Consider the following 55,503-nt stretch of genomic DNA (forward strand, 5'->3'; position numbering starts at 1 on the left):
TGGTGGTGGGGGGGGGGGTCAACCACCCCGGCGGCGGGGTCGGGGTCCGGGGGTCTTATCCGGCCGGGGGGGGGGGTTCCCCCCATTTTTGGCCCCCCCCCCCCGCCCCTGGTGGCGCTACAGCTCAGGTGCGTTGTTTGCGTTTGCCTAGAGTCGCCTGGTATAGCAGGTCGCCCACCAGGACGATGACGACCGCGGCGACGAGCTGGAAGGCGTGGCGGCTCCAGTCGAGGCGGGAGGTCGAGTCGACGCCCGCCCAGCGCGCGATCGCGTTGCCGACAATGGCGCCCAGCATGCCGAAGATCGTCGTCAGCCAGAGAGGGCTGTGCCGCTTGCCCGGGATGATCACCTTCGCGATCAGGCCCAGCACGAATCCCGCGATGAACGGCCGGATGATCGACCTCCCCGGGTCTCGATTCGTACCCCTCGAAATATGCCTTCGTCAACGATTAATCGGGCAGTCCCGCGTTCAGCTCGCAGGTTCTCACTGACTGAGAAAGCAGCCACCGGTGCGCTTGATTCGACCTTGTGAGTACCGGCAGAGTGGATCAACGCTCTGACCAGCGAAGACGGGATGCGGCGGAGGCGTCAGTCTTTACTGGCGGTAGGCGGTCAACTGCTTGTCGAACGACTTCAGATAGCAGCCCTGGCGTGCCAGCTGTGCGCTGACCGTCTTCATCGCCTCGACCGCACTTTGCACCTCATCCCCGAGGGCAGCGGTGACGGCGCCCTCCTCGCGGGCCACCGTTTCCCACCGGCGGATCAGAGTCGACTTGCCCACGCCGGCAAGACCGTGGACATGGAAGAGGAACTGATAGGCGTCGCTTTCCGGAGTACGGCTGAGGTTCTCCCGGAACACCGCCAGCTCACGCCGCCGCCCGACGAACCCTTCGCTGCGCCGACGACGGATAACCTCTTGCCGCGACACTGGCCCCTGAGCCATGCAGCCTCCCCCGAACCCGACCTCCAGAGTGTCGCAACGCAGCAAGCTCCGCGGGAGAAGCCAGCAACTGGCCCCGACAGGCAGCAGACACCCGCACAGATGGATACGAAAGTCACCGACGGGCGGGCACCGGCATCCTGCTCACCCGGCCAGGCACTCTCCGGCCGACCGCTACGCTGACCCCGCTGTCTCTGGGGGGGAACGCCGTGCCCGCATACGCATACGTCTGCAAGGTCTGCGGTGACGACGTCTGGGCCGAGACGGGCCACGAGATCCGGACATCGATCCAGCACAGCAAGGACGCCGGGCACACGGCAGGCGGCTTGTGCGTCCCCGACAGTGCGCACGCCCGCCAGCTCCGAGCACACCACCCCGTATCAGGCTTCACGGCCCGCCAGGCGGCCCCTTCACCACGAGCGCGCCGCTGGTGGGACGCACTACCGCTGCAACTGCGGGCCCTTGCCTTCCTGATCACGGTCGGCCTCGCAATCGTCGCCAGCTCCGCACTTTCCGACGCCCTCGACGACACCCCGAGCTTCATCAACTGCCACGAAAGGATCGCCTGCTGAACCGGCCAGCGCCAGCCTGTTCGAGACGGGCAAGGGGGCCCATGTGGGTCGCACTGTAATGAACGAAGACGTCGACGGGCGGATGGCCGTCGACAGAGATGAACCCGTATCCCGCCGTGGCCAGGCTGCGGGAACCTGTGACCTTCCGTCCCGATGATCTGCGTGGTCACACGCTCATGCCGTAGCCAAGCTCCTCAGCCCCGACGTGCCAGAAGGAGTTCTCGTCGGCAACGGCCTCGGCGTCAAGCAACCCGAATCGTTCCAGCAACGCTTCAGTGAGCGCGTCGGCGGCCTCCTCGGCCAGGTCCACGGTTTCGTCCTCGCTCAGACCGTCACCGGGTCCCTCGTATGCAGCGGCCTCAGCAGCGGCTTCCTCATAAGCGCGGTTGAAGCCAACGAACGCCTCAACGCTGGAGTTCACCAGTTGAGGAGGACCGCCCTCAGGCAGACACCACAGGGAGCCGTCTTCACGCCGTAGGGCGAGCCCGCTCAGCCCTGGGTCGACCGCGACCAGGGCATACCGCGCACCGTCGACCGTGCGTTCCACAAAAGGGGAGTCCTGCCACACCCCGGGGTACGGGCAGCGAGCACATCCGGACAAGAGCGAGGCGACTTCAGCGTCGTTCATGCCGAGAACATAGCCCGCCCCGCCGACACTTCACCAAACCGGTGAACCTAATCCGTAGTCAGGCGTCACCATGAAGCGCAAGCTTCTGGGGATGTTCGAGTGGAGGACTGGGACACCTCCGGCGAAACCGGGCCGGCAGAGACCTCCGCATAGAGCGGTGGGCGGTCCTCCGGTTGATGGTGGTGACCGCTGCATGGGCGCCAGGAGTATGCCCTTTAGACGTCATTTCACTTGGCCAGTCTGCGGTGACATATGAGGGTTGCGGCGATGGCAGTGAAGGCCAGGAAGTGTTCGTCCAACCACACCATCCGCCTGGATCGGATACGCGCCCACTGGGGGCGACATGCTCCGCGTGGCAGGCTCCCTGCCCCTGGGCGAGGTCCGCGGCCACGACCTGATCCGCATGCTCTCCCGGGACGGGAAGCCGACCGGACTCGGCGACGCATTCGCCCACTACGGGCGACTCTTCAAGACCCTGCACCTGCTCCAGTTCGTTTCCGACGAGGGGTACCGGCGGATGATCGGCGCCCAGCGCAACGTCACCGAGGCCCGTCACCGCCTCGCCCGGAAGATCTCTCCCGTCTCTCCCCGCTCCAGTACGACCACATCAACCTCCTCGGCCAATACGCCTTTACCCGACCTGCTGCGCCGGGCTGCGACAATTACGCGACCCACACACGGACAAAGACGATGACGACTGCGGGCAGGCCTGAGCATCAAGAGCCAGCAGGGCGCTGATCACTCTGCGGGCCAGCGCCTTCCTTCTTAGACGCCATTTCACTTGGCCAGTCCGCGGTGACATAGGAGAGTTGCGGCGATGGCAGTGAAGGCGAGGAAGTGTTCCGGCTTACGCTCGTAGCGGCGGTGCAGGCGTCGGCAGCTGGACAGCCAGGACAGCCAGGACACGGTCCGCTCCACGACCCAGCGGGGTCGTCCCAGGTGCTGGGACGACTCGATGCCCTTGCGGGCGAGGCGGTGCCGGATGCCGCGGGATGCCAGCCATCGCCGCAGGTGGCGGTAGTCGTAGCCCTTGTCTCCGTGCAGTTTCCCAGGCCGTCGACGTCGCTGGCCGCGACGGGAGCGGATGGGCGGGATGCCTCGGACCAGTGGGATGAGGGCCTGGCTGTCGTGAAGGTTGGCGGCGGAGATACCGATCGACAGGGGCAGGCCCTGTCGATCGACGATGAGGTGGATTTTCGATCCTTTCTTGCCGCGGTCGGTCGGATTCGGTCCCGTCAGCTGCCCCCTTTGAGGGCCCGGACGCTGACGGAGTCGATCGCACACCGCGTCCAGTCCAGCCCACCCTGGGCACCGAGTTCGTCCAGGACCAGGCGGTGGAGTTTGGCCCATACCCGGGCTTCGGTCCACTCGGTGAACCGGCGGAAGGCGGTCACCCCCGACAGCCCGAAGCCGGGCGGCAGTTGGTTCCATGTGCAGCCTGAGGTGGCCCCGAAGATGATCGCGGCGAACACCTCGCGGTCCCCGCGCCGGCGATGGCCTCCACCCTGCGGGCGAACCGGTGCCGGCGGCACCACTCGCTGGAACAACTCCCACAGGTCTTCCGGCGCCATCCGCTCGACAAGCGCAGCAGTCATCACCCCAGACTGCCGCAAGATCACGCCAACTGAAATGGCGTCTTAGTGTGCTACTGGCAACGGCTGTCGGCCCCCGATGCCCGGCCGCTCTCAGACGGCGCTGATCGGCGCCGGACTCCCGAGGAGCCGCCAGCTGCCGCCGCGGTGCTCCTTCGAGATCGGGAACATGCAGGAAGGAGGCCAGTGCGGTGGCGGCCTGGAAGGCATCGATCGCACGCTGGGCCATCGGCATGCCCAGGCGCAGAAGACGCGGATCCACTTCGCCCAGGATCTCGTCGACGAAGGGCCGCAGCACGCTGTCGTAGCCCGCCAGTGCGGCCGGCACGTCGCCCGGGTGCCATTTGATCTCGCCGGCCAGGACGTAAGCGCCCACCAGGCCGCCGGAGATGCCCACGCCGCTGTAAGGGGAAGCACAGTGGGCCGCGTCGCCGACAAGGACCACGCGGCCCTTGGACCAGGCGTCGGCTCGGACCTGGACGACCTCCTGGGAGTAGAAGAAAGGACTCATCTGCATGCCTTCGATGAAGCGCGCGGCCCGCCAGCCCGCGTCGCGGAACCTGCTCACCCAGAACTCCCGCTGGCGCTCGACGGATTCCCGGTGGATCGCCGAGGCCTCCTCGGACTCCTCCCGCATGACGAAGTACACCTGAGTCTCGGTCGAGTTGCGGCTGCGGCTGCGGCTGCGGCTGCGGCTGCGGCTGCGGCTGCGGCTGCGGCTGCGGCTGCGGCTGCGGCGCATGATCTGACGGCCGCCCGGGACCATGCAGGTGTCCCGGACATTGGTGTCGGACGCGATGCGCGGAATGAACCAGTAGGCCATGTGGATGCCGACCCGCCAATACGGATCGAAGCCCTCCGGGAGGATCGCCTGCCGGATGCGCGATCCCTGCCCGTCCGCGCCGACCAGGAGGTCGAACTCCCCGGAGGACCCGTCGGAGAAGTGCGCGACGACCTTCTGATCGTCCTGCTCGAAGCCGTCCATGCTCACGCCGAAGAGGTACTCGGTGTCGTCCTTCGACGCGTCGTGCAGGATGCGTACCAGGTCACCACGCATGATCTCGTACTCGGACGTGAGGGTCTGCCGGCCCTGGCCGGAGGTGTTGGCCATGATCGTCACCCTGGCCCTGCCGCGCGCGTCGACGAAGGCGACTCCCGCTTCGTCCACCAGCTTGCCGCGCACGGCGTCAAGAAGCCCCATCCGCTGGACGGCCTCGATGCCCTGCCCCCGGAGGTCGACCTGCGCCCCGGTGGCCCGCAGCGCCGGAAAGCGTTCGACGACCGTCACCCTGTGTCCGCCGCGCGTGAGCCAGAAAGCCAGCGCCTGGCCTGCTATCCCGCCACTGGCAACAAGGACCCGCAGGGGGCGCGCTCCCGATCCGTTGACCATGCCCCCCCACTCCAAAAACCTATCAGTGAATGATTTTTCTCCAGAGTCATCTATCGGTGATAGATTTGTCAACGTGACCAAGGTGAACCGCGAGATCGTCGTCTCTGAAGCGCTCGACCTGCTCGACGACGTCGGGCTGGACATGGTCAGTACGCGGCGGCTGGCGAGGCAGCTGGGTGTCGAACAGCCCTCGCTCTACTGGTACTTCCGCACCAAGAAGGACCTCCTCGCCGCCATGGCGGCGGCAGCCATGGCACCGCATGCGGCCACCCCGCTGCCGACGCCGGACGACGACTGGCGCGACTGGTTCCTGGACAACACGCGAAGCTTCCGGCGCACCCTGCTGATGCGCCGGGACGGCGCACGCCTCCACGCAGGCAGCACCCCCGCCAGCGACCTCGACCGGATCCGTCACAAGATGGATTTCCTGCTCGCCTCCGGAGTTCCTGAGCGCGATGCACAGATGGCGATGCTGGCTGCCAGCCGTTTCACGGTGGGCAGCGTCCTGGAAGAACAGGCGGACGCCGGCCCCGGCGACGGCTCGGATCCACCGGCGGACATGCCTGCGATCGACCACGAGTCGGCATTCGAGGCCGGCCTGACCCTCATCCTGGACGGCCTGGTGCACCGCACCGCGGCCCGGACCGCCTCCCTGTCGGCAGACGATCGAATGACGACAGGGCGGCGGCGCGTCCAATGAACCCGTGCAATCCGGGGGTTCGCGGCGGCCGGAATCCAATCGGATCCGATGGTGATTGCCGACAGGGGTTTGACGACAGATAGGGTCCGATCCTTCGTACGGGAGGGGCCCACAGTGGCGAACCTGGTCCACAAGCGGGTCTCGACCGACCAGCAGTCCATCGCCCGGCAGAACCTCGTCCTCGACGAGGCCAGGATCGAGGACCCGGTCGACTTCGAGGAGGATCCCGGGACCTCCAGCCGCCTCCACCCGCTCCAGCGACCGACGTTCCACGTGCCCCTCGACTACGCGCGCGGCCGAGCATCAGCGCCCACGCCGTCAGTGCCCCCAGAAGGTCACCACGCAAGGCGCGTGTGGTAGTGCCCCAGCCAGCCGGCCAGCCGCCCGTTGCGGTGTTCCCGTCCGGTCCTCACGGGGACGGTTTCGGAGAGTACGTCGCGATCCCCACGGCCGGCTCCTTCGCTGCGTCCGGTTCAGTGCCCGAGGGGCAGAGCTGCGGATGCGACCCAAGAAGTGGCGTGGCATTTTGAGATGATATGTGTGACCTGCGCGAGGAGGCCGGTGTGTCGGAGCTGACGGTCGAGGAGGCGCGGAGGACTGCGGCCGAGGGGTGGATCTGGGGGTTCGCGATCCTGGACAACTACCGGACGATGTACCCGCAGGCGGTCGACGCCGATGACCGCCGGTACGTGGGGGGCTTCGGGTCCTTCCGGCACTACTCGGAGCCGTTCACCCCGGCCAACACCGACGTGGTGACACCGAACAACGACACCCCCTACTCGTGGGCCTGGCTGGACCTGCGCGCCCAGCCCTACGTGATCTCGGTGCCGGCCGTGGACCGGTACTACGTCCTGCCGCTGCACGACCTCGACACCTCCTACATCGGCTACATCGGCTCCCGGACGACCGGCTCGCAGGCGGGTGACTACCTGGTCACCGGGCCTGACTGGGACGACGTCGTTCCCGCGGGGATCACGGGCGTGCTGCGGGCCGAGACCTTCCTGGTCGGCATCCTGGGCCGCACCTCTCTGGCCGGCCCCGACGACGTACCGGCCCTGCGGGCGATCCAGGAGCAGTACGTGCTGCGCCCGCTGTCGGAGTACACCGACACCACCGCGCCCCACCCAGTTGACGAACCGGTGTGGCCGGTCTGGCGGGAGGAGGATCTCGCAACCGTCGAGTTCTTCACCCTTCTCGACTTCCTGCTCCAGTTCTTTCCCGTCCTCGGCAGCGAGCGGGAACTGCGGGACCGGCTCGCCGCGCTCGGTGTCACCGGCGGCGGCGAGTTCGAGCCCGGCGCCCTGACGCCCGAGATCCGCGCTGCGGTCGAGCAGGGCATTGCGGACGCCCGCACACTCCTGGAGGAGGCGAAGCAGGACGCCGCCGACTCCACTCACTGGTTCGGCACCCGCGCCGAGCACGGCGACGACTACCTGACCCGCGCGGTCGGCGTCGCCAAGGGCCTCTACGGCCTGCCCGCGGCGGAGGCGTGGTACGCGGGGTGGGCCCAGGACGACCAGCGCAACCGGCCGCCGAACGCCTCCACGCACGACCACGTCATCCGCTTCGCCCCCGGCGCGCTGCCGCCGGCCCGCTACTTCTGGTCGGCCACGATCTACCGGCTACCCGAACGGCTTCTGGTCGCCAACGAGATCGACCGCTACTCGATCGGTGACCGCACCCCCGGACTGGTCCACGACGACGACGGCGGCCTCACCCTCTACGTACGCAGACACCGCCCGTCCGATCCGAAACAGGAGGCGAACTGGCTGCCCGCGCCCGATGGGCCCTTCACCGTCGCCATCCGCGTGTACGGCCCCGAGACCTCGGTCCTCGACGGCTCCTGGACCCTGCCCGCCCTGAGCGTCGACGTCTGACAGGAGCCAGCCATGACCAGCAAGGCCAGTCCGAGCAGTGCGAGCGGCGCCGGCACCCTCGCCGACCTGGCCGCCGACGCGTACGTCTACGGCTACCCCCTCGTCTTCGACGTCTCGATGATCTCCGCGTTCATGCACAAGGGCTTCGGCTCGCTGCCGCCCACTCCCTTCAACCAGTTCGGGCACGCCGCCAAACTGGCCACCCCCGACGCCCACTTCGTGTCCGTGAACAACGACACCGTCTACTCCATCGCCCAGGTCGACCTCTCCGCCGACCCTGTCCTGCTCCATGTCCCGGACACCGCCGGCGCGTACTACGTCCTGCAGTTCGTGGATGTGTGGAGCAACAACTTCGCCTATCTGGGCAAACGCGCCACCGGCACAGAAGAGGGTGACTGGCTCATCGTCCCGCCCGGCTGGTCCGGCACCGCTCCGGACACGGTGCGCGGGCTGATCGAGGCTCCGACCGCGGTCATCTCCGTCGTGGGCCGCAACGCCTGCGACGGCCCCGAAGACATGCCCCGTGTCCGCGCCCTGCAGCAGCGGCTCACACTCACCCCGCTCGACGCGGCCACCCACCGCGCGGGCCTGCCCGCGCCGAATCCCTCCGTGCCCGAGGAACTGCGCTTCTACGAACGGCTGCGTGTCTGGATGGCGGACTTCCCGCCCTCCGGCCCCGACCAGGACCGTCAGGAGCGTTTCCAGCCCCTGGGGCTGCTCGAAGAGGGCCCCTCGCCGTACGTGAAAGCCGACGCCGTGCTCGTCGAGGCCCTCACCGAGGGGCTGGCGGCCGGCAAGGCACGGGTCGAAGCCGCATCGAATCCCCCTGACGACAACGGACGTCCGCCGGGCGCCTGGGTGGCCAACCCGCACCTGTTCGACTACAACCTCGACCACCTCGGCATCGGGACGATCGACGCGCCGCAGTGGAAGATCGCCGACCGGGAGGAGTCCTACCTCGTACGGGCCGCGGCGGCACGGGCCGCGCTGTGGGGCAACCACGGTTACGAGGCGGTGTACGCGCATACCTTCACCGACTCCGACGGCGAACAGCTGAACGGATCCCGGTCCTACACCCTGCGCTTCGAGCAGCCGCCGCCCGTCGCATCGTTCTGGTCGGTGACCATGTACGACACCCCCGACTACTACCTCGTCGCCAACCCCGCCGACCGCTACTCACTCGGCGACCGCACTCCCGGACTGGTGTATGACGAGGACGGCTCGCTGACCGTCGTCATCCAACGCGAACGGCCGGACAACCCGGCCGAGGCGGCGAACTGGCTGCCCGCCCCGGAAGGTGACTTCCGGCCCATGATCCGCCTCTATACGCCCATGCAGTCCGTCCTCGACGGCACCTACCAGCTGCCGCCCATCGTGGCGAGGGGCTGAGGCCACCGTGGAGACGCCGTCGGGCAGATGCTCGCCTCCGCGATTGGCATCGCCATCAGCCCCCGCCGCTGATCGCCGTGATCCTCATGCTGGCCACCCCCAAGGGCCGGGGCAACGGCCCCGCCTTCACGTCGGGCTGGCTGGTCTCGCTCGCCGTGCTCGTCACGGTCATCGTCCTCGCCGACTCGGGAGGCGACGCATCCGGCAGCGCAGCGGGTGAGGTAGCCGTAGATGCGGTAGGCCTCCAACGGGTATTCGATCCCCTGCTCCTGGAGGTCGGCACCGAGCACGGCCAGGAAGGAGTCCGCGCCCGGCCCTTGGACATGAACGCCCCGACACCCTCGCGGCGTAAGGTCGGGCCACCATGACCGACTGCGACACCTACGGCACCAGCGCACACACCGCGAGCGAACTGGTCCGCCTCGGCAGCGCGGACGAGCTGCGGCAGGACGGGGACCAGGGTGCGGGTGCGCTGCTGCCATCCGTGTCTGCCGGTGCCGGGTCTCCTTGATGTAGCCGCGGATGTCGGCCTCGCTGATCGGACAGGATGCCCAGCGGGCAGGGTCCTCCATCGAGATCATGGGGTGGTGGCGTTGCAGGTCGCCCCAGAACAGGTCGGCCAGCATCTGGGCGTGGTTGACCAGGGAGCGGTAGTCCAGGACGGCGGATCGCTCGGCAAGGTAGTGCACGAGCACGTCGCGGATCGCGCGGTTGGCAATCGGATGGCGGTCGATCAGCTCGGCGGGCGTGAGATGGCCGCGGGCCTGGGCCTCACGCAGGGTCGGTGGCGAGTCCTTCAGACCGCCGACGGCATGAAGGATGTCGTGGGCGACGGGCAGGGCCGTCACTGTGCGGCCGTTGTCCCGACGGGCCCGGGCGTAGTCGGTGAAGTCCTCCAAATTAAAAGCCAGCAGGTCCTTGCCGGTGACGATGCTCATGCGGGTGAGCACGTTCAGGGCTTCGGTCGCGTGCTCGTCGCAGCGCTGTCCGCCTCCTCCCTGGTCCCGGGGTAGGCCGCCTCGTCGTCTTCGGCGATCTCAACGACGATCTCGATCGCCGCATCCACGCCCGCGCGCAGATCTGCCCACCGCCCTGCCTTTTCCTTCCGCTCGTCAAAGGAGCCGCGCGCGGGCGGGCGGGCAGGAAATCGGCATGCCGGTACCGACAGCGCTGCACGCAGCCGGCCAAAGGCCAGCACCGTGCCGTTCGGCACGTCGTCGAGAAGCTCGGTCCATACCCCACGTCCTCCCCCAAGTCCGTCAAGGGGTGCTGACCTTTCGGCCCGCAGTGAACGAAGCCGCAGGACCTGTTGCAGCCCTGGGCGAGGGTCCGGACCGAGGCTCCCTTGTCGTGCGCCTTCTTCAGATCGGCGCCGATCTTCTGGCGGGCCGGTCCTTTGACGTGGACGTGGATTCCCAGCATGACGGCTCCCTTCAGGCTCGTACTCGTGAACGGCAGCGCCGACGCCGCGGGGGGCGAGGCGCCGGACGGCTCACCGGCGGGCTGCGGCGCCGGCCTCGCCTGCGTTGACCAATGCTGTTCTCAGCTCCTGCACCCCACGGGGGCGTTCGCCGGGGAGCAGGGCGATTGCGGCGTCCAGCAGGGCGCGGACGTGACGTCGTACGGCCGTCTCCCGCCATGTCCCGGGCGCCTGGGCGGCCAGCAACGCGGCCAGGAGCAGGGCGTCGGTGCAAGTCGGGGTGGGCGGCGGCGCGTTCGACGACGAGATCGGCGTCGGTCAGAGCCGGGGAGTGCCCGGCGCTCGCCCGCCTCAGCTCCAGCCACACCGTCTCCTGAACGGCCGCGTCCGCGAAAGCGCTCGCGCCGGCGAACGCTCCTAGCGGCAGGACGGCCGCGAGCGCGGCCCCATAGGCCCTCAGACACCCCCACTCGTGCCTGTTCGGTCGGCGATAGCGGGCCATCGCCGGTGTGCGGCTGCGGGCGGCGATCGCCTTCAGCAGGCGGGAGACCGCGGCCACCCCGTCGCCAGGGCCGACCGCCAACTCGGCCCGCCAGGCAGCGGGTTCCCCCAGAAGGCGGGGTCGGCCAGGAGGGCGTGCGCGAGGTGCTCGGCGGCGCCGAGCACGGCGAGGAGCTCGGCGCGGTCCAGGCTCGAACGACATGTGAGAGAGGCGGCATCGTGCCGTCCCCCTCTCACACTCTCGTGCCCCGCCAGGAACGAGGTGAGGCGGTCGAGGCACGCGGGACGAGGGACGGTGTCGCCACCGGCTGGGAGGCGACCTGGTTGCCGGCGAGGACTTCGAACAGCACGCGAGCGACCTGGGCTCCGAAGCCGTGCACGTCGTGGCTCATCGCGGACAGCGTCGGATGGGTCAGCCGGCACAGCTGGGAGTCGTCCCAGGCCAGCAGCGACAGGTCGTCCGGCACCGAAATACCCATCTCGCCGGCCACGCCCAGTCCGGCCACCGCCATGATGTCGTTGTCGTAGACGATCGCCGTGGGCCGTTCCGGGGACAGCAGCAGAGAGCGCGTGGCACGTGCTCCCTCCTCGCCCGAGAAGCTCGTCTCCGCGTGCGGGCCGCTCTCCAGGCCGAGTTCCCTCATGGTCTGCTCGAAGGCGATCGTTCTGATGGCGCTGTGTCCCAGGCCCCGGGGGCCGCCCACGTGCGCGATACGCCGGTGTCCCAACGCCGCCAGGTAACGCACCGCCTCGGCTACGGCGGCGGCGTCGTCGGTCCAGACGGAAGGGAATCCCCCGGTCAGGGACGGGTGGCCGACCGCCACGGCCGGCAGCCCCAGCTCCCGCAACGGTTCGACACGCGGGTCCTCCTGATGGAAGTCGACCAGAATCGAGCCGCCGATCTGCCGCTCCCGCCACCAGCGCTCCTGCAGATGGATCTCCTCGTCGAGCGAAGCGACCAGCCGCAGCAGCAACGAGCAGTCCCGCTCGGCCAGTACGCTCTCGATTCCGGAGACGAACTCCATGTAGAACGGCTCCAGGCCCAGCAGCCGGGCCGGCCGGCAGATCGCCAGCCCGACGGTGTCAACCGACTGGCGCGACAGGCTGCGAGCCGAGGAGTTCGGCGCCCAGCCCAGTTGTCGCGCCACCGCGAAGATCCGCTCCCGGGTGGTGTCGGAGACGCCCGGTTTGTGGTTGAACGCCAGAGACACGGCACCCTTGGACACGCCTGCGGCGGACGCCACGTCCCTGATGGTGACGCGTTCGACGGGTGCGCTCACGCCGGTTCCACGCAATACAGCGCGGCACGCACGGCGTTGACCTCGACCCCGGCCGCTCCCGTGACCCGGAGGCGGGCCCGTTCACCGGGGAGGAGAGTGCGAAGCCCGCTGTCGCAGACCGCATCCGGGCCGAGCCGGTCGGCCTGCAGGAGAAGGTCGCGTACAAGAGTGCGTGCTGTCACCACGACATCGACACTACCCGCATCACCACTGACCGAGTACTCCACGGCCACCTCATAGTGGGGTACCGGATACGCGAAGTCCTTGTCCGGTACGGGAACGCGCAACGCGCGCAGATCGTCACAGTCAGCGACGAGGAACTCCTTGCCCGACTGCTCGTCTGGTACCAGTTCCTCCGGCACACTCTGCCGGTGCACCGACCGGGCGGTGACGGCCGCGTTGAGCACCAGCCTCGCCACCTCGGTGCCGTCCGCCCGCATCCGCCGCAGCTTGACCGGGGCCTGCCACGGCTCCGCGGCCTGGTTGACGACGGCGAGCACCAGGCCGTCGGTGCCGGGCTGCAGGACGAGGAGGCGATCCGCGTAGACGCGGCGCAGCTCGTGGTAGACGGGCTTGAGCCTTCCGTCGCCGTCGATGGCGGCCCAGGAACTGACCGGCCAGCAGTCGTTGATCTGCCAGACGACGGTGCCGGCGCAGACCGGCCAGTGCGAGCGCCAGTGTTCGATGCCGGTGGCGATCGCGCGGGCCTGCACGACCTGGGTGAGGTAGTGCCAGCGGTCGAAGTCGTCCTCGGGCAGGACGAAGTGGCGTTCCACGCCGCGGTTCAGCTTGCCGTTGCCGTCCTCGGCCTTCTGGTGGTGCAGCATGCCGGACGAGTCGGGGGCGAGCCGTTCTCCGGGCAGCGCCCGCCGCAGGGTCGCCATCGCGGGCGGTGCCTGCCAGCCGAACTCCGAGACGAAGCGGGGCACCGAGTCGCGGTATTCGGCGTAATCCCGCCGGTTCCAGACCTCCCACGAGTGATAGGTGCCGTGGGCGGGGTCGTTGGGGTGGTGATCCCAGGAGCCGGACCAGGGACTGCCCGCCGTGTAGGGGCGGGTCGGGTCGAGTTCGGCGACGACGCGCGGAAGCAGGTCCAGGTAGTAGCCACCGCCCCACGAGTCGCCGGCGAGCCCGGACTCCCAGTCCCAGTCGCGGAAGCCCCACAGGTTCTCGTTGTTGCCGTTCCACAGGACGAGGCTCGGGTGCGGCATGAGCCGGACAACGTTGTCGCGCGCCTCGGCCTCGACCTCGCCACGCAACGGCTGCTCCTCGGGATAGGCGGCGCAGGCGAAGAGGAAGTCCTGCCAGACCATGAGACCCAGTTCGTCGCACACGTCGTAGAAGGCGTCGTCCTCGTAGATCCCTCCGCCCCAGATCCGCACGAGGTCCACTCCCGCCTCGGCCGTCTGACGCAGCCGCGTGCGGTACCGCTCGGGTGTGACCCGGGAGGGGAAGACGTCGTCGGGGATCCAGTTCACCCCGCGGACGAAGACGCGCGCGCCGTTGACGATCAGGGTGAACCCGGTTCCGTGCTCGTCCTCGGAGCGGTCCAGCACCACGTCCCGGAATCCGATCCGCCGCCGCCAGGAGTCCAGTGGCCTCGCCTCGGGCCCGTCCTCGGCCAGCGCGACGTCCAGGTCGTAGAGCGGTTGTGCGCCGTAGCCGCGTGGCCACCACAGGGATATGTCGGGTACGTCGAGTGTCAGCACGGCCCGCGTGCCGTCGACGACCGCGTGTGCTTCGACGCCGGCGACGGTGGCCCTGACGGCGAGAGAACGGCCGGTCCCCTGTTCCGTACGCTCGATGTCGACCCGGACCTCGACCCGGCCGGTGAAGTCGTCGACCGTCACCAGGGGACGCACGCCGGCCAGCCTCGCCGTCGACCAGCGCTCCAGCCGCACCGGACGCCAGATTCCGGCGGTCACCAAGGTCGGGCCCCAGTCCCAGCCGAAGCTGCACGCCATCTTGCGGATGTACTGGAACGGCTCCGGGTAGACGTTGGGCCGCTCGCCGGTCAATGCCCGCACCGCCGCGGCCTCTTCGTAGGCGGAGGCGAAGTCCACCTTCAGCAGCCCGTGGTGACCGGTGACGTCGAAGCGGTGGTGGCGGTGCATGTTGCGAGTGCGCCCCAGCTCCCGCCCGTCCAGGGTGACGGTCGCCGCTGTGTCCAGTCCGTCGAAGACCAGGTCGGTCCGCTCATGGACTTCTTCGGTGGTGTCGGTGGCCGCCACGTCCCGGACATAGGTCCAGGCACGCCGCCCGACCCACGCCACCTCCGGCTCGTTGACACCGAGGAAGGGATCAGGGATCAGACCGGCCGCGAGCAGATCGGTGTGAACACAGCCGGGGACCTGGGCGGACAGCAGCCTCTCGCCGTGCCGCAGACCCCAGTCCTCGGTGAGCTGGACAACTTCCTTCATGTGCGGCTCCTTAGGCGGGACGGGCCTGATTCATGTGCGACGCGGCCCAACTTAACCTCACATGACTAAACCGGTCTATCCCTCATTTCACAGAAGGAGATCCCGTTGCGTAGCAGGTAACGCCAGGGATGTGTCCGGTGCAGCTGTCCATTCTGGGTAACGATTAAGTCTCGCGGTGAGACAGATAGCTTTACCGGTCAACCTGCGCCTGCCATAGTCGCGACCAGCACGGAGCCCGAGCCGTAACCCTTGGAAGGAGTTGGGCACATGGGGAAGAAGACGCTGGGTGCCGCTCTGCTGACCGCCGCGATGCTGACCGTCGCGGGGTGCAGCGGGGGCGGGAGCCCGAACACGGATGAGACCGCCGCCGCACCGGTGAAGCCGGACGACGCCTCGGGGGACATCACCGTCCTCACCAATCGCACCGACCTGATCCAGGACGGGACGATGAAAAAGTACGCGGCTGAGTTCAACAGGACCTACCCCGAGGTGAAGGTCAAGTTCGAGGGCCTCACCGACTACGAGGGCGAGGTGAAGATCCGGATGAACACGAAGGACTACGGCGACGTCCTGCTCATCCCCTCGGTGATCGCCCAGGGCGATTACCCCAAGTTCTTCGCACCCCTCGGCGACACCTCGTCGATGAAGGACACCTACCGCTTCACCGACAAAACCGACGTCGACGGCAAGACCTACGGAATCGCCACCTTCGGCACCGCCAACGGCTTCGTCTACAACAAGGCGCTGTGGAAGAAGGCCGGCATCACGCAATGGCCGACGACCACGCGGCAGTTCCTTGACGACCTGAAGGCTGTCAAGGAGAAGACGGGCTCCACTCCGTACTACACCAACTTCAAGGACGGCTGGCCGCTCAGCACGCCCTGGACCAACAGCGCCGGTTCCGTCAGCTGCGACAGCCAGGCCTGGAACCAGCTGGCTGAGACGGACAAGCCATGGGCCAAGGGCTCGGACCTGAACACGCTCGACACCCTGCTCTACGACATCGTCCACGAGAAGCTGTCGGAGAAGGACCCGGCCACCACCAACTGGGAGAGTTCCAAGACACTCCTGGCCAAGGGCAAGGTGGGCAGCATGATGCTCGGCTCCTGGGCGATCACCCAGATGCAGGACGCGGCCGAGAAGGCCGGCGAGAACCCCGACGACATCGGGTTCATGCCCACCCCCGCCCAAAAAAGCGGCACGTTCTGCTCCACCCTGGCCTCCGACTACCAGCAGGCCGTCAACATCCACTCCGACCACAAGAGCGCGGCTCGGGCCTGGATCGACTGGTTCACCGAGAGGTCGGGCTACGCGGCGAAGGAGGGGGCCGTCTCCGTCCTGAAGGCCGAGGGGATGCCGGACACGCTCAAAGATTACATTGACAACGATGTCAAGCTGGTGGAGCGCTCCGCGTCCAAGACCGCCGAGGTCAACGACATCGACAACGCGGCCGAAATCGGCCTGGAGAAGCCGGACTACCGGCAGAAGCTCGTCGACATCGCCCGCGGGTCCGTCGACGGGTCACTCGACGACTACTTCGACGATCTGAACAAGCGCTGGTCCGAGGCCAAGCAGACGGTCGGCTCCTGAGCCGGTACCCAGCCGGGCCCCTCCCACGGAGGACGGGAGGGGTTCCGCCCCAGGCCCTCAGCGGACGACGAAAGGCTCCGGCTCGCAATGACGCGCACCGCTTCCACCGCATCCCTGCCCGCCCCGCCCGCCGAGCCGGCCCGGTCCGGCAAACAGCGCTCCCGGCACCGCGGACCGGGCGCCGTCCCATGGCATGACCGGCCGCTGCGCCGTATCACCCCCTGGCTGTTCCTCCTCGCCCCTCTCGCCCTGCTGGTCACGTTCACCTACGTGCCCGTGGGCAACATGCTCTACTACAGCTTCACCGACTGGGACGGCGTCAGCCCCGACCGGAATTTCATCGGCGGCGACAACTACACCGAGTTGTTCACCCGACCGGAACTCTTCCGGGTGTTCGCGGTGAGTCTCTATTACCTGGCGGCGTCCGTCGTGCAGATCGTCATAGCCCTGTACTTCGCCACCGTCCTCAGCTTCGACCTGCGCTTCAGCAACCTGTTCAAGGGCATCCTGTTCTTCCCCTATCTGATCAACGGGGTCGCGATCGGCTTCGTCTTCCTGTACTTCTTCCAGGACGGCGGCACCCTAGACTCGATCCTTTCCTGGTTCGGCGCGGACACCGGCCACGCATGGCTGGGCAGCCCGGAGTCCGCCAACACCTCGCTCGCGGGTGTGTCCGTGTGGCGTTTCACCGGCCTGAACTTCGTGCTCTTCCTCGGGGCGATCCAATCGATCCCCGGCGAGCTCTACGAGGCCGCCCAACTCGACGGCGCGACCCGGTGGCAGCAGTTCCGGCACATCATCGCGCCGAGCATCCGCCCGGTCCTGAGCCTCAGCGTCGTCCTGGCGATCTCCGGCTCGCTGTCCGTCTTCGAGATCCCGTACATCATGACCGGCGGCGCGACCGAGACCTCGACCTTCGTCATCCAGACGGTGAAGTTCGCCTTCCAGTTCAACAAGACCGGCCTGGCTTCCGCCTGCGCCGTGGTGCTGCTGGCCATCATCCTGCTGATCACCTGGATCCAGCGCCGCATCGTGCCCGACGAGAAGGTGGACCTGGTATGACCATCACCGCCCCCGCCCGGGACCGGTCTCGCCGAGGCCCCCGCATCGCCACGGCTCTCACCTACCTGTCGCTGATCGTCGCCTCCCTCGTGGTCCTGGTCCCCCTCCTCGTGGTGTTCCTGACCTCGCTGAAGTCCTACCGCGAGATCTCCGAGGGACAGGGCGCCCTGTCCCTGCCGGACGACTGGCTCAACTTCTCCAACTACGCCACGGCGTTCACCGACGGCCACCTGCTGACGGCCTTCGGCAACACTGCCTTCATCCTGCTGTTCTCCGTCACCGGCACCGTGATCATCGGCTCCATGACGGCCTACGCCATCGACCGCTTCGACTTCCGCTTCAAGCGTCTCGTCATGGCACTGTTCCTGATCGCCACCCTGGTGCCCGGTGTGACCACCCAGGTCGCCACCTTCCAAGTGGTCAACAGCTTCGGCCTGTTCGACACCCGCTGGGCCCCGATCCTGCTCTACATGGGCACCGACATCGTGTCCATCTACATCTTCCTGCAGTTCATCCGCGGGATCCCCAAGTCCCTCGACGAAGCCGCGCGGCTCGACGGCGCCAACTCCTTCACCATCTACCGGAAGATCATCTTCCCGCTGCTGAAGCCGGCGATCGCCACCGTGATCATCATCAAGGGCATCACCACGTACAACGACTTCTACATCCCGTTCCTGTACATGCCCTCCGAGGAACTCGGGACCATGTCGACGGCCCTGTTCCGCTTCAAGGGGCCGTTCGGGGCGCACTGGGAGAACATCTCCGCCGGGGCCGTCCTCGTGATCGTGCCCACGCTGGTGATGTTCCTCTTCCTCCAGCGCTACATCTACAACGGGTTCTCACAGGGCGCCACGAAGTAACGAGGTCCGAGCGTGTCCGGTCACCGCTGTGAAGACCTCGCGGGACGCCGGGCCCCCTCGTCCGTTCTTCCCGTCAGCCGATGGCCGAGGGGTGGCGGGTGAGGGGGTTCACGATGATGTCCATGTAGGGAACAGCGGCAGGCTCCACAGAATGTCGTTGAGCCGGCCGGTGTCGGTGACGTCGAAGACGCTGAGGTTGGCGTCCTGGCCTACCACCGCCACAGATGGAGCCACTCCCCGGTGCGCTGGAGCCGCTGTGCACTAGTCCTTCTCGGCGGCCAGGCGAGGCGCTCGTCGGCGCAATCGCCGGTTCCCTGACCGCTTTCCGCACGCTGCTGCTGCTGCTCGGCAGGTACGACGACCAAGGACGCTGTCAGTACCTCGGCCGCACCACCCTCGAACGCAGCCGTGGACTGCTTTTTCGCCTATATCGAGGACCGCGCAATGGTGCCGCTTCTCGCTCCGCGCCCCGGACCGAGGGAGGCCAGCCCATCAGCCGCAGCAGTCACAGCCGGGACGGCAGCCGCAGGCGTCGGTGTCGGGGCTCGGGGCCGTCGCTGCGCTGGGAGCCGGTGCCGCGCAGCAGCCCTTGCCCTGCCATGCGTCGCAGCCTTCCTTGACCACGATGGCGGCGATGACCAGAGCGGCGATCAGGTCGGCCCAGGACCAGCCGAGCGTGGCGTTGAGGACCAGCCCGGCCAGGAGCACGACGGACAGATAGGTGCACAGCAGGGTTTGCCTGGAGTCGGCGACCGCGCTGACAGATTCGAGTTCACGGTCGGCCCTTCGCTGGGCAGCCGACAGGAACGGCATCACGGCGAGCGAGAGCGCGGCTACAACGCTACCCCTGCCGCGGCACCCGGTCGGCGACGACAGGACAGTGACCAGCGTGGACATCGAGTCCGCCGTCCTGGACCGGGCGCCCCCTGCGGATGGCATTCTTGGGCGTGTGCGGTCCACCGCATCGCCTGCGGCGTCGTGTCCTGGTTCCAGGGCTCGGCGTACGACGCAGGAGCTCGAGGAATCCACATCATGCGCTTTCGACTGCTGGGACCGCTCGAAGTCGAGGGCCCTGACGGCACACCGCTCGTGCCGACCGGCGCGATACCCCGGGCCATTGTGGGGCGCCTCGTCCTCGCGGGTGGACGGCCGGTGTCCCGGGACGCGCTGGTCGACGAGGTGTGGGACGACCGGGAGGTGAAGAACCCGGTCAAAGGGCTCCAGGTGCAAGTGGCGAGGTTGCGGTCCTCCTCGCCAGCCATGGCGAGGAGGACCGCATCCTCACTTTCGGCAACAGCTACCGGCTCCGTCACGGACGAGGACCGGATAGACATCGCCTCCTTCGAACTCGATGTCAGGGACGGCAGGGAGAGCCTCCGGGCAGGCGACTTCGCACGGGCGGAGAGCACGCTGCGGCAAGGGCTCGCACTCTGGCGGGGCCGCGCGCTGGAGGATCTCCCGGGGCATTCCTTCGAGGACGAACGAGCCCGGTTGACCGAGTTGCCGCATCACCGCAGGTCAGAGCGGCTCGGTAGACAACTTCAGCGAGCGGTACGTGGACGGGTGCCTCGCTTCTGCCGTCGAGGTCGGGTGCCCACGAGGTACGTACCCGCTAGACGCGGGGACGGTGCGGGTCGCGGTACAGGACGCGCAAACTGATCTTTTCAGGCAGCCCTGGCGGTGCCGCAGGAGCGACCATGCTCGCAAGGTCTATCGGAGCGATTGCGGCAAGGCTGCCGGGCAGCAAGGAAAGGGCGTCGCCACGCATCCACATCGCCCGGCGGTGGTTGTTGACGGCGCAGGTGAGAGCGGTGACGGCCTCCAGGCAGTCGCGGCGGATCGGCTCGCCGTGGCTGACGCGTACCGACCGTTCGGCGGCGGGCTCCTGGAACCAGCCGCTGACGATCGAGCTGCGGACATCACTCGGGACGACAGGGCGAAACGGACACGCCCGCGGCCCTCAGCTCGCTGTCGCGTACACGATGAGGTTGTCGACAGGGTGCCCCTGCGCGTCGAAGTCGCCGTCGCACGTGATGAGCCGTAGAGCACGTTCCTGGGTCGGCCCGTAGACCTTCTCCGTCGGGAAGGCGTTCTTGGCGACGCTCTCCGTGGCCGTGACGGTGAAGTGGAGGGATTTTCCCGTCCTGTCGGTGACGGTGATGTCCGCACCCTCCTTGATCTTCTTCAGGTCGTGGAAGACGGCCTCGCCGAAGCGGGTGTCGTTGTGGCCGATGATGACGGCCGCGCCGATTTCACCGGGCACCGCACCGCCCGTGTACCAGCCCGCGGTCATGCCCTCAGCGGCCGGCGGGACCTGGACCGTCCGGTCCGTGTTGAGGCCCAACTCCATCAGGGAACTGGTGATCCCCACGGAGGGAACGGCTATCTCGGAAGGGGCCGCTGGAGCGTCGGCCGCAGGCGGCTCGGACTTCGGAGCGCCCGACGCGGCGGCGGGGGCGGTTGGGGCGACCCGGACCGTCGGGTCGGGGCCGGACGAACAGCCGGTGAGAAGGGCGACGAGGGTCAATAGGGTGAGGGTCGCGAGGCGGGCCCGGGACAGGGCCGGACGGTGTGCAGGGGGCAACTCGGGCTCCAGAACAGGGTGCGAGGGTTCGCCGGAACGCACAGGGCGCCGCCTGGTGAAGGGCGGCGCCACCGTTTCGTACGAGAGGTCGTGCTGCCGGGTCAGCCTTCGCGGCGGGCGGTGGTGCGGCGGCGCAGTACGTAGGTGCCGGCGCCCGCGAGCAGCAGCGCACCGGTGGCCGAACCGATGAGCGTGCCGGTGTTGTCGTCCTGGGCGGGGGCCTCGCCTGCGGCGACACCGCCACGCGGGTAGTCCTTGCCTCCGGCCTTCTGGGCTTCGGCGGCCTTCCGGGCCTCGGCCTCCTTGAGCGTCCTGGCGTCCTCGGCCTTCTTCTTCGCCAGGGCCTCCTTGTCGGCCGAGGTCGAGTCGGTCGCGCCCGGCGTCGGAGTCGGATCGGTGGCGAAGGCCGAGGTGGCCGGGACGAGCAGCGCGCCGGCCGCGACGCCGGTCAGGACAGCGATACGCAGCGGGCGCAGGGTGAGACGGCGGGACATGTGAAGGCTCCAGTTCCAGCCCGGCTTGGTCGTTCCTGGTTGCCGATGCGCACCAGGTTCCGGGCATGGCTTCACCCTGACGGCCACTTGTGAGGAAACTGTCAGAGCGCTGTCGTCATCCCATCAGGGTCGACCGGGGCCCTCCGGCTTCCGTGCCTCGACCGTCGGCAGCCGCAGGGTGAAGGTGGTCCCCTCCCCCTCCGTACTCGCCACGTCCACCGTGCCGCCGTGGGCCTCGGCGAGCTTGAGGACGATCGCCAGCCCGAGGCCGCTGCCGCCGGTGCTGCGATTGCGGGACTTCTCCGCCCGCCAGAAACGGTCGAACACGTACGGGAGGTCGCCCGCCGGAATGCCACTGCCGGTGTCGGACACCTCCACGGCGAGCTCGTCCCCCGGGTCGGTGACGTACCGGCGCAGGGTCACCGTGCCGCCGGCCGGGGTGTGGCGCACCGCGTTGGAGAGCAGGTTGCTGACGGTCTGCCGCAGCCGTACGGGGTCGGCGTCGAGGAGCGGTGGGTGAGGGGTGCCCGGCGGCGGTGTCAGGACCGTGAGGGTGACGCCCGCCGTCTCGGCCAACCCCTGGTGCGCGGCGGCGACCTGGCCGAGCAGCTCGTCGATCCGTACCGGCTTCCGGTGCAGCCGCAGGGCGCCCGCGTCGGCCGCGCCCAGGTCCTGGAGGTCGTTGATGAGGTGCTGGAGCTGCACCGCCTCCTCCAGGAGCGAGGAGACGAACGCGGGGTCCGGCACAGCCAGTCCGTCGTGGGCTGCCTCCAGCCAGCCCCGGATGTTGCTCAGCGGCGTTCGCAGCTCATGGGCCACATCGCTGACCATCACCTTGCGCTGCTCCTCCAGGCGGGCCCGGTGCGCGGCCATGTCGTTGAAGGCCGCCGTCAGCCGTCCGATCTCACTGTCGGAGAGGACGGGCACGGGCACCGGCGTCGCGTCCAGGCCCTCCCGCATGCGCTGGGCGGCGCCGGTGAGCGCGTGCAACGGGCGTACGAGCCTGGCTCCGGCGAGCACCGAGGCGCCGACGGTGAGGGCGAGGACCAGAGCGGTGACACCGGCGATGCGTGCGGTGTTGGCGCGGGAGAGGTCGAAACCAGGCACGCCGGCGGCACCTGGGCCGTCGATGAACAGGAGTGCGGGCTCGGCGACATAGCCCGTGAGCTGTTCCCGGCGGGCGCTTTCGACACAGCTGGCCACGGCCCGGTCGTACGCGCTGTCGCGGATCTCGGCGGGGGCGTAGTCGAGTGCGCCGCCGGAAGCCGCTTTGCGTTCGGCCATCGCGGCGTCCTGCGCCTTCTTGGCGGCCAGGGACTTCGCCTCGCGAGCGCTGAGGCCGTCCTTGGCGCCGGAGACCGCGTCGTCCCGCCCGTATGCGTAACTCCGGTCCCAGGACAGGTCCAGATTCAGTTTCACGGCGGTGCGACCCTGTCGTTTCAGACAGGCGTCAGCCAGTTGGTTGAGGGCGCTCAGTGCCTTCCGCTCGGTCGCGGTGGGACCGACCGGGTAGGACGCGAAGCACTTGGCCTCCATGTCACGGTCGGTGAGGCTGTCGGTCTCCTCCTCGGTCTCGTCGCTCACGAACTGGACGCGGGGCCGTCCGCCCGGGCTCTCGACGACGTCGGCGGCGATACCCATCTGGCTGAGGCACTCCACCCTCCCGGCGGCGGCCTTCCGCAGTGCGTCGTGTTCCTTCGCGGGCAGCCGGAAGGGCCCCACGGCCCGTGGATCGACGCGGTCGGCGCCGGCCCTGGCCGCGTCGGGCACCAGCACGGTGTCGACGGAGCGTGGATCCACGACCGCCGAGGCCTGCTGAGCGAGCAGATCGTCGGACGAACCGCCGCCCGCTGAGCGTGAGTCGGCCGAGTCCACGAACGGGCGTCGGCCCGCCGTGGTGAGCACGATCCGGCGCCCGGACTCCTGGGCCAGATCTCGCACGGTGGTGTCGACGCCGTCCCAGCCGGGGTGGGTGGCCGCGTAGCCGAGGAGGGTGTTGTAGATCTTCGCGTCGGACTTGAGGCTCTGCCCCTGCTCCTGGCGGATCGCGACGGAGGTCGTCTGCACGGCCAGCCAGGCCGTCGCGGCGACCGAGCACGAGGCCACCAGCGCCGTCACGGTCAACAGCCGCCCCGCCAGGCTCTTGCGCAGCGGCAGCCGGGCGGCCCCCGCCGCACCTTTCCTGTCAGGACGACGCATGGCGCACGTTCTTCGCGGGGTCCGTGAGTTTGTAGCCGACGCCGAAGACGGTGATGAGGCGAGCCGGCCGTCGTGGGGCGCGCTCGATCTTCTTGCGCAGGTTCATGACGTGCACGTCGACGGTCCGGGCGCTGATGTACTTGTCGAAGCCGTGCAGCTCGTCCAGGAGCCGTGCCCTGGTGAAGACCCGGCCCGGTTCGGCCGCCATCGCCGCGAGGAGACGGAACTCACCGGGCGTGCACTCGACGGGCGTCCCGGCGACCGACACCTCGTGCCGCGAGGGATCGACCCTGAGCACGCCGACCGTCAACACCTCGTCGTCCGGGGCCGCTTCGGGCTCCGAGGCGGGTACGGTCGCCGAAGCCGGGTCGGGGCCGCGCCGGTTGCGGCGAAGCAAAGTCCTTACCCGGGCGGTGAGTTCACGCGGACTGAACGGCTTGGTCATGTAGTCGTCGGCGCCGAGGTCGAGGCCGAGCAGCAGATCGTCCTCGGTGCTGCGGGCCGTCAGCATCAGCACCGGCACCTCCCGGCGTTCGGCGCGCAGGATCCGTACGACGTCGAGACCGTCGGCCCCGGGCATCATCACGTCGAGGACGACCAGGTCGGGTTCCTGGTGCCGGACCGTCTCGAGAGCCGTCCGGCCGTCCTGGACGACCGTCACGGCGTGACCCTCGTGCTCCAGGTAGCGGCGCACCAGTTCGGCCTGCTTCGCGTCGTCTTCGGCGACCACAATATTTGCGCACACGCCGCAGATCGTAGCGACCGCCGGCGCCGGGAGGTCGGAAGTGTCCTTACCGTGACGGCGGTTCGGTGGTGGACAGGCGGGGGTGCAGGGCTGCCGTCGAGCGTCCCATGAGGTCGAGGAGCAGCTCGGCGAAGAGGGCGTCGCCCACCCGAACCAGGGACGGGTGAAGGTCGCGGGGTCGGCCAGGGACAAACTCGCGGCAAGGGCGTTGACCAGCGCACCATTCACGCATTGCACGCCTCCATCACCCAGGCGGCTGCGCAGAGGGTCCCGGATGACATCGTGCAGGCGGTTGCGCCCGCCACAGGCCGAGTCCGGGTCCAGAAGGGACAGACCTCACAGCGCGGAACATAGGCGTCTGGACTGCTCGGGGCGCAGCGACGCAGGCTGTTTCGTTCGGATCATCTGATCGTTGGTCCGGGTGTGCCGTTGACTGACGCGCAGTGGGCGCGGATCGAGCCGTTGCTGCCGGACCGGACGCCTCGGCGGGGTGGTCGGTGGAGGGATCACCGCGAGGTGATCGACTCGATCGCCTTCAAGTCCCAGACCGGATCGCAGTGGGTGCACCTGCCGGCGAAGTACGGGAACTGGCGCGGGGTGTACAACCGGCTGCGGATGTGGGCCGTGGATGGCGCCTGGGAACGGGTCTTCACCGCGCTGACGGCCCCGGCCGACGCGGACGAGGACCTGACCTGGGCGGTCTCGGTGGATTCCACGCTCGTGCGCGCGCATCAGCACGCGGCCGGGGCCCCAGAAAGGGGCCCCGGCCGGTGAGCCGCACGATCATGCCATCGGCCGGCCCTGCGGCGGACTGACCACCAAGGTCCACCTCTCCGCCGACGACCGGTGCCGGCCCCTGGTCTTCGTCCTGACCTCTGGGCAGGCCGGCGACGCACCCGCCTTCACGGACGTCATGGCCCGCCTGCGCTTCCCCCGCTCGCGGGGGGGCGGCCCCGCACCCGGCCCGATGTGGTCCTGGCCGACAAGGCGTACTCCCCCAGCGCCATCCGCGACCACCTGCGCAGACGCGGCATCCGGGCTGTCATCCCCGTCCCAGCCGATGTCGCGAGCGTGCCGCGCGAAGCCTGGTGTGCCGTACGCCGTTGGTCGCCTGGTAGCGGGCTTTCGTGCTCGTCGCTATGTGCCGCGGAGCATCTCTGCGAGTCGCGACAGCGTGCCCTCGTTGCGTTTGTAGTGGACCCACTTGCCGACCCGAGTGGCCTGTACCAGACCTGCCCGCTCGAGGGTTGCCATGTACGAGGAGACTGTCGATTGCGCCAGCCCCGACTTGGCTTGCAGATGGCTGACGCAGACCCCGACCTCGTCCCGGTCGGCTATCGGCTCCCACTGAGCGAACTCGGCGTGAGGGTCCCGCAGCCAGTCCATGATTTGCAGCCGTGCAGGGTTCGCCAGCGCCTTCAGTGCCTCGACCGCAGCCAAAGAGGGCTCGTCCTCCGCGTCGCCCCCTGGGTTCGTCGCCTGTGCCGTCGCCACGGTCGCCTCCTCGCCTCTCACGCACCACCGTATCTCGATGTGACGAACTGAGCTCACTCCCAGCCAACATATTTACAAATCGCGATGTGTCGATACGATGGAGTGCGTTTACGCCCCCTCCGGTGTCCGCCACCCAACTGCCGACGGCCGCGAACGCCGGTCATAGACAAGAGGAAGACACGATGTCTGAGACCAGCAAGCCTTTGATCGTCGTCACGGGTGCCACCAGCAAGCAGGGAAGGAGCGTCGTCATCTCCTTGCTGGAGAGCGGCAGGTTCCGGGTGCGAGCCCTGACCCGGGACGCCGGCTCTGCTCAGGCCCGGAGCCTGGCGGGGCTGGGAGCGGAGATCGCCGAGGTTCCCCTCGCCCTGGGCCACCAGCGTGAGTTCGTCGACGCGTTCGGATCGGCCGAGGGGGCCTTCCTGATGACCCCGCCCATCGCGCCTCCCTCCACCGACGAGTTCCCGCTCGGGCGCCAACTTGCCGATGCGGCGGTCGAGGCCGGAGTGAGCCACGTCGTCTTCAGCGCGCTCGAGAACGTCAACGAGCGGTCCTCGGGCGCCAAGTACGCCCCGCACTTCACAGACAAGGCGCTCATCGCGGAGCACATTCGGACTCTGCCGATCGCGCACACCTTCATCATGCTCTCGTTCTTCTACACCAACGCACTGGAGTACTACACCCCGCGCATCGACGGTGACACAGTGCTCATGCCTTTCTACCTCCCCGAAGACTTCCGTGCCCCCTTCGTGGACCCACTCACCGCGACCGGGCCGGCCGTCCTCGAGGTGTTCTCCGACCCCGACACCTACCGCGGCGCCTGCCTGCCGGTCGTGGGGGACGTCATCTCCCCAGCCGAGATGGTCGAGGCGTTCTCCCGTGTCACCGGACTCAAAGCCGAGTACCGCAACGCCTACTCTCGCGAAGGCCTTCTGACCTGCTTCCCCGCGTTGGGGGAGAACCCTCTGCTGGTCGATGAAATCCTCGGCATGGCCCAGTACGCAGTAGACCTCGGATACTTCCGAGACGACCGCGACACGACGTGGAGCCGGCGCATCGATCCCAACGCGCTGAGCTGGGAACAGTTCCTCCGCAAGACCGACTGGCATGGTCAGTCGGTCACCTACGGCCGCTAGGTGTATTGATCACGAGCGTTGTTGACGCGTGCCGGTGCTTGATCATGGCGAAGACCTCCGATGCAGTGGAGCTGTCTGGGACTGCACCGCACGGAGGTCTTCGTGTCCCGCCGTAATGCCTGGCTGACCGTTCACGGCAGACGGATCCTCATCGAGCGTGTCCGAGCCGGCCGTCCGGTCGCCCACGTGGCCGCCGAGACGGGCGTCGGCTTCGACTACATCCACTCCGCTGTCGACGACCCCACCCGCCTGGCCTACAGCAAAGTCCACCCCGACGAGAAAGCCGCCACCTGCGCCGCGTTTCTGCGCGCAGCCGCAGCCCACTTCGCCGCCCTGGGGATCACCCGGATCGAACGCGTCCTGACCGACAACGCATGGTCCTACCGCAAAAGCACCCCGTGGAAGCAGGCCCTGGCCGACCTCGGCGCAACCGGCAAACTGACCCGCGCCTACCGCCCTCAGACCAACGGGAAGGTCGAACGCTTCAACCGCACCCTGTTCGACGAATAGGCCTACCAACGGCCGTACACCACCAACGAGCAGCGGACCATGGCCCTGGCAGACTTCCTCCACAGCGACAACCACCACCGCGGCCACACCGCACTCGCAGGCCAACCCCCCAATCACCCGCGTCAACAACTCTGCGGGTCAATACACCTAGTCGCTTGCCACAGCGCGATGACGAGGCTCATGGGGATGTACTCGTCCTCGGCGAAGACGCCCAGTTCGGTGAACCTCTCGAATCCGTGGGGCAGCAGCAGCGCCGCACCTGCCTCGACCGTCGCGGGCACCGCGGTCTGCCGGGCATGCGGATCGTTCAGGTCGACGAAGACCGCGGGAGCCAACCTGGCTGGCCCGTCGCGGCGCAACTGCCGGAGGGATCTCGGCTGCTGCGTCAGAGGCTGTCATGCCGGTGTGGCACGCTCGGTCTCGGCCTGAACGTAGGCGGCCGCGTTCGTAGCGAGCTCGTGCAGGCCGCGGGTGTCGTACGGGCCGAAGTCGAAGCCGGTCCGCTTGGCGAGATCGGCGATGCTGAAAGCGTGGGTGCAGGTGAGGCGTCCGTGGACCTGGGTGTCGACGATGACGAAGAGCGGGGCGAGGTAGTGAGACGGGTCGCCGTTCGAGGCGAGTGCCATGGTCTTGCCGGCTTCCTGCTCGTGCCGGCCGAGCCGGTTGGTGAACGCTTCGTACGTCGCGCCGATCCCGCCCGCGCGGGGCCTCGTCGGCGGGTTGCCGCCGAGCCGCTCGATGCCGTCGGGGGTGGCGGTGTAGTAGGTCTCGGTGTCGTTGTTGTTGCCGCCGCCGTCGACGACCAGCACGGTCGCCTCCTTATGCGGGCTGAGGCAGTAGGTGGTGTAGGCGTGGCTGAGGTGGTGGTGAGTCAGCTTCGACGCGGAAGGTTCAGCTGTAGGGCTGGCTTGCCCGGCGTGGTGTCGCCGTGGCCCTGGCGGCACAGGAGTGGCCGGCGCCCTTCGTCGCGTTCGATCTGCTGCGGCTGTCCGGGACGGACACGACCGGGTGGCCGTACCGGCGGCGCAGGGCCGCACTGGAGGCCGTGTTCGGCGCCCGCCGTCTGTCGGCGCCGTGGACGCTGTGCCTCCCATCGACCACCGAGTCCGCCGTCGTCCGCGAGTGGCTGACGTGGGAGTCGGTCGGCATCGAGGGCGTGGTCTTCAAAAGGCTCGACGACTCCTCCCGCCCGTCGGCGAGGGGCTGGCAGAAATACAGGGTCCGCGAGACGAGCGAGGCGATCGTCCGCGCGTCAACGGCTCGCTGACCGCTCCCGCACGCTGCCGCTCGGCAGGTGCGACGACCAAGGCCGCTTTCAGTACGTCGGCCGCACCACCCTCGCCCAGGCGACAGGAGCGGCGGTTGCCGGCCGGCTCGCTGCGGGGCAGCGCGGTCATCCGTGACCAGGCTGGTCGTTGGTCAGCGGCTTCGCTTGACCTGTTGCGCTCAGCCGCTCCGGGGCGGACGATCCGCCGGTTGCGAGCCGCTGTGTGATCCGGTCGAACAGGTCCGTCAGTGGCGCACCGACGTCCTGGCCGAACTCAGTGAGCCCATAGGTGACTTGGGGTGGCGTCGTCGGCTCGACCTTCCGCCAGACCAGGTCGTCCTGGACCAGTGCGCGCAGTGTCTGAGCGAGCATCTTCTCGCTGATGCCCTGGATGCTGTCGCGCAGCTCGTAAAACCGAAGGTCGCTGCTCCGCAAGGAGATCAGCACCCAGATGCCCCACCTGCTGGTCACGTGGTCGACCATGTCGCGCGCAGGGCAGTCGGTGTGAAACACCTCATACCGAGTGCCCGCCTCGACCTGCTTCAGCTGCGCGCCTTCCCTCATGTCTGGAGCTTACCTCTGGGTATGTTCTTACGAAAAGTAAGCCTGCCTCCTAGCGTCAATTACCGCACTGCACACCGGACTAGGAGCTGAACATGATCGTGGTGACCGGAGCTACCGGAAATGTGGGTCGGCCATTGACGCAGGCCCTGGCCAACGCGGGCGAGCAGGTGACGGCGGTGTCACGGCACGCGGCGGCAATGCCGGACGGGGTCCGGCACGTGCGGGCTGACCTGGCCGAGCCGCAGAGCCTCACCGCTGCTTTGGACGGGGCGAAGGCGCTGTTCCTCCTGCTGTCCGGCGACCTGCACGCCCCCGACGCCCGGCCGACCGACATCATCGACCTGGCCGCTGCCAGCGGGGTCCGCCGAGTCGTCCTGCTGTCTTCTCAGGGCGTGGCGACCAGGCCGCTCGGCCCGTCGCGGATCGCGATGCGCGCGCTGGAGGACGCGTTGAAAGAGTCCGGCCTGGACTGGGCCATCCTGCGACCGGGCGGCTTCGCCTCCAACGCCCTGGCGTGGGCGGAGTCCGTCCGCACACGAGGGACGGTCGCCGCACCCTTCGGCGATGTCGGAGTTCCGGTCGTCGACCCGGCGGACATCGCCGAGGTCGCGGCGGCCTGCCTGCTGGACGACCGGCACAACGGCGGATTCTTCGAGCTGACCGGGCCCGAGGTGATCACGCCCCGTCAGCAGGCGGGGGCCATCGCCGCCGCGCTCGGCTCGCCGGTGCGGTTCCACGAACTCACCCGTGAGGAGGCCAAAGCCGCGATGACCCGGTTCGTGCCGCCGGCGCTCGCCGACGACACCCTGGACATCATCTCCGCCCCGAGCCCCGCCGAACTGCGGATCAGCTCGGACGTGGAGGGAGTCCTCGGTCGCGCTCCGCGCCGTTTCAACGACTGGGTCGCCCGTAACATCGCCGCTTTTCGCTGAGGCACAACTCGGCTGAAGTACCCGGGCAGCCCCGTGCGACTGCGGCCGCACGGGGCTGCCCATGGCGTCACCGCCCACCACCGTCCAAGACTCAGGAGCCGGAGCGATCTGACAGGGTCCGTCTCCTGCGCCGAAGAGCCGTTTGCAGGAGCGCGCGAGGGAGTCGAGGATCTCATCGGCTGTTTCGCTGGCTTTGCCCAGGTGCGGACGTCAGATTCCAGGAGAGGGACGATCCCCTGTGGAGAGCCTCGGACGCTGTGCTCCCGGGATTCGGTTTCGGGCGCTCTGGGCCCACGCGCCTGATCTCTTGCGTCAGGTCGGACAGCACCCGCTGCCGCCGTGCTGTCCCGCGGGCCCCGCCCGCGGGACAGCACGCCAGGGCGCTGTTGCGGCCACCGGCCAACGCGGTGGCTGTGCCGGTCTGTCTGCGCCTTCCCCTACCTGTGCGGTTCAGGGAGGACGGCCGCGGACAACGCGTCCTTGGACGACGGTTCAGAGTGTCGTGGCGTCCGGTGCGGGAAGCGTGTCGCTCGGGACCTGGGTCAGGGCCGACGCTCCTCCGTCCACCACGTGGACGCCCCCGGTCATCCATGACGAGGCGTCGGAGGCCAGTAGCAGGGCGAGCCCCGCCAGGTCGTCCGGCCGGCCCCAGCGGCGCATCGGGACGGAGTTCTCCCACGCGGCCACGGCAGCCGCGGGCCGCGGGCCCGTACCGCCGATGTTGGTGACCACCGGCCCCGGTGCCAGGGCGTTCACCCGGACTCCGAAGCGCGCGAGCTCCAGTGCGGCCTGGCGGACCAGGCCGACCACGGCCGACTTCGAGGCGACGTAGGGATAGCTGACGCGGGGCTCCGCGCGCAGGCCCGCCGTGGAGGCGGTGACGACGATGCTGCCGGACCGCTGCTCCTTCATGACACGGGCGCAGTGCTGGAGGCAGTGGAAGAGGCCGTCCAGGTTCACGTCCATGATCCGTCGCCACTCGGCGAACGAAAGCTCGTCGATCGCACCGCCTGGCTGGAGGAGGGAGGGCGCGCCGTTGACTCCCGCGTTCAGGAACGCGATGTCGAGACGGCCGGAGGCCGCGACGATCCCGTCCACGAGGGCGCGGACGGCGTCCGGCTCCCGCACGTCGCACACATGCGGGACCACCGTCCCGGTCGCGGTCCCTGTCCCGGATCCGTTCCCGGTCAGTGTCCCGGCCGCCTCGTGGACCGTGTCCGACACGTCCGCGAGGTGCACCGTGGCTCCCTCGGCGGCGCAGGCCCGGGCGACGGCGAGGCCGATGCCGCTTCCCGCGCCGGTCACGAGCACCACCTGCCCGTCGATGCGGAGAGTGTCCATCCGATCAGTCTTCCTTTCGAATCAGCACGGTTCCGGCCGTCCCGTCGACGTCCGCCACGACTCCGGTGCGCAGTGACCCGGTCGTCTCCAGACCGGTCACCGCCGGAACGTCCAGGACGACGAGACCGAGTGCGAGTTTGCTGTTCATCCGCGTGAACACGATGGCGCAGGGCGCGGTCCCCTGCAGCTTGGCGAGGTGGAACTGGCCCGACCAGCCGGACGACCCCTTGGCGCCCGGCAGCACCAGCACCGTGCCGGCGACGCTCTGCCCGTGCTGGGGGTGCCGGCTCTCCACGATGGTGCCGGTCCTGGGGTCGATGCCGCCCCAGCCCGACACCGGAGCGGTGCACAGCAGTACGGGTCCGCTCGCTTGTCCGGCGACGACACCACGGCCCCGGAGCAGCTCAGGCATCGGGCCACCGGCCTTCCAGCGCCGCCGTGACACAGGTCCGTACGCTGCCGAACCAGCCCTGCACGCCCGTGATCGCGGGCAGGTAGTGCGCCTGCTTCGCCGAGTCCGTGGCGAACACTCTCGTGCCGGGAGGCAGGAACTGCCCGATCGCCGGGCAGGTGTCGGACAGCACGCGCCCGCCGGCCTTCTCGATGGTCTCGACGTAACCGCTGCGTTCGGCAACCGTGCGCAGTGCCCTGGGGGTGAACACCCACAGGGCCGTGGAGTCCGCGATCCGCCGGCCGTCCAGCAGCCGGGCCACCTCACGGACCTGTTCCAGCGAGGCGTGCGGGCAGCCGATCATCACGAAGTCCACGTCGTGGTCGGCGGCGGTCCGGCACAGCGACGCCAGGGTCCCGGCGCGCGCGGCGGCGTCGAAGACAGAGACCGCGGCGGGTTCCCGGCCGCTCAGTGCCTCCCCCACCGTCCGGGCTTCCGGGGTGACGCCGGGCAGGTGGTACATCTCGACGTCGCCGGAGGAGGCGGCTGCCGCGCCGAACTGCTTGAGCTGTACGGGCGTCGGCGTACTCCCGAGGAGTCCGGGGCCGGTGAGGGCCGGCACGGCGTCCTGTACCTGTTCCCCCACCCAGTAGCCGAGGATGTTCCAGTCCTCGGTGGTCACGACCGGGTGTCGTACGTCGATCAGGTGCGTGGCCCGGCGGTGTCCGTCCAGGTGGTAGCCGCAGTACGGGGTGCGGCCGGTCAGCATGGACGCTGCCGAGGACTCCCGGCCCTCGGTGTTGGTGCGGGCGCCGAGCACGGAGTTGATGTACACGACCGCGGAGGACTCCATCCATGCGCAGTGCTCGCCGAACCGGGGCACATTGCCCACCTGGTAGGGCGTGCAGGTCGAGAGCAGATCGACGCCCTTCTCGGCGAGGTAGCGCTCGCTGTCGTCCATCGCCGCCGCGTCGCTGGGCGCGATGCCCTGCAGCTCCCACTGGTCACGGTCGCGGGGTCCGATGAGCTGGCAGCTGTGCGCGCGGAACGGCGGCACGTCGACCGTCTCGTCGAGGTCGAGTGAGAAACGGGAGAACAGTGCGGCCGGGTCGGTGGTGCCGAGGACGCGGGCATGCCGTGGCCCGAAGAGGTTGGCACCGCACACGTTGTCGGTGTCGATGAGGCGCTCGGCTCCCATCAGGTCGCCGTAGCGCACCAGGAGTTCGAGCGCGGCCGCGACCGCCGGGCCGTGTTCACCGGCCAGCATGCGTTCGTCGGCGGGACTCAGCATCATGAGGGCCTCACAGCGTCAGACATGCGCCCTCCCCTTCGAGTTCGGCGCGCAGCTGCACGGTGTCGACCTCGTCGACCGTGCCCCGGGACTTGAGCGCGAGGTGGGCGGCCGTACCGGCGGCCTGCCCCATGGCGAAGCACGGGCCGGCGACGCGGGCTGCGGACTGGCCCCCGTGGGTCATCGACGCGCAGCGTCCGGCGACGAGCAGGTTTCCGGGTCCTTCGGCGGGGACGAGCATGCGGTACGGCAGCTGGTTGTAGCCCACCGGGTCGTCGCCGTAGGGCCAGCGGATGTCGAGGTCACCGTCGACGTGGGCCTCGACCGGCCAGCCGTTGAGGCCGATGGAGTCGTCGAAGCGGACGCAGGAGCGGACGTCGTCCTCGGTGAGCACGTACCGGCCGAGCAGTCGGCGGGTCTCGCGGATGCCGATCTCGGGACCGATGTCGACGATGTAGGACCGCTCGAAACCCGGCAGGTTCTCACGGATGAAGCCGAACACCTCCTGGGACTGCGCACGGCCCTGCACCTCGCCGTGCGTGAGCTGCCAGACGTCGGTGCCGTCGACCGCGCTGCCGTCCGGATTGCGCAGTTGGGTCGCGTTGGCCCGCCACTCGATGGCGTCGCGCTGGGGACGCACGATGGCGCCGCGGCGGGGGAACCGGGGCCGGCCCGCGGCGACCGCCTCGTCCATCAGCCGGGGCAGCGTCTTCCACGCGGGCCCGGCCCGCTCGTCGTCCACCGCGTTGATACGGAACATGGTCGACGGGTACAGCATGTCGCCGTACGGGTCGGCCTTCTCGTGGCTCGTACCCGACCAGGCGATGAGGTCGCCGTCCCCGGAGCAGTCGACGAAGACCTGGCCTCGCAGGATGCCGCGGCCCGACTTGGACTCCACGACGACCGCTTCGATGCCGGACGGGCCGGTGAGCACGCCCACCGCGAAGGCGTGGTAGAGGAGTTGGGCTCCGGCGGACAGGACGTGGTCGTCGGCGGCGCTGCGGTAGGCCGGGATGTCGTAGGCCTGTGCCTGGATGCGGTCCGCGAACGACAGGTGCGGGGCGCGCAGTCCGCCCAGGCGGTCGATGCGCTCCAGCAGTTCGGTGGCATGCCCGCGGACGGTCAGGACGTGCTCGCCGTGGACGTTGGAGTACATGCCGCAGAAGGTGGACAGCCCGCCGCCTGTGCCGGCGCCGCCGAGGTATCCGCTCTTCTCCACCAGCAGGGTGCTGCGTCCGGCCCTGGCGGCGGCGGTCGCCGCGGCCAGTCCGGAGGGGCCGCCGCCGAGGACGACCACTTCCCACTCGCCGAGCACCGGTGTCTCACGGGTGGGTTCGGTGACGTAGCTGTTCACGGGGTGGCCTTCCTGTCGGCGCCTGCGGTGGTGGTCCAGTGCTCGGTCAGCAGTGCGTGGAACCGGTCGGGAATCTCCTGGGTCAGCAGGTGTCCGGCACCGGGCAGGGCGACGTGCCGGGCGTCGGGCACGGTGTCGGCGATGGTCCGGGCGTGGTGGGCGGGGACGACGGCGTCGGCGAGCCCGTTCACGGCGAGGACGGGGCACCGGATGCCGGCCAGCCGGTCGCGCAGGTCGATGCCGGCGACGGCTTCGCAGCAGGCCGCGTACCCCTCGGGGGCGAGCCGCCCGACGCCATCGACGGTGTCCTTCATCAGGGCCGTCGGCTCCTGGGCGGCGGCGGGGGCGTACCAGCGGCCGAGCAGGCCCGAGGTGGCCGCCGTCATGCCCTGTTCGCGGACCGCCGCGGCGCGCCGCCGCCAGAACTCCGGGTCGTCCGCGAAGGCCGGCGCGTTGACGGTGACGAGGCTGCGTACCCGCTCGGGGTGGTCGGCCGCGAGGGCGAGCCCGACGGTGCCGCCGAGGCTCACTCCCACCACGTCCGCGGACTCGATCCGCAGCGTGTCGAGCAGGGTGACGGCGTCGCGGACCAGGCCGGTGAGATCGTACGGTCCCGGGGGCACCGGTGATTCGCCGTGTCCGCGGTGGTCGTAGGCGATCACTCGGCGCCCGGCGCGCAGGCGCGTGCGCTGCGGTGCCCACATCGCGCCGGTGGTGCCGAGAGAGGCGGAGAGCAGGACCGGTTCGCCGGTTCCCTCGTCGGTGAAGGCGGTCACGCGGCGGCCGCCGCTCGGCGGCCGGCCTTGGCCTCCTGGATTCCGCGGTGCACACGGGTGCGCAGTTCGGCGAACTCCGCCGTCGAACGGCTGGTGACCTGGTCGCGCTCGGCCGGCAGCCCGATGGGGACGTCGTCGAGGATGTGTGTCGGCGACGCGGACAGGACCAGGACGCGCTCGCCCAGGTAGACGGCCTCGTCGATGTCGTGCGTGACGAACAGGGTGGTGATGCCGAGGGTCCGCCACAGGGACCGGACGAGATCCTCCAGGTCGGCGCGGGTCTGCGCGTCGACGGCGGCGAAGGGTTCGTCCATGAGCAGCACCTGCGGTTCGTACGCGACGGCCCGGGCGATGGCGACCCGCTGCTGCATACCGCCGGAGAGCTGCCAGGGGTACGCGTCACCGGAGTCGGCGAGGCCCACGGCGGCCAGGGCGTCGGCGACCAGCCGGTCGCGTTCGTCGCGGGGCAGGCCCTTCTGGCGCAGGGGGAGGTCGATGTTCTGCCGCACCGTCTTCCAGGGGAACAGGCTGCGGCCGTACTCCTGGAAGACCACGGCCATCCCGGGCGGCGGCCCGGTCACGGGGGCGCCGTCGAGCAGCACCTGGCCCGCCGTGGGGGTGAGAAGACCTGCCAGGCACTTCAGGAGTGTCGTCTTTCCCGCGCCGGAGGGGCCGACGATGCAGGCGAACTCGCCCCGGGCGACGGAGAAGGTGATGTCGCCGATCGCCTCGACCCGGCGGCCGGAGGACTCGTACACCTTGTTCAGGCCCTTGACGTTGACCATGTCTGTCATCAGCCGTTCCTCTTCTGTGACTCGCGCAGGCCCAGGTACCAGCCCAGGGCCCGCTTCTCGACGACGGTGAACAGCGCGGACAGTGCGAACCCGATGAGGCCGAGCAGGATGATGCCGCTCCACATCTGGGGGATCGCGAAGGTGCGCTGGAACTGCACGATGCTGAAGCCCAGGCCGTTGGTGGCCGCGAACATCTCGCCGATGACCATGAGGATCAGTCCGATGGACAGGGCCTGGCGGAGTCCGGCGGCGATCTGTGGGGAGGCGGCCGGGAGGATCATGTGACGCAGCCTGGCGCCGCGGGTGATGCCGTACGTGCGGCAGGTGTCGACCATGACCTCGTCGGCGGCGCGGACGCCCTCGACGGTGTTCAGCAGGACCGGCCACACGCAGCCGGAGACGATGACCAGGACCTTCGCCCCGTCGCCGATGCCGGCGACGATGGCGATGACCGGAACCAGAACGGTCGGCGGGAGGGCCCGCAGGAACTCGAGGACCGGTTCGGCACCGCGGCGCAGTACGTCGGTCAGGCCGAGCGCGACACCCAGGGCCACCCCGAGAACGGCGGACACGAGGAATCCGGCGAGCAGCCGGACCATGCTGGGCACGACGTCGTCGACGAACCGGCTGGAGAGCCACAGGCGGCGGAACCAGTCGAGAATGTCCGGCAGCGGCGGGAAGTAGTAACTGGTGCTGTTGACGCTGGTGACCCACCACAGGGCCACGAGGGCCGCGGGCAGTCCGAGCGCGTACAGGACGCGGCGCAGGATGTTCATCGGGCGCCCTCCGATCGCCGGACCGAGGGATGCCAGCCGAGGACGGCTCGCTCCACGTAGCGGAAGCCCGTGTTGACGATGACTCCGAGGACGCCGGTGACCAGGACGAGCGCGAACATCTCGGTCGTCGCGCCGCTGCTCTGCGCGACGGAGATGAGCTGGCCGATGCCCGGGGTGCCGATCACCAGTTCGCCGGTGATGGCGAGGACCAGGGCGACCGAGGCCGCCAGCCGGATCCCGGTGAAGACGAAGGGCAGTGCGGTCGGCCAGATGACGTACCGCACCCGGCCCCAGACGCTGAAGCGGTAGGAGCGGGCGGTGTCGTGCGCGACCGGGTCGATGTCCTGGACGCCGTAGAGCACCTGCACGAGCACCTGCCAGAACCCGGCGTAGACGATGAGCACCACTCCGGACTGGTAGTCGGTGCCGAAGATCAGGATGACTGCCGGGATGAGAGCCACGGAGGGAATCGGGCGCAGGAACTCCACCGTGGACGCGGTGATCGCGCGCAGGACCGGCACCAGGCCGATGAGCACGCCGGCCACCACGCCGGCGGCAACGGCGATCGCCAGTCCGACGGCCCAGGTACGGACCGTGCGTCCCAGTGCCTCCCACAGTGCGGAGTCGCCCGCCTGACGGCCGAGTTCGGCCAGGACGGAGCTGAGCGGAGGCAGCGCGTCGCCGGCGATGAGGCCGGTTCGGGGGACGACCTCGGCGGCGAGTGCGGCGAGGACGATGCCGACCAGCGGGGCGATACGGGGCCGGTGCGCACGTTTCGCGCGCGGGGGCGGTGCGGCCGGGGCCTCGCTCGGCCGGGTCGCGTCGAGCACTTTCATCAGGCTCCTCCGCGGGTCTGCCCACAGGTGTTCGCGCAGCCCTGGCGGGCGAGTACGGAGCCGCAGGCGGGGCTGGTGACGGTTCGGTCGTAGATGGACAGCCATCCCGGGGTGCGGACGGTTTCGGCCGCGGCGGGCTCGCGGCCGGCCAGGGTGTCCGGGTCGACCTCGAGGTCGACCGTGCGGGTGCTGAGGTCGATGCTGATCAGGTCGCCGTCGCGGACCCGGCCGAGCGGTCCGCCGATGGCGGCCTCGGGTGAGACCTCGCCGACCACGATGCCCTTGTTGACCAGCCCGGAGAGCTGGCCGTCGGTGACGACCGCGACCTTCTCGCCCAGCTCGGCGCCGTCGAGGGCGAACACGAAGGCGGAGGCCATGGCCATGCCGGGGCCGCCGTGCAGGCCCATGCCGCGCAGCACGACCACCTCGCCGGCCTGCACCTCACCGGCGGCGAGGCCGTCGATGGCGGTTTCCCGGGAGGAGTAGCAGCGGGCCGGACCGCGGAACGTGGTGGGGCGCTCCTCGTCGACGGGCAGCTTGACGATGGATCCCTCGGCGGCCAGGGAGCCGCGGAGAATCACGATCGAGGGGCGGCTGCTGAACGGGGCGGCGAGCGGCCGGATGAACTGCGTGTCGGGGGCCGGTGTCTCCGCGACGAGTTCGCCGAGCGGCCGGCCGGTGACCCCGACGGTGTCCAGATCCAGGAGTGGCGCCAGGGTCGCGAGTACGCCCCGGGTGCCGCCGGCGTCGTCGAGCTGCTCGACGAGGTGCGGGCCGTTGGGCCGCACGGCGGTGACGACGGGGACCCGGTCGGCAAGTTCCTCGTAGAGGCGCCACACGTCGACGTCCAGTCCGGCTTCGACGGCGACGGCCTGGAGGTGCTTGACGGAGTTGATCGAGCCGCCGACGGCGAGCATCACGGTGACCGCGTTGCGGACGGCGGCCGGCGTGAGCACGGAGCGTGCCGTCCGTCCCTCGTGGACCATGCCCACGACGCGCCGGCCGGCCTCCCGTACGGCATCCCACATGACGGTGCCGTTCGCGCGGGTCGGGGTGGTGCCGGGCAACGCCATACCGAGGGCTTCGGCGGCCATGTGCATGGTGTTGGCGGTGCCCATTCCGGCGCATACTCCGGGCCCGCGAATGGCGTGCTCGGACATGGCGAGCAGGTCCTCGGCGGAGGTGCGTCCCAGTGCGGTGTGGCCCGCGTGCAGGAAGACGTCCTCGATGTCGGGGCCGCCGTCCTCGTGCAGGGCGCTGCGCTGGTAGCCGCAGGCGACGATCAGGGTGGGGACGTCGAGCCTGCCGCCCGCCATCATGTGGGCGGGCGCGGTCTTGTCGCACGAGCTGAGGCACACCATGCCGTCGAGCAGGGCGCCTTCCACGACCACTTCGATGTCGTTGACGATGAGGTCACGGGTGGGGAGCACGTACCGGCCGCCGGCGCCGGCGCTGGTGACGAAGTCGGCCGGCGCGGCGGTACGGATCTCGAAGGGGAGGCCGCCCGCGGCACGGATGGCCTGCTTGAGCACCGGCACTATGTCGTCGAGGTGGGCGAAGCAGGCGGCGAGGTCCGACGAGGTGTTGACGATGGCTATCTTGGGGCGGGCCATCTCCTCGTCGGTGATGCCCAGTGAGCGCCATTCGGCTCGCCGGACGGCCCAGCGGGAGCTGCCTGCCGGCAGGTCGCTGCGGAGTGTGGTCGTCATGTCAGCCGGCCGCCCCCGACCACACCAGGTCGTCGTAGGAGATGTCACCGTCGAGGAGGCCATGCGTACGGGCGGCCTTGACGAACGCCTCGACGGACGACGGGTCGATCTTCGGCGAGAAGGTGGGCAGGGTGACCTTCTGGGCCACAGCCGGGTCGATCTTCATGAACGAGGCCAGCTGGGCTCTGGTCTCCCGGGGGTGGGACTCGGCGTAGGTGAGTGACTCGTCGATGGCGGCCTTGAGCGCGGTGAACAGCTTGGGGTTCTTCTTCACCTGCTGTTCCGAGGTGAAGTAGACCGACGTGGTCAGGCTGGTCTTCGCCATCTCCAGGTAGGGCGAGGCGATGACCCTGGTGTCCGCGCCCGCGGCGATGGTGTCGAAAGGTTCGGCGGTGACCATGGCGTCGATGTCGCCCTTGCCCAGCGCGGTGACCGCGTCCGGGAAGGGCAGTTCGACGAAGTTCACCGCATCCGGGTCACCGCCGTCGGCGCTCACGGCCACGTCGCCCAGCATCTGCAGCAGGTTGTTGAGCGTGTTGACGCTGACCTTCTTGCCTGCGAGATCGGCGGCCGACCTGACCGGGCTGTCCTTCGGGACCCGGATCATCGTGACGTCCTTGCCCGCGACGCCCGTGGAGTTGGATCCGGAGGCTATGACCTTCAGCGGAAGGCCTTTGTCGCGGGCGGCCAGGACCGAGACGATGTTGCTGAACGCGAACTGGTACTGACCGCTGACCACCGGCGGGACCAGAGCCGCGCCGCCCTGGGCGGTCTTGATGTCCAGCTTGATGCCGTGCTCCGAGAAGAAGCCCTGCTTCTCCCCCAGGTAGAGCGCGGCGACGTCGATGACCGGGATGAAACCGGCCTGGACGGTCACCGGGGTCTTGGACGAGGGGTCCAGGCCGGCCGAGGATCCGCCGCCACCGCCGCAGGCGGTCAGTGACAGGGCCAGCCCTGCCGCGGCGGCCAGCGCCGTCCGCCTCCGCATGATCGGGAACTCCATCGTTCCTCCACTGAATGGGGGTCCGGAACATTCGGACCCGGGGTGCGATGGAAGCGACCATACATATCTGTACACCTGTGCGCTAGACGCACGCACAACCGTTCGCCATGCGTACACTGCTGGTCGCACCCCTCCGGCGGATGTGGGACAGTAGGCGCCGCAACAGCGCCGAGACAGGAGATGACCTATGGAGCCGCTCGAAGTCGAGCCGGTCGACGCGGACTTCGTCCAGTCGCTGGCACGCGGGCTGGAAGTGATCAAGGCCTTCGACGCGGAGCATCCGTCCCGGTCTCTCAGCGACGTGGCACGGGCCACCGGGCTCTCCCGTGCCGCGACCCGGCGCTCACTGCTGACCCTGCAGAAACTCGGCTATGTGCGCAGCGAGGGAACGCTGTTCGGCCTCACCGCCAAGACCCTCGAACTGGGACACGCCTATCTGCGGGGGCTCTCGACCCCGCAGATCGCCGAACCGCACCTCAAGGACCTGATGCGCGACGTGCGTGAGACCACGGCGCTGTCCGTGCTCGACGGTGACCATGTCGTCCATGTCGCCCGCGTACCGGCCGGTGGAGTCATCAGCGTGTCGATAAACGTGGGTTCCCGTTTCCCCGCCTACGCCACGGCCATGGGACGGGTCCTCCTCGCCGGTCTGGACGAGGCCGCTTTCGGGGACTACCTGGGGCGGATCGACCTTCAGCCACTGACCGACCGCACCGTCCGCGACACCGCGGAGCTGCGCGCGATCATCGAGGCGACCCGCAAGAACGGCTTCTGCGTCGCGGACCAGGAGCTGAACCAAGGACTGCGGGCCGTGGCCGCACCCGTGCACGACCGGTCGGGGGCCGTCATCGCCGCGGCCAACATCGCCGTCAGCGCGGGCATGCGCAGCCTCGACGAGCTGCGCGACATGGTGCCCCGGCTCCAGGCCTGTGCCGCGGACATCGAGACGGACCTGCACCTGGTCGCGGGCCCCTGAACCGGCACAAACCGGTTGGGTGCCGCGGAGGCCCCGCTGTCATGACCGGGTGACTGTGGGCTGTGCGGCACCGGTCGGTAGGGCTTCGACAACTCGGCCATGGCACGGCCACGTAGCGGGGCCATGGCACCGGGGCCCTCACGGCGTTGCTCCATGCGCATCCTCGAGGGCTTCGCCGGTCTCGCCGTCGACGGCCAGTTCCGTAGCCGATACGGCGGCGCCCCAACGCCACGGCGCCGCCGGAGGACAGATGCGCGGTGGTCGCATGGGCCGCGTCAACGGTCTGGGTGACGCGCCCGCGGTGCCAGAGACCGGCTACGGACAGCCACTCGTAGGGGCGGGCAAGAACTACCTGATCGTCCTTCAGCCGTGCCGCGACGGCGCGGACGGAGGGCGCGGTGAAGTTCTCCAGCCGCTTGCGCAACAGCGCCGGTGAGCGCGGACTCGTCCCAGTGCGGGAAACCGGTTGGGGGCCGACTCGGCCTAGCGTCCAGCCGTGACCAGCGGGGGCGGGCGTAGCCTTGACGTCGGCAAAACGCGCCAGGACCTTCTGCACAGTGCTCCCACCTGCGCGGTCGATGTCTATGGTGACCTCGATGGACCGATGCCCGAGTAGACGTGAGACCTCAAGGACGAGCCGATCTTCACCGGGTTCCGCGTAGGCCGACGGCGGAAGCTCGCCGTGGTAAGCGGCTCTCGCCGGCAGGGTGGGAGACTCGTGCATATCGCCGCTCTGGCCAGCCTTTCACAGACGGGACGGAGTGGGCTGGGCGTTCCTGTGTCGCTCCTGCGGGTTGAGTCCTGGTGGCACATTCGGTTGTCGATTCGCGGGCCCTTGCGGTCTTTCACTGGTGAGGAAGCACATGACGAAGGTGTGGAGTGTCTGCGGCGGGCTGCGGCCTGGGCTGCGGAGACGGGTGTGACGGGGCAGGGCCTGACGCGGGCGCTGACCGACCTCCTGGAAGCCAGTCACGCGGCGCCCTTCGAGCAGCTGCCCCGTCTGCTCGACACAGCGGCGAAGGAGGCCGGTGTGGGCGGGGCGCGGCTGTTCGTGGCGGATCTTCAGGAAGAGGTGCTGCGTGAAGTCACCGGCATCGGCCTGAGCGCAGGCAGCGGAGGCGAGGAGTTTCGGATCGAAGGCACGTTGCCGGGCCGCGCCTACCAGCTCGCGGAGATCACGGCACCGGCCCGCGGAGGGGCGTGCTGGGTGCCGGTGCGAGACGGGGCCGAACGTCTGGGGGTTCTGCATGTCGGGCCCGGTCACGGGGACGGAAAAAGGCCCGATGAGGAGGTGATGCGGGCGCTGGCCTCGATGGCCGGGTTGCTGCTGGTCTCCAAGCGGGCCAACAGCGACTCCCATGCCCGGCTGATCCGCGTCCGGCCGATGGGGATACCGGCGGAACTGCAGTGGAGCATGATGCCGCCGCGGACATTCGCCGACCCGCGAGTCACGGTCAGCGCCTTCATGGAACCGGCCTACGAGGTTGCCGGGGACGCCTTCGAGTACGCGGTGGCCGATGACGTCCTGCACCTGGCGGTCTTCGACGCGATGGGCCACGACACGTCTGCCGGTCTGACCGCGGCCCTGGCCATGGCGACCTGTCGCAGCCATCGCCGGGTCGGCGCCACCATCCCCGCAGCCAGTGCGGCCATCGAGGACACCCTCGTCGAGCAGTTCGGGCACAGCCGCTACGCCACCGGCATCCTCGCCGACCTGGAACTGGACACCGGTAAGTTCAGCTGGGTCAACCGCGGCCACCTGCTACCGGTACTGATCCGCGGAGGTCGCTGGGCCAGTACGCTCCACTGTCCGCCGGCCGGACCGATGGGCGGCGGCTTCAACCTGCCGATCAAGCAGTGCACGGAACAGCTGGAGCCGGGCGACCGGCTGTTGCTGTTCACCGACGGCATCACCGAAGCCCGTGACACGGACGGTCGTGAGTTCGGCGTGGAGCGCTTCACCGACTTCATCATTCGCCACCACGCCGACAGTCTGCCGGTGGACGAGACGCTGCGGCGCCTCATGCATGCGGTCATGGACTACCACCACGGACGGTTGGAGGACGACGCGACCGTCCTGTTCTGCGAATGGCACGGTCCGGACGCCTCCGGAGGGTGAGCCCGAGGAGGCGGGCTGCTCGACCCGCCGTCGGGCGCGCGTAGCCAAGGCACCCGCGCGCATGTGGAGGCGCTGGAGGGGCTTACGGATGTCCTCGGCGTCGACGAGACCGCACCGATCGTCAGCCTGCTGCCCAACCTGCTGATCGGCGTCATCTTCGGCCTGGCCATGGACGACGAGGTGTTCCTCGTTTCCGGGATGCGTGAGGCGTGCGTCCACGGTGCCGGCCCCACCGAAGCGACCGTCACCGGGTTCTGCCACGGCGCCCGCGTGGTCACCGCCGCCGCCATCATCATCATGATCTCCGTGTTCGCCGGGTTCCTCCTCGACGACATCGCCCAGGTGAAATCCATCGGCATGGGCCTTGCCACCGCGGTCCTCTTCGACGCCTCCGTCATCCGCACGACCCTCGTCCCCGCGGTGATGACCCTGCTCCGCGCACAGGCCTGGGCACTTCCCCGCCGGCTCGACCGCCTCCTGCCAAGGTCGACGTGGAAGGCGAGAAGCTGCGTCAGGTACTGGCCGGACACGACCTCCAGCCCGGCATCCCCGCCCAGAACGAACCAAGAGCCGACGCCGCCCGCCCCCTTCGGGTAGGCACACCCCCGGCACGCCCGGCCCCGCCTGGCTCTTTTGACAAGGACTGCCCGACGCGGCCGTTGATGGCCCAAGTAACCGGCCGGTGGGGCGCGTTGATCATCGCTGCGCTGGTTCCTGGACCGATGCGCTTCTCCGGCCTTCACCGGCACATCGGCGGCATCAGCCAGAAGATGCTGTCGCAGTACCTCAAGTCGGTGGTGCGATACGGGTTGGTCGAACGCCTGGTGGAACCGACCGTCCCGCCGCAGGTCACCTACAGCCTGACGCCACTCGGACGGAGCCTGGCGCAGCAGCTGTGCGCGCTGCTGAGCTGGTTCAGCGCCAACACCCCGGCGCTGGAGGCCGCCCAGCAGAGCTACGACGCTGCCGATTCCCCGGCCCGGTAGCAGCGGGTCACGGGACCACTTGCCGGCGCGCCATCGGCCTCCCGACGGCCGAGCTGAACTCTGTGGACGCGGCGCAAGCGCCCGCCCGGTGATCGGCATCACGGCTACCGTGAGCAGGCCCGTTGGAACATCTGGGACACCGACGCCACCGTCGTCCAGCAGTCCTTCGTCCGGGGAGTGACCGACGCGGGCGGGCCGTCATCCTCTCGCCGGACAACCGGGACGTCGATGTCCTGGACCGGCTGCACGGACTGCTCGTGCTCGGGGGCCTGGACATCGACCCGGCCCACTTCGGACAGGCCCGCCATCCGGCCACGGACCAGGCCCGCCCCGACCGCGACGCCGGGGAACTGCTGCTCCTGGGCCGACGGTCGGCTTCGAAGCGAATGTCCCCGCGCCGGCCGTCTGCGCCGGAGCACTCGCCCCAGACCCGGCTGCCAGCCTCGGAGCGCTCGCCCTCACTCTGGCCATCGGCGTCGGAACACCCGCCATCACGCCGCCCCGTCGGCCCCTATCCAGAGAGTGGACGGCCTCTTGGTGAAGCGGGGCGGCTGCTGTACAACTGGGCCATGCTTTCCGAGCCCTTGATGCGACGCCTGGTCACCGACCTGTGCCGACGCCCGGGCTCGTGTTGTCGCTGACCTGGTCTTCCTGACCCGTCGCGCCGTTCGGTGAACCCACCAGGCGAGGACGGTTCCCGCGCCCTGCCGCAGGGTGCTCTCCCCGCTGACTTCAGCATCACTCCCGCCCGGAGCCCGCCGCCCATGCCGATCGGCAGCCGCTCAGGTCCCGGCGCCCCATGGAGGACGTCCATGTCCACAACTCCCTCTCTGGACAAGCCCGCACACCCGGCGCCCGCCGACGAACCCCCCGAATCCCGCACGCAGGTAAGAGGATTGTGGGTTCGCGCGAGCCATGTCGCGCTGCCCTTCGGCTCGCTGCTGCTCTTCCTGGTCCTCTGGCAGGCGCTGGCGGCGAGCGGGACCTGGAGCGAGACGCTGGTTCCGCCGCCGGCAAAGGTGTGGGACGCGTTCATCGACGTGTCCACGACGCACGACGGCGTACGCGGTTACAACGGCACCTTTCTCATCGAGCACCTGGGCATCAGCCTGCGGCGCATCGCGATCGGAGCCGGCATCGGCATCGCCCTCGGCGTGCTCTTCGGGCTGCTCATGGGCACCGTCGGCTGGCTGCGCTCCCTCTTCGAGCCCTGGATCACCTTCCTGCGGACGCTGCCGCCGCTGGCGTACTTCTCGCTGCTCATCATCTGGCTGGGCATCAACGAAGAGCCCAAGGTCACCCTGCTGGCGGTAGCCGCGTTCCCGCCGGTTGCGGTATCCACCACCACAGCCGTGTCGGCCGTGTCGAAGAGCCTGGTCGAGGCCGCCCGCGCACTCGGCGCCTCACGCTGGGACGTCGTCCGGGACGTCGTCATCCCGTCCGCCCTGCCGGAGACGCTCACCGGCATCCGGCTCGCCGTGGGGGTCGCCTACTCCTCCCTCGTGGCAGCCGAGTTGGTCAACGGTCTGCCCGGCATCGGCGGCATGGTCAAGGACGCCGCCAACTACAACAACACGCCCGTGGTGCTCGTCGGCATCATCGCCATCGGGGTCTCCGGCCTGATCATCGACGGCTTGCTCCTGCGTTTGGAACGTGCGGTCGTGCCCTGGCGCGGTCGCACCTAGGCCCCCTCCTCGCACGGAATCCCCCGCCACTCCCCCGCACCCAGAAGACCAGCCCCGCTCCGAGTCCCGCCCATCTCCCCCGCACAGAAACGGTTCCGCGATGACCCGTGTTCCCCAAGGCCCCTCCCGCCGTCTCCTCCTCGCCGGTGCCCTGGCCGCCGTGTCCGCGGCCGTCACCGGCTGCTCCTCGGACAATGACGGGTCCTCCGGTGGCTCCAAGCGGCTGCGCATCGGCTACTTCGCCTTCCCCAGCGGCGACTTGATCGTGAAGAACAGAAAGCTGCTGGAGAAGGCCCTGCCGGACTACAAGATCACCTGGATCAAGTTCGACTCCGGCGCGAGCGTCAACCAGGCCTTCGTCGGCAAGTCCCTCGACATCGCCGCGCTGGGCTCCAGCCCGTTCGCCCGCGGAGTGTCCGGCAGTTCGCCGATCCCGTACAAGGTCGCGTGGATCCTCGACGTCGCGGGCGAGAACGAGGCCCTGGTGGCACGCAAGGCCGGCGGCATCACCGATGTCGCCGGCCTCAAGGGCAAGAAAATAGCCACGCCCTTCGCCTCCACCTCCCACTACAGCCTGCTGGCGGCGCTGGACACCGCCGGTCTCAAACCGTCCGACGTCCAGCTCATCGACCTGCAGCCGCAGCCGATCCTCGCTGCTTGGGAGCGGGGTGACATCGACGCCGCCTATGTCTGGCTGCCGACCCTGGACGAACTGCGAGAGAGCGGCACCCAGCTCACCAGCAGCAAGGACATCGGCGCGGCGGGCAAACCGACCCTCGACCTCGCGGTCGTGTCGGACGAGCTGATCGCCAAGGACCCGGAAGCGATCGACGCCTGGCGCAAGGCTGAGGCCGAGGCCCTGCGCCTGCTCAAGTCCGACCCCGACGGCTCGGTCGAGGCCGTCGCGGCCGAGCTGAACATCAGCGCCGCCGACGCGAAGGCACAGCTTGCGCAGGGGGTGTTCCTCACCCCGGAGGAGGTGGTGTCCGCCGACTGGCTGGGGGCTGAGGGCAGTCCCGGCAAGCTCCTCTCGTACATCAGTGACACGGGTGGGTTCCTGGCCGAGCAGAAACAGATCGACGCCGCACCGCTACCGGACTCCGTCCGCAAGGCGTTCTATCTGAAGGGGCTTCCCGATGTCCTCCAGTGAGATCACCGGGACCGCCCAGATCGAGGAAGCGCAGGGAGTGCCCGCCGAGCGCGCCGGATCCGTCCGCCTCGACCGAGTCACCCACCGCTACGGGCGCGGCGGCGACGCTGTCACCGCCGTCGGGCCCGTCGATCTGACCATCCCGGCGGGCGAGTTCCTGGTCCTGGTGGGCGCCTCCGGCTGCGGCAAGAGCACACTGCTGCGACTCATCGCCGGCTTCGAAGAGCCCACCCACGGTTCGGTACGGGTCTCCGGCATCGCGCCGCGGCCCGGCGAGACCGCCGGGGTCGTGTTCCAGACCCCGCGCCTGTTCCCATGGCGGACGGTGCGGGGCAATATCGACCTGGCGCTGCGGTACGCGGGGGTCGGCCGCGCTCAATGGGCGGAGCGGCGGGCGGAGTTGCTGGCCCGCGTCGGCCTGGAGGGCACCGAGGGCCGACGCGTCTGGGAGATCTCCGGCGGTCAGCAGCAACGCGTCGCCATCGCCCGGGCCCTGGCAGCGGAGAACCCGCTGCTCCTGCTCGACGAGCCGTTCGCCGCGCTGGACGCGCTGACCCGGGAGCGGCTCCAGGAGGACGTCCGCCGGGTGACCGAGCGGACCGGGCGGACCTCGGTGTTCGTAACGCACTCGGCGGACGAGGCGGTGTTCCTCGGCTCCCGCATCGTGGTGCTGACCAGGAGCCCCGGCACCGTCGCCCTGGACCTGCCGATCACCCTGCCGCGCGGCGACCTCGACGCCGAGGAACTGCGCGGCTCCCGCGAGTTCGCCGAGCTGCGCGCGCAGGTGGCTCACACCGTCAAGGCAGCCGCGGCGGCGTGATCCCGTTCCCAGGAGGGGTAGTACGCGGGTGAGCATCAGCGACCGGCCCGCGGCGAGGCGGCTGCCGGTCATCGACCTCGGCCCGCGCATCAGGGCCGAGGTCCACGGCATCGACCGCGCCCGCCTCGACGACGACCGCGTCACCGCGATCCGAGAGGCCCTCGTCCGGTACAGGGTCCTCTAGGTGAGCAAGGTGGTGTCTTTCGCCGACACTTCGTACGGCGGGGTCGTCACGGCGCAACTCCGTCTCCCGCGTAGAGGTAGCCGCCGGGGTTGGCGGGGTCCGCGATCAGTAGTACCTGATCACCGGCGCGGGGAATGCGCAGTTTCGAAACAAGGGTCTGGAGCGTGAACGGGTCGGCGCCGGCCCCGGTCAGCTGGAGGACAAGGTCGACGACGGGGTCGTAGTTGATCAGCTTGCCGGTGTCGCTGATCGACACGACGACGGCGGGGATCGTCGGTACGCCCATGGCGAGCAACTGCTGCACGGCGGCACCGGAGTTGTACGCGCCGATCGACTGCTGGAGCTTGGCGTAGTCCTCGCCGCCGAGCGTCGCGCGCGTCATACGGCCGTAGAAACCCTTGCCGCCGGCCACCTGCTCCGCGATCTTCGCGGCCTTCTCCTCGCGGCTCTTGCCCTTGCCGAAGATTCCCATGCTGTGCCTGCCCTTTCGGTCCGTTCTGCCTGATGGGGTGGACGTTAGGAGGCGGGCAGCGCCTACCGATCCCAGGTTCGACCGCCAGTTCCCCCAGGACGTACGCTCGGCCCATGCCGTTCCCGAGCCAGCCGTCGACCGGCGAGCGCCGTCCTCGCGCCATGGTCATCGACAGGGCTTGGCGCGGCCTCGGGCCGGGTCCCCAAGCGCTGAGCGGGCCCGGTGGCGCCCCGCTGACCCGGACGGTCAAGCTGATCGTGCTGCCGCTGATCGTCCGGCCGGCGCTGCGTCCGGAGCTCGCCGCCGACTTCTTCGACGCGCGGGAGGCGGAGCAACTCGACTCACTGATACGGGAGTCCGGTGCGGTTCTGGAAGCGACGGCACGGTGGTTCACGCTGCTGAAGAAGACCCGCCGGGCGCTGGGGATCGTGGCAGGCAACCCCCAGGACCTGTATTTCCAGCGGTGCTTCGAGCTGGCGACCGAGCACGGGGCGCCGGGGCCCGGCGCGGACGCGGTGGCGAGGGCGGTACTCGAAGACGTCGTCGACGCTTCCGGCGGACGGACCGTGGAGGCGCTGAAGGAGCATCTGGCGAACGCCGCCCGGCGCGCCCGGCTCGACGCCGAACTGACAGCGGCGTGGGACGGACACGAAGCCGCACCGGGCGCCGCCGATACGAGCCTGGCGGACGAGGTTCTCCAGGCCTGCGGTGCGGCGGGGGCCGATTCACCGGCCTTCGCCGCCATGGTCCGGGCCGGGCACGGCAGCCTGCTCGGGCGAGCCCTGTGGGCGGCATACCCGGCTGACGTCTGGGACCGCGCCGATATACCTCCACACCTCGGACTGACCGCGCACCGCGTGCCGCCGCGCCCCGAGGTCGGGCGGAGCGCCTCGACCGCCACACTCCCCGCGCCGTTCGACCGCACGCTCTTCGAGCGGCTCTTCACCGTGCTCCAGACGTCGGCCCACCGCGAACACCTGCCGACCGTGCCCGAACTCGTCCGACGGGAGGTCGACCGCAGCTGCGCCCCGCTCGGCCTGAACGACGAGAGTCTCCGCGTGACAGTCGTGCTCGGCGGGCGACTCGCGGTGGGCCTCGACCCGCTGGGCGCCGGGACCTCCGTGGCGGGATCGACGGCGGCACACCGCATCGTCAACAGCCGCTGGCAGCGGGAGGCTTCGGTCCTCCGAGCCCGCAGGATGACCGTCTCCCCCGGCCCCGACCCGGACGGCGGTGTGCTCAACGCCCTCGCCCGGGACCTGCGCACCCCATGGGCCGCTTACATGCGGCGCCTCTGGGTGCGGCTCCACGGGCGCGACGTCCGCGACGCGGCCCTGCCCGACGCGGCATCGGCCTGGAGCGTGCTCGACGGGGTCGCCCGCTCGGTGATGATGGACCACCGCGCACGAGTCCGTACGGCACTGCGCACCCTGTCGGTGGCCGCCGAGCCCGCCGCCGAGCCGAGGAGCGCGTGATGCCTGAACAGCGCCGTGCCATCACGCGAGCCGAGGACCGCACCGTACTCATCGCGGGAGCCGCCTCCACCGGTCCCGCCTTCACCCGCGCCGTCCTCGAAGTCGCGGGCGCCGTCCTGACCTGGCCCGCCCTTGACCCAACAGGTCTGCCGGCAGCGGAGATTCACGACGTGGAGCAGGCCCAGCAGTGGCTGTGGGCGGTCTACGGCGAGCGTACGGCCGCCGCCGTCGAAGCCGTCGCGTCGGGAACACCCGCCGCCGAGCTGACGCTGCCAGAGCAGCTCACCGCGCTCGCCGAGGCCGCCGCCCGCCTCGCGCTCGGGCACTGGGCGGCCCGCTGGTGGCCGACATCGCACCTGGACGGGATTCCCGCGCTCGAACCGAACGTGCTGGGGCTGGAGTTGGCCGCACTGACCCACGAATGCCAACAACTCCTCGATGAACAAGGAGAGTTGGAGGGAATCGAACTGCTGGGAGGGCACCTGGCCGCGCTCGGCCCGCTGATCCAGTGGCGGCAGTCAGCGGCCCCTCCTCGCCAACTGGACCGCGCCCTACGGCTGATCGATGACGCGGCCGACAACGCCGGGCTGGACGGGGAGGCACTGCGGCGCCTCCGGTCAGCCCTGGAACGGGACCACGGGCCGACCGCCACGCCGTTCGAGCCCGCCGAACTTCTCTCACAGCAGCAGGAGTTCGCTCTCGCGGCGGGTGATCTCCGCACGGCGACCGGCCGCTTGATCGCCCGGGGCTCGGGGACCAACGACTGGTGCCGTTATCCGCCCGGCTTCGTCGACGCGGCCGAGGAGGCCGTGTCCTGGACGGCGTACGCGCTCGGCGCCGGGCGGCGGATAGAGGTCGAGGTCGTCGCCGACATCGCGGCCCCCGTGGGCGGGGTGCACCTCGCGGCGGAGGTCCACGTGGACGGCAGCCCGCCGAGCCGCGTCGCGCTGGCCAGGCGGGACGACGTGTGGGCCGGTCGGGCGGACCTCGACATCCCCGCCTCGACGACACCGGGCATCGAAGTCGGCATCCTGCTGCCGGGGTTCGACCCGGGGCCGGGTACCGATGACCGCGCGGCACGTGAGGCAGTACGAGCCCTGGCCCTGCACCGACTCAGTATGGCGGCGGCACCGCACGACGGCGAGGCCGCACATCCGGCCCCGTTTCTCGCCGAGATCGCGGCTGCCGCTTCCGTGGAGGAGGACTTCTGACCCATGCCGGAAGACTCGGAAGACGCAGCGGAACAGGACGAGCGGGCGGCAGGGCTCAGCTACGGCGAACCCTTCGACAGCGGCTTCGCGCTCGCCGAACGCCATCAACTCACCCCGGATCTCCCGGCAGCACTGGCCGTCTACGGCGAACTCCTCGCCGTGGCCGAGTCCTTCGAGGACTCCCCCGACGTACGACTTCTGCGCGGGCACCTGTTGTCCGACATCGGGACGGTTCAGCTCGCGGCCACGGATCTGCCCGAGGCGGCTCTGTCCATCGGGCGGTCCCTCGATCTGGTGCGGGGCATCGCGTCCGTGCCGATGGGACCGAACGGCCGCCGACTGTGGCTGGAGATCCTGTTGAAGACCCTGCTGGCCAGGGTCGAACTACTGCGCAGGACAGGGCGGTTCGACGAGGCGCAGGAGGCGATGGACGAGGCGACGGCCCTGATGCCGGAGTTCGACGACCCCGAGGGGCTGCGCACCGCGGAGATCGGGCTGAGCCGGGTGCATCTGCTGATGGACCGCAGCGCGTGGGGCGCGGCCGAGGAACTGGCATCCGCGCTGCTGGCAGACGCGCCCCTGGCTGAGCCGTATCTGCTGGACTGTCTGGGGGTCGTCTGCGCCTCGACCGTGCGGTTCGAGCAGGCGGAGGACTACTTCGCCCGCGCGGAGGAGGCCTACCTGACGCTGGGCCACCACGCGGGGCGCCATCAGCTTCTCTCCCACCGGGCGTACGCGGCATTGCGGGCCGGCAATTTCGACCGCGCTGAGGAGTTGTACGCGGAGGCCGCCGAGATCTTCGAACGGCAGGCCCAGGCAGAGGACTTGGCGGTCTGCGAACAAGCCCGCGCCGCCATCGCGGCACACCGCGGGGACACGGTCGGCGCTGCCACTCTGACGGCGTCCAGCCTGGCCCGCTTCCAGCAGGTCGGTGCCGCGATCGCCGCGGCCGACACCATGCTGATGGGCGCCCGGCACGCGTACGAACGGGGCGACATCGACGAGATGAAGCGGCTCGCCCAGGGCGCGCGGGACGTGTACCAGGAGCGCGGGGTGTACGAGCGGTGCGCCCAGGTGGACCTGATGCTCGCGCGAACCCTTGAGGACAACCTGAACCGGACCGACCACGGCGTCCACGAACGCACCTCGATCGCCGACGCGCTCTCGCTCGCCCTGCCCGCCGCCCTGACGCTGGAAGCGGCCCGCTACGACTTCGCCACCGCCCACGCCCGCAGCCAGTGGCTCCAACTGGCCGACGAAGCGATGCAGTTGGTCTTCCGCCTGGCCCTCCGCAGCAACGACCAGGGGCTGATCTTCGAGCTGGTCGAACACCGGTGCGCGGGCGCCTCCCTGGCGCTGAGCCGTACGTCCACCGCCGACAAGGCGGCGGTCTTCCCGGACGCCGCCATGAAGACGTACGCCTCCGATGACGGCGCACCCCTGACGCTCGGCGGCATCGCGGCCGAGGCCGCCGCCTCCGTCGGCCTGCGGGTCGCACCGCCACCGAAGATCGCTATGTCGGCGAAGGCGGGCGGGCGTACCGCGCTCCAGGAGTACGTCCAGGCAGCCGAGTTCCGCTATCACCGGCGGATCGTGAGCGAGGAGGAGGTGCCGTTCTGTCCGCCCACGATCTGACCGACCCGACCCGTCCGGTGGTCCAGGTCCGCCTCGCCGACGCCGGTGACCTGCACATGACCTGGACCTGGGCCCGCGGAGCCCAGGGCTTCGGTACCGGGTACGCCCCGGGGCCGGACGTGGACGAAGCCGTCCGCGCGCTGGCCGCCGAACTGCCGGGCGGTGACACGGAAGGCATGCGGCGCGCGTTCGAGTCCGGCGCGCTTGCCACGTACGAAGAAGAGTGCCGCCTCTCCCACATGCTGGCCGAGGTGGTGTGGCCGCCGGGTCTGACCGACCAGATCCGCGAGGTGTCCGCCCACCTGGGCCGTCCGCTGATGCGACTCCAGCCTTCGCCCCGGGTCGCCCAGGTCCCGTGGGAACTGCTCGCCGTGGACGGTGACGACAGCGACGTACGGCTGATCGACCTCGTGGACATCGCCACCACGGCACCCGCGTCACTACGACAGGCAGGCAGCACCCCGACCGGTCGGAACCCGGACTCGGACGCCGTGGTTCTCGTCCTGGACCCCCGCGTCCCGGGCTTTCGCGCCGACTCCCCGCTCGGCTCGGTCCTGGGGCAGCCCGGCGCGGACCCGGCGCTGCTGTCCCTCGTACAGCGGAGGCTCGACGCGGGCACCGTCGTACCGTCCGTCGCCACCCCCGCCGAGGCCTTCCGCCGCACCGACCTCGACCGCGACTGGCTGGGCGAGGTGCTGCGCAAGGGTGCCAGTCGCCTGTTGTACGTCGGTCACGTCAGCGGCGCCCCCGTCGAGGGCGGGCAGAGCGAGGACGGCACCCTCCATCTGTGCTGCGGTCCGGAGACCACGGGGATGACCGAACCGGTGCGCACCCACCGCCCGTTGTCCGCCAAGGACCTTCTCCTGGGCACGCTCCCGCTGCGCGCGGACGGCGCGCCGGGCGCTCAACTCTGGCCCGCACCGCCGCGCGTCGCGCTGATCGCCTGCGAGAGCGGCGGCGATCTCCGCTTCGCCGAGTCCTTCGGCCTGGCGACCGCGATGATCCACAACGGCGCCCAACTGGTCACCGCCACCCGCTGGGTGCTCCCCACCAGCTTCGCCTTCCACCGCCTGGCCGGCCTGTCGGAGTCCGTACGCCCACTCACGGAAGCCGTGGTCGCCGTGGACGCGGCCCACGAGGACCACGACCCGGTCCGCCACCTCGGTGCCTGGCAGCGACAGCGGCTCGACCAGTGGCGCGCCGACGGCCGGATCGAGCACTCGCCCCTCCTCTGGGCCGCCCTGACCTGCATCGTCAGGTGAAGGGCCAGGGGTGGTGGAGGCAGTAACCGCCCATCCCGATCGCGGCGATCCCGGTGACCAGCAGGGAGACGACGAACCTGATGTGCGACGTGCGCTCATGGCGTTCGTGGTCGGGGTCGGCGGTGAGGAGGGACGGGTCGGCGGGCGCGTAACGGAGTGGGATGTCACGGCCGAAGGACCTGGCGATGTCCCTGATGCCCTGGGTGCACAGCGCTGTGATCTCGACGCCCTCGTGGGTGGTGAAGGCGACGACGGAAGCGTGGCTGACGCTCTCGCCGCCTTCGGCGTCGGAGTGGATGTCCCTGGTTACGGCGACCACGCGACCCCGGACGGTGACGCCCTCGGCCAGTTGAGCGGCACGGGCGCGGGCGTACTCGCCGTCCCGGCTCAGCGCGAGGATGACGAACAGCAGGCCACCGACGCAGATCAGCCCCCACTGCCAGCCCCACGCGAAGAACGACTGGACGACCAGTCCCAACACCAGCAGGATCACCATGCAGTTCGGCCCGCCGGTCCCGGAGGTGCGCCCCTCCCTGTCCAGCATGAGATAGAACCGCTCCGGCCGCCGCCGCGGAAACCGGACCGGGAACTCCTGCCCCACCCAGGCCACCAGCACCCGGTCGCCACGCTTGTTCTCGTGCCGCAGCCTGAACTCCCGCCCGGTGCCGGGGTCCTGGTACACGATCGTCACCCGTATCCCGTGCTCGCCTGACTCACCGTGTCCCGGCGGATCCATTTCCACGACCCGAGCCGTCACCCACACCGCCCGCTGCGGCCGGGTCAGCCCGGCCAGCGAACACGCATAACCCACCAACGCCAGCCCCGCGGGCACCGTCCACCACAGCCCGAGCATCTTCTGCAGGTCCATACGGCGAGGCTCTCGCCGCCGGAACTCCTACCGATCCCAGGTTCGCCTCGGGCCGGCAGTCTCTCTGAGACCTGCGAAGGCCGGGTGCACTGGCCCCGACGTACATCCGCGGCTGCCTCCCCGACGCGCAACTGCGCAACCTGCCCGGGACGAACCCTCCCCCGCCGGCGTCGCAGCGTGCTCACCTCGCTCGGTCGGAAGCCGTCACGACCGCCATGAAGACCGGTCCGCAGTCCGGCACGT

The 55,503-nt window shown here is 69.6% G+C and carries 55 protein-coding genes and 6 pseudogenes (1 of these 61 only partly in view); 28 read left to right on the forward strand and 33 right to left on the reverse strand.

All coding sequences use genetic code 11. The features are described 5' to 3' along the window. Positions 1-124: 124 nt before the first annotated feature. On the reverse strand, positions 125-370 hold the full coding sequence (locus tag ACIP79_RS38690) for a GlsB/YeaQ/YmgE family stress response membrane protein (protein WP_401231668.1): 246 nt from the start codon (positions 368-370) through the stop codon (positions 125-127). Positions 371-595: 225 nt separating this feature from the next. After that, positions 596-943 carry an AAA family ATPase gene (locus tag ACIP79_RS38695; RefSeq protein ID WP_401231671.1) on the reverse strand — a complete coding sequence of 116 codons (348 nt, stop codon included), beginning with the start codon at positions 941-943 and terminating at the stop codon, positions 596-598. 206 nt (positions 944-1,149) lie between these two features. On the opposite strand from ACIP79_RS38695, the gene ACIP79_RS38700 reads away from it, so the two are divergent. After that, positions 1,150-1,512 carry a hypothetical protein gene (locus ACIP79_RS38700; RefSeq protein ID WP_401231674.1) on the forward strand — a complete coding sequence of 121 codons (363 nt, stop codon included), beginning with the start codon at positions 1,150-1,152 and terminating at the stop codon, positions 1,510-1,512. Between the two features lie 166 nt (positions 1,513-1,678). On the opposite strand, the gene ACIP79_RS38705 is transcribed toward ACIP79_RS38700, so the two are convergent. Next, complete coding sequence (locus tag ACIP79_RS38705; protein ID WP_401231677.1) at positions 1,679-2,140, reverse strand: SUKH-4 family immunity protein; 462 nt, start codon at positions 2,138-2,140, stop codon at positions 1,679-1,681. A gap of 343 nt (positions 2,141-2,483) precedes the next feature. On the opposite strand from ACIP79_RS38705, the gene ACIP79_RS38710 reads away from it, so the two are divergent. Then, complete coding sequence (locus tag ACIP79_RS38710; RefSeq protein ID WP_401231680.1) at positions 2,484-2,834, forward strand: Tn3 family transposase; 351 nt, start codon at positions 2,484-2,486, stop codon at positions 2,832-2,834. Between the two features lie 83 nt (positions 2,835-2,917). On the opposite strand, the gene ACIP79_RS38715 is transcribed toward ACIP79_RS38710, so the two are convergent. After that, positions 2,918-3,735 (reverse strand): IS5 family transposase gene (locus ACIP79_RS38715; RefSeq protein WP_401231683.1). Its coding sequence is split into 2 segments (ribosomal slippage): positions 2,918-3,385 and positions 3,388-3,735, totalling 816 coding nucleotides; the frame shifts between segments, so codons are not numbered across the junction. Between the two features lie 412 nt (positions 3,736-4,147). Next, positions 4,148-5,266 (reverse strand): annotated as a pseudogene (locus ACIP79_RS38720) (FAD-dependent monooxygenase); the annotation flags it as partial. Here ACIP79_RS38720 and ACIP79_RS38725 point away from each other — a divergent pair. The 4 genes from ACIP79_RS38725 to ACIP79_RS38740 all read left to right on the forward strand — a co-directional run bounded on the left by ACIP79_RS38725 (position 5,196) and on the right by ACIP79_RS38740 (position 9,088). Continuing rightward, positions 5,196-5,822, forward strand: coding sequence for a TetR/AcrR family transcriptional regulator C-terminal domain-containing protein (locus tag ACIP79_RS38725; RefSeq protein WP_401231686.1), 627 nt, complete (start codon positions 5,196-5,198; stop codon positions 5,820-5,822). The pseudogene ACIP79_RS38720 and the gene ACIP79_RS38725 sit on opposite strands and share 71 nt — an antisense overlap. A gap of 114 nt (positions 5,823-5,936) precedes the next feature. Beyond that, positions 5,937-6,182 (forward strand): hypothetical protein, encoded by a 246-nt coding sequence (locus tag ACIP79_RS38730; protein WP_401231689.1) that lies wholly within the window; start codon positions 5,937-5,939, stop codon positions 6,180-6,182. A 203-nt stretch (positions 6,183-6,385) separates the two neighbouring features. Further along, positions 6,386-7,699, forward strand: a complete 1,314-nt coding sequence (locus tag ACIP79_RS38735; protein ID WP_401231692.1) for a DUF1254 domain-containing protein — start codon at positions 6,386-6,388, stop codon at positions 7,697-7,699. Positions 7,700-7,711: 12 nt separating this feature from the next. Then, positions 7,712-9,088 (forward strand): DUF1254 domain-containing protein, encoded by a 1,377-nt coding sequence (locus ACIP79_RS38740; RefSeq protein WP_401231693.1) that lies wholly within the window; start codon positions 7,712-7,714, stop codon positions 9,086-9,088. Here ACIP79_RS38740 and ACIP79_RS38745 read toward each other — a convergent pair. The 5 genes and pseudogenes from ACIP79_RS38745 to ACIP79_RS38765 all read right to left on the reverse strand — a co-directional run bounded on the left by ACIP79_RS38745 (position 9,055) and on the right by ACIP79_RS38765 (position 14,709). Then, positions 9,055-10,026, reverse strand: a complete 972-nt coding sequence (locus tag ACIP79_RS38745; protein ID WP_401231695.1) for a hypothetical protein — start codon at positions 10,024-10,026, stop codon at positions 9,055-9,057. The two genes, ACIP79_RS38740 and ACIP79_RS38745, sit on opposite strands and share 34 nt — an antisense overlap. A gap of 14 nt (positions 10,027-10,040) precedes the next feature. Next, on the reverse strand, positions 10,041-10,301 hold the full coding sequence (locus ACIP79_RS38750) for a hypothetical protein (protein ID WP_401231928.1): 261 nt from the start codon (positions 10,299-10,301) through the stop codon (positions 10,041-10,043). 86 nt (positions 10,302-10,387) lie between these two features. Then, a pseudogene (locus tag ACIP79_RS38755) lies at positions 10,388-10,510 on the reverse strand (helix-turn-helix domain-containing protein); the annotation flags it as partial. Between the two features lie 732 nt (positions 10,511-11,242). Beyond that, positions 11,243-12,289, reverse strand: coding sequence for a LacI family DNA-binding transcriptional regulator (locus ACIP79_RS38760; protein WP_401231698.1), 1,047 nt, complete (start codon positions 12,287-12,289; stop codon positions 11,243-11,245). Beyond that, the gene (locus tag ACIP79_RS38765) at positions 12,286-14,709 is read right to left on the reverse strand and encodes a glycoside hydrolase family 2 protein (RefSeq protein WP_401231701.1); all 2,424 of its coding nucleotides are present in this window, start codon (positions 14,707-14,709) and stop codon (positions 12,286-12,288) included. The genes ACIP79_RS38760 and ACIP79_RS38765 overlap by 4 nt, the downstream gene beginning before the upstream one ends. Before the next feature lie 267 nt (positions 14,710-14,976). Here ACIP79_RS38765 and ACIP79_RS38770 point away from each other — a divergent pair, with 267 nt between their 5' ends. The 3 genes from ACIP79_RS38770 (at position 14,977) to ACIP79_RS38780 (ending at position 18,221) form a co-directional block, all read left to right on the forward strand. Further along, positions 14,977-16,299, forward strand: coding sequence for an ABC transporter substrate-binding protein (locus tag ACIP79_RS38770; protein ID WP_401231704.1), 1,323 nt, complete (start codon positions 14,977-14,979; stop codon positions 16,297-16,299). An 87-nt stretch (positions 16,300-16,386) separates the two neighbouring features. Next, positions 16,387-17,361, forward strand: a complete 975-nt coding sequence (locus ACIP79_RS38775) for a carbohydrate ABC transporter permease (RefSeq protein WP_401231706.1) — start codon at positions 16,387-16,389, stop codon at positions 17,359-17,361. Further along, positions 17,358-18,221, forward strand: a complete 864-nt coding sequence (locus ACIP79_RS38780) for a carbohydrate ABC transporter permease (RefSeq protein WP_401231709.1) — start codon at positions 17,358-17,360, stop codon at positions 18,219-18,221. Before ACIP79_RS38775 ends, ACIP79_RS38780 begins: the two co-directional genes overlap by 4 nt. A 108-nt stretch (positions 18,222-18,329) precedes the next feature. Here ACIP79_RS38780 and ACIP79_RS38785 read toward each other — a convergent pair whose 3' ends face one another. Together ACIP79_RS38785 and ACIP79_RS38790 are read right to left on the reverse strand one after the other, a co-directional pair. Continuing rightward, complete coding sequence (locus ACIP79_RS38785; protein WP_401231711.1) at positions 18,330-18,443, reverse strand: muconolactone Delta-isomerase family protein; 114 nt, start codon at positions 18,441-18,443, stop codon at positions 18,330-18,332. 270 nt (positions 18,444-18,713) lie between these two features. Continuing rightward, positions 18,714-19,067, reverse strand: a pseudogene (locus ACIP79_RS38790) (cation transporter); the annotation flags it as partial. Positions 19,068-19,481: 414 nt separating this feature from the next. Between ACIP79_RS38790 and ACIP79_RS38795 the strand changes: the two are divergent. Beyond that, positions 19,482-19,880 carry a BTAD domain-containing putative transcriptional regulator gene (locus ACIP79_RS38795; RefSeq protein ID WP_401231911.1) on the forward strand — a complete coding sequence of 133 codons (399 nt, stop codon included), beginning with the start codon at positions 19,482-19,484 and terminating at the stop codon, positions 19,878-19,880. Between the two features lie 301 nt (positions 19,881-20,181). On the opposite strand, the gene ACIP79_RS38800 is transcribed toward ACIP79_RS38795, so the two are convergent. From ACIP79_RS38800 to ACIP79_RS38815, 4 genes are all read right to left on the reverse strand, one after another. Continuing rightward, a complete protein-coding gene (locus tag ACIP79_RS38800) occupies positions 20,182-20,805 on the reverse strand; it encodes a class F sortase (protein ID WP_401231714.1) in 624 nt (207 codons plus the stop codon). 101 nt (positions 20,806-20,906) lie between these two features. Further along, entirely contained in the window at positions 20,907-21,299 is a 393-nt protein-coding gene (locus ACIP79_RS38805; protein ID WP_401231717.1) for a sortase-dependent protein, read from the reverse strand. Between the two features lie 123 nt (positions 21,300-21,422). Continuing rightward, entirely contained in the window at positions 21,423-23,498 is a 2,076-nt protein-coding gene (locus ACIP79_RS38810; RefSeq protein WP_401231720.1) for a sensor histidine kinase, read from the reverse strand. Next, positions 23,485-24,243: a response regulator transcription factor gene (locus tag ACIP79_RS38815; RefSeq protein WP_401231723.1), complete on the reverse strand. Its 759-nt coding sequence runs from the start codon at positions 24,241-24,243 to the stop codon at positions 23,485-23,487. The genes ACIP79_RS38810 and ACIP79_RS38815 overlap by 14 nt, the downstream gene beginning before the upstream one ends. Before the next feature lie 423 nt (positions 24,244-24,666). On the opposite strand from ACIP79_RS38815, the pseudogene ACIP79_RS38820 reads away from it, so the two are divergent. Further along, positions 24,667-25,305 (forward strand): annotated as a pseudogene (locus tag ACIP79_RS38820) (IS5 family transposase); the annotation flags it as partial. 75 nt (positions 25,306-25,380) lie between these two features. Here ACIP79_RS38820 and ACIP79_RS38825 read toward each other — a convergent pair. Beyond that, entirely contained in the window at positions 25,381-25,629 is a 249-nt protein-coding gene (locus tag ACIP79_RS38825; protein ID WP_401231914.1) for an ArsR/SmtB family transcription factor, read from the reverse strand. A 290-nt stretch (positions 25,630-25,919) separates the two neighbouring features. On the opposite strand from ACIP79_RS38825, the gene ACIP79_RS38830 reads away from it, so the two are divergent. Both ACIP79_RS38830 and ACIP79_RS38835 read left to right on the forward strand, forming a co-directional pair. Further along, positions 25,920-26,873 carry an NmrA/HSCARG family protein gene (locus ACIP79_RS38830; protein WP_401231725.1) on the forward strand — a complete coding sequence of 318 codons (954 nt, stop codon included), beginning with the start codon at positions 25,920-25,922 and terminating at the stop codon, positions 26,871-26,873. A 204-nt stretch (positions 26,874-27,077) separates the two neighbouring features. Further along, positions 27,078-27,534, forward strand: a pseudogene (locus tag ACIP79_RS38835) (integrase core domain-containing protein); the annotation flags it as partial. Here ACIP79_RS38835 and ACIP79_RS38840 read toward each other — a convergent pair. Next, positions 27,506-27,718, reverse strand: a complete 213-nt coding sequence (locus tag ACIP79_RS38840; RefSeq protein ID WP_401231728.1) for a hypothetical protein — start codon at positions 27,716-27,718, stop codon at positions 27,506-27,508. The pseudogene ACIP79_RS38835 and the gene ACIP79_RS38840 sit on opposite strands and share 29 nt — an antisense overlap. Before the next feature lie 60 nt (positions 27,719-27,778). Then, positions 27,779-28,420 carry a carbamoyltransferase N-terminal domain-containing protein gene (locus tag ACIP79_RS38845; protein WP_401231731.1) on the reverse strand — a complete coding sequence of 214 codons (642 nt, stop codon included), beginning with the start codon at positions 28,418-28,420 and terminating at the stop codon, positions 27,779-27,781. Here ACIP79_RS38845 and ACIP79_RS38850 point away from each other — a divergent pair. Further along, the gene (locus tag ACIP79_RS38850) at positions 28,312-28,650 is read left to right on the forward strand and encodes a hypothetical protein (protein WP_401231734.1); all 339 of its coding nucleotides are present in this window, start codon (positions 28,312-28,314) and stop codon (positions 28,648-28,650) included. The two genes, ACIP79_RS38845 and ACIP79_RS38850, sit on opposite strands and share 109 nt — an antisense overlap. A 126-nt stretch (positions 28,651-28,776) precedes the next feature. Here the strand turns inward: ACIP79_RS38850 and ACIP79_RS38855 are convergent, their stop codons facing one another. Then, positions 28,777-29,214 carry a winged helix-turn-helix transcriptional regulator gene (locus tag ACIP79_RS38855; protein WP_401231736.1) on the reverse strand — a complete coding sequence of 146 codons (438 nt, stop codon included), beginning with the start codon at positions 29,212-29,214 and terminating at the stop codon, positions 28,777-28,779. 92 nt (positions 29,215-29,306) lie between these two features. Here ACIP79_RS38855 and ACIP79_RS38860 point away from each other — a divergent pair, with 92 nt between their 5' ends. Next, a complete protein-coding gene (locus ACIP79_RS38860) occupies positions 29,307-30,146 on the forward strand; it encodes an SDR family oxidoreductase (RefSeq protein ID WP_401231738.1) in 840 nt (279 codons plus the stop codon). Positions 30,147-30,638: 492 nt separating this feature from the next. On the opposite strand, the gene ACIP79_RS38865 is transcribed toward ACIP79_RS38860, so the two are convergent. Genes ACIP79_RS38865 through ACIP79_RS38910 form a run of 10 tightly spaced genes read right to left on the reverse strand, consistent with a single transcriptional unit; the run spans position 30,639 to position 40,417 of the window. Then, entirely contained in the window at positions 30,639-31,487 is an 849-nt protein-coding gene (locus tag ACIP79_RS38865) for an SDR family NAD(P)-dependent oxidoreductase (protein ID WP_401231740.1), read from the reverse strand. A gap of 4 nt (positions 31,488-31,491) precedes the next feature. Continuing rightward, positions 31,492-31,899, reverse strand: a complete 408-nt coding sequence (locus ACIP79_RS38870) for an aconitase X swivel domain-containing protein (RefSeq protein ID WP_401231742.1) — start codon at positions 31,897-31,899, stop codon at positions 31,492-31,494. Then, a complete protein-coding gene (locus ACIP79_RS38875; RefSeq protein WP_401231744.1) occupies positions 31,892-33,172 on the reverse strand; it encodes an aconitase X in 1,281 nt (426 codons plus the stop codon). The genes ACIP79_RS38870 and ACIP79_RS38875 overlap by 8 nt, the downstream gene beginning before the upstream one ends. A gap of 7 nt (positions 33,173-33,179) precedes the next feature. Beyond that, positions 33,180-34,523 carry an FAD-dependent oxidoreductase gene (locus tag ACIP79_RS38880; protein WP_401231746.1) on the reverse strand — a complete coding sequence of 448 codons (1,344 nt, stop codon included), beginning with the start codon at positions 34,521-34,523 and terminating at the stop codon, positions 33,180-33,182. After that, positions 34,520-35,299: an alpha/beta fold hydrolase gene (locus ACIP79_RS38885; protein WP_401231749.1), complete on the reverse strand. Its 780-nt coding sequence runs from the start codon at positions 35,297-35,299 to the stop codon at positions 34,520-34,522. Before ACIP79_RS38885 ends, ACIP79_RS38880 begins: the two co-directional genes overlap by 4 nt. Beyond that, entirely contained in the window at positions 35,296-36,084 is a 789-nt protein-coding gene (locus ACIP79_RS38890) for an ABC transporter ATP-binding protein (protein WP_401231917.1), read from the reverse strand. Before ACIP79_RS38890 ends, ACIP79_RS38885 begins: the two co-directional genes overlap by 4 nt. Before the next feature lie 8 nt (positions 36,085-36,092). After that, positions 36,093-36,869 carry an ABC transporter permease gene (locus tag ACIP79_RS38895; protein WP_401231751.1) on the reverse strand — a complete coding sequence of 259 codons (777 nt, stop codon included), beginning with the start codon at positions 36,867-36,869 and terminating at the stop codon, positions 36,093-36,095. Then, positions 36,866-37,705, reverse strand: a complete 840-nt coding sequence (locus ACIP79_RS38900) for an ABC transporter permease (protein WP_401231754.1) — start codon at positions 37,703-37,705, stop codon at positions 36,866-36,868. Before ACIP79_RS38900 ends, ACIP79_RS38895 begins: the two co-directional genes overlap by 4 nt. Next, positions 37,705-39,414 carry a dihydroxy-acid dehydratase gene (locus ACIP79_RS38905; RefSeq protein ID WP_401231756.1) on the reverse strand — a complete coding sequence of 570 codons (1,710 nt, stop codon included), beginning with the start codon at positions 39,412-39,414 and terminating at the stop codon, positions 37,705-37,707. The genes ACIP79_RS38900 and ACIP79_RS38905 overlap by 1 nt, the downstream gene beginning before the upstream one ends. Position 39,415: 1 nt before the next feature. Next, the gene (locus ACIP79_RS38910; RefSeq protein WP_401231759.1) at positions 39,416-40,417 is read right to left on the reverse strand and encodes an ABC transporter substrate-binding protein; all 1,002 of its coding nucleotides are present in this window, start codon (positions 40,415-40,417) and stop codon (positions 39,416-39,418) included. A gap of 187 nt (positions 40,418-40,604) precedes the next feature. On the opposite strand from ACIP79_RS38910, the gene ACIP79_RS38915 reads away from it, so the two are divergent. The 9 genes and pseudogenes from ACIP79_RS38915 (at position 40,605) to ACIP79_RS38955 (ending at position 48,337) form a co-directional block, all read left to right on the forward strand. Continuing rightward, complete coding sequence (locus tag ACIP79_RS38915) at positions 40,605-41,393, forward strand: IclR family transcriptional regulator C-terminal domain-containing protein (RefSeq protein ID WP_401231761.1); 789 nt, start codon at positions 40,605-40,607, stop codon at positions 41,391-41,393. A gap of 919 nt (positions 41,394-42,312) precedes the next feature. Continuing rightward, the gene (locus ACIP79_RS38920) at positions 42,313-43,512 is read left to right on the forward strand and encodes a PP2C family protein-serine/threonine phosphatase (protein ID WP_401231764.1); all 1,200 of its coding nucleotides are present in this window, start codon (positions 42,313-42,315) and stop codon (positions 43,510-43,512) included. Between the two features lie 81 nt (positions 43,513-43,593). Then, positions 43,594-44,024 (forward strand): annotated as a pseudogene (locus tag ACIP79_RS38925) (MMPL family transporter); the annotation flags it as partial. A 150-nt stretch (positions 44,025-44,174) separates the two neighbouring features. Next, entirely contained in the window at positions 44,175-44,498 is a 324-nt protein-coding gene (locus tag ACIP79_RS38930; protein ID WP_401231920.1) for a winged helix-turn-helix transcriptional regulator, read from the forward strand. 122 nt (positions 44,499-44,620) lie between these two features. Then, on the forward strand, positions 44,621-45,139 hold the full coding sequence (locus tag ACIP79_RS38935; RefSeq protein WP_401231766.1) for a gamma-glutamyl-gamma-aminobutyrate hydrolase family protein: 519 nt from the start codon (positions 44,621-44,623) through the stop codon (positions 45,137-45,139). Between the two features lie 171 nt (positions 45,140-45,310). Beyond that, positions 45,311-46,183, forward strand: a complete 873-nt coding sequence (locus tag ACIP79_RS38940) for an ABC transporter permease (RefSeq protein WP_401231769.1) — start codon at positions 45,311-45,313, stop codon at positions 46,181-46,183. 100 nt (positions 46,184-46,283) lie between these two features. Continuing rightward, on the forward strand, positions 46,284-47,333 hold the full coding sequence (locus tag ACIP79_RS38945) for an ABC transporter substrate-binding protein (RefSeq protein WP_401231770.1): 1,050 nt from the start codon (positions 46,284-46,286) through the stop codon (positions 47,331-47,333). Further along, positions 47,320-48,153: an ABC transporter ATP-binding protein gene (locus ACIP79_RS38950; RefSeq protein WP_401231773.1), complete on the forward strand. Its 834-nt coding sequence runs from the start codon at positions 47,320-47,322 to the stop codon at positions 48,151-48,153. The genes ACIP79_RS38945 and ACIP79_RS38950 overlap by 14 nt, the downstream gene beginning before the upstream one ends. A gap of 28 nt (positions 48,154-48,181) precedes the next feature. Beyond that, a complete protein-coding gene (locus tag ACIP79_RS38955; RefSeq protein ID WP_401231776.1) occupies positions 48,182-48,337 on the forward strand; it encodes a hypothetical protein in 156 nt (51 codons plus the stop codon). A 46-nt stretch (positions 48,338-48,383) separates the two neighbouring features. Here ACIP79_RS38955 and ACIP79_RS38960 read toward each other — a convergent pair whose 3' ends face one another. Further along, the gene (locus tag ACIP79_RS38960) at positions 48,384-48,809 is read right to left on the reverse strand and encodes a hypothetical protein (RefSeq protein WP_401231778.1); all 426 of its coding nucleotides are present in this window, start codon (positions 48,807-48,809) and stop codon (positions 48,384-48,386) included. Between the two features lie 113 nt (positions 48,810-48,922). Here ACIP79_RS38960 and ACIP79_RS38965 point away from each other — a divergent pair, with 113 nt between their 5' ends. The 4 genes from ACIP79_RS38965 to ACIP79_RS38980 are packed head-to-tail and all read left to right on the forward strand — an operon-like array spanning position 48,923 to position 54,392. Further along, entirely contained in the window at positions 48,923-50,284 is a 1,362-nt protein-coding gene (locus tag ACIP79_RS38965) for a hypothetical protein (RefSeq protein ID WP_401231781.1), read from the forward strand. Continuing rightward, positions 50,284-51,495: a hypothetical protein gene (locus tag ACIP79_RS38970; protein WP_401231784.1), complete on the forward strand. Its 1,212-nt coding sequence runs from the start codon at positions 50,284-50,286 to the stop codon at positions 51,493-51,495. Before ACIP79_RS38965 ends, ACIP79_RS38970 begins: the two co-directional genes overlap by 1 nt. Positions 51,496-51,498: 3 nt before the next feature. Continuing rightward, positions 51,499-53,130: a hypothetical protein gene (locus ACIP79_RS38975; RefSeq protein ID WP_401231786.1), complete on the forward strand. Its 1,632-nt coding sequence runs from the start codon at positions 51,499-51,501 to the stop codon at positions 53,128-53,130. 17 nt (positions 53,131-53,147) lie between these two features. Continuing rightward, positions 53,148-54,392, forward strand: coding sequence for a CHAT domain-containing protein (locus ACIP79_RS38980; RefSeq protein ID WP_401231788.1), 1,245 nt, complete (start codon positions 53,148-53,150; stop codon positions 54,390-54,392). Here ACIP79_RS38980 and ACIP79_RS38985 read toward each other — a convergent pair. Continuing rightward, positions 54,385-55,260 carry a DUF3592 domain-containing protein gene (locus tag ACIP79_RS38985; protein ID WP_401231791.1) on the reverse strand — a complete coding sequence of 292 codons (876 nt, stop codon included), beginning with the start codon at positions 55,258-55,260 and terminating at the stop codon, positions 54,385-54,387. The genes ACIP79_RS38980 and ACIP79_RS38985 overlap by 8 nt on opposite strands. A gap of 181 nt (positions 55,261-55,441) precedes the next feature. After that, positions 55,442-55,503, reverse strand: partial view of a hypothetical protein gene (locus ACIP79_RS38990; protein ID WP_401231794.1) — the 3' portion only. The gene runs 319 nt beyond the window's last position; the window shows 62 of its 381 coding nt (coding positions 320-381); its start codon lies off the right edge, out of view; its stop codon occupies positions 55,442-55,444.

The sequence above is a fragment of the Streptomyces sp. NPDC088747 genome, from assembly GCF_044751025.1.
Taxonomy (GTDB): Bacteria; Actinomycetota; Actinomycetes; order Streptomycetales; family Streptomycetaceae; genus Streptomyces.

Coding starts and splice junctions, on each gene's coding strand:
- ACIP79_RS38695 (WP_401231671.1), bottom strand. CDS start 943: ATGGCTCAGGGGCCAGTGTCGCGGCAAGAGGTTATCCGTCGTCGGCGC.
- ACIP79_RS38705 (WP_401231677.1), bottom strand. CDS start 2,140: ATGAACGACGCTGAAGTCGCCTCGCTCTTGTCCGGATGTGCTCGCTGC.
- ACIP79_RS38710 (WP_401231680.1), top strand. CDS start 2,484: ATGCTCCGCGTGGCAGGCTCCCTGCCCCTGGGCGAGGTCCGCGGCCAC.
- ACIP79_RS38740 (WP_401231693.1), top strand. CDS start 7,712: ATGACCAGCAAGGCCAGTCCGAGCAGTGCGAGCGGCGCCGGCACCCTC.
- ACIP79_RS38745 (WP_401231695.1), bottom strand. CDS start 10,026: ATGAGCATCGTCACCGGCAAGGACCTGCTGGCTTTTAATTTGGAGGAC.
- ACIP79_RS38765 (WP_401231701.1), bottom strand. CDS start 14,709: ATGAAGGAAGTTGTCCAGCTCACCGAGGACTGGGGTCTGCGGCACGGC.
- ACIP79_RS38770 (WP_401231704.1), top strand. CDS start 14,977: ATGGGGAAGAAGACGCTGGGTGCCGCTCTGCTGACCGCCGCGATGCTG.
- ACIP79_RS38775 (WP_401231706.1), top strand. CDS start 16,387: ATGACGCGCACCGCTTCCACCGCATCCCTGCCCGCCCCGCCCGCCGAG.
- ACIP79_RS38780 (WP_401231709.1), top strand. CDS start 17,358: ATGACCATCACCGCCCCCGCCCGGGACCGGTCTCGCCGAGGCCCCCGC.
- ACIP79_RS38795 (WP_401231911.1), top strand. CDS start 19,482: ATGGCGAGGAGGACCGCATCCTCACTTTCGGCAACAGCTACCGGCTCC.
- ACIP79_RS38805 (WP_401231717.1), bottom strand. CDS start 21,299: ATGTCCCGCCGTCTCACCCTGCGCCCGCTGCGTATCGCTGTCCTGACC.
- ACIP79_RS38810 (WP_401231720.1), bottom strand. CDS start 23,498: ATGCGTCGTCCTGACAGGAAAGGTGCGGCGGGGGCCGCCCGGCTGCCG.
- ACIP79_RS38825 (WP_401231914.1), bottom strand. CDS start 25,629: ATGGACTGGCTGCGGGACCCTCACGCCGAGTTCGCTCAGTGGGAGCCG.
- ACIP79_RS38830 (WP_401231725.1), top strand. CDS start 25,920: ATGTCTGAGACCAGCAAGCCTTTGATCGTCGTCACGGGTGCCACCAGC.
- ACIP79_RS38855 (WP_401231736.1), bottom strand. CDS start 29,214: ATGAGGGAAGGCGCGCAGCTGAAGCAGGTCGAGGCGGGCACTCGGTAT.
- ACIP79_RS38860 (WP_401231738.1), top strand. CDS start 29,307: ATGATCGTGGTGACCGGAGCTACCGGAAATGTGGGTCGGCCATTGACG.
- ACIP79_RS38865 (WP_401231740.1), bottom strand. CDS start 31,487: ATGGACACTCTCCGCATCGACGGGCAGGTGGTGCTCGTGACCGGCGCG.
- ACIP79_RS38870 (WP_401231742.1), bottom strand. CDS start 31,899: ATGCCTGAGCTGCTCCGGGGCCGTGGTGTCGTCGCCGGACAAGCGAGC.
- ACIP79_RS38875 (WP_401231744.1), bottom strand. CDS start 33,172: ATGATGCTGAGTCCCGCCGACGAACGCATGCTGGCCGGTGAACACGGC.
- ACIP79_RS38890 (WP_401231917.1), bottom strand. CDS start 36,084: ATGGTCAACGTCAAGGGCCTGAACAAGGTGTACGAGTCCTCCGGCCGC.
- ACIP79_RS38895 (WP_401231751.1), bottom strand. CDS start 36,869: ATGAACATCCTGCGCCGCGTCCTGTACGCGCTCGGACTGCCCGCGGCC.
- ACIP79_RS38900 (WP_401231754.1), bottom strand. CDS start 37,705: ATGAAAGTGCTCGACGCGACCCGGCCGAGCGAGGCCCCGGCCGCACCG.
- ACIP79_RS38905 (WP_401231756.1), bottom strand. CDS start 39,414: ATGACGACCACACTCCGCAGCGACCTGCCGGCAGGCAGCTCCCGCTGG.
- ACIP79_RS38910 (WP_401231759.1), bottom strand. CDS start 40,417: ATGGAGTTCCCGATCATGCGGAGGCGGACGGCGCTGGCCGCCGCGGCA.
- ACIP79_RS38915 (WP_401231761.1), top strand. CDS start 40,605: ATGGAGCCGCTCGAAGTCGAGCCGGTCGACGCGGACTTCGTCCAGTCG.
- ACIP79_RS38930 (WP_401231920.1), top strand. CDS start 44,175: ATGGCCCAAGTAACCGGCCGGTGGGGCGCGTTGATCATCGCTGCGCTG.
- ACIP79_RS38940 (WP_401231769.1), top strand. CDS start 45,311: ATGTCCACAACTCCCTCTCTGGACAAGCCCGCACACCCGGCGCCCGCC.
- ACIP79_RS38945 (WP_401231770.1), top strand. CDS start 46,284: ATGACCCGTGTTCCCCAAGGCCCCTCCCGCCGTCTCCTCCTCGCCGGT.
- ACIP79_RS38950 (WP_401231773.1), top strand. CDS start 47,320: ATGTCCTCCAGTGAGATCACCGGGACCGCCCAGATCGAGGAAGCGCAG.
- ACIP79_RS38960 (WP_401231778.1), bottom strand. CDS start 48,809: ATGGGAATCTTCGGCAAGGGCAAGAGCCGCGAGGAGAAGGCCGCGAAG.
- ACIP79_RS38965 (WP_401231781.1), top strand. CDS start 48,923: ATGCCGTTCCCGAGCCAGCCGTCGACCGGCGAGCGCCGTCCTCGCGCC.
- ACIP79_RS38970 (WP_401231784.1), top strand. CDS start 50,284: ATGCCTGAACAGCGCCGTGCCATCACGCGAGCCGAGGACCGCACCGTA.
- ACIP79_RS38975 (WP_401231786.1), top strand. CDS start 51,499: ATGCCGGAAGACTCGGAAGACGCAGCGGAACAGGACGAGCGGGCGGCA.
- ACIP79_RS38985 (WP_401231791.1), bottom strand. CDS start 55,260: ATGGACCTGCAGAAGATGCTCGGGCTGTGGTGGACGGTGCCCGCGGGG.